At 52.1% G+C, this 57671-nt stretch carries 53 protein-coding genes, 2 tRNA genes, 3 pseudogenes and 1 riboswitch (1 of these 59 running past the window's edge); of the genes and pseudogenes, 21 read left to right on the forward strand and 37 right to left on the reverse strand.

Annotated elements, in window-relative coordinates:
* Positions 1-460 (forward strand): transposase (locus CKO12_RS03285; protein WP_200153311.1); only part of this gene is annotated, 460 nt, incomplete at its 5' end.
* Positions 461-518: 58 nt separating this feature from the next.
* On the opposite strand, the gene CKO12_RS03290 is transcribed toward CKO12_RS03285, so the two are convergent.
* Entirely contained in the window at positions 519-926 is a 408-nt protein-coding gene (locus tag CKO12_RS03290; protein ID WP_200153312.1) for a phosphate-starvation-inducible protein PsiE, read from the reverse strand.
* A 287-nt stretch (positions 927-1213) separates the two neighbouring features.
* On the opposite strand from CKO12_RS03290, the pseudogene recA reads away from it, so the two are divergent.
* The 9 genes and pseudogenes from recA to ahcY form a co-directional block, all read left to right on the forward strand.
* Positions 1214-1825 (forward strand): annotated as a pseudogene (recA, locus tag CKO12_RS15110) (recombinase RecA); the annotation flags it as partial.
* Positions 1817-2062, forward strand: a pseudogene (locus tag CKO12_RS15205) (intein-containing recombinase RecA); the annotation flags it as partial. The pseudogenes recA and CKO12_RS15205, both read left to right, overlap by 9 nt.
* Positions 2063-2299: 237 nt before the next feature.
* A pseudogene (locus tag CKO12_RS15115) lies at positions 2300-2716 on the forward strand (recombinase RecA family protein); the annotation flags it as partial.
* Positions 2717-2730: 14 nt separating this feature from the next.
* Positions 2731-3180, forward strand: coding sequence for a regulatory protein RecX (locus CKO12_RS03300; protein WP_338032687.1), 450 nt, complete (start codon positions 2731-2733; stop codon positions 3178-3180).
* A gap of 30 nt (positions 3181-3210) precedes the next feature.
* The gene (gene alaS, locus CKO12_RS03305; RefSeq protein ID WP_200153315.1) at positions 3211-5826 is read left to right on the forward strand and encodes an alanine--tRNA ligase; all 2616 of its coding nucleotides are present in this window, start codon (positions 3211-3213) and stop codon (positions 5824-5826) included.
* 47 nt (positions 5827-5873) lie between these two features.
* Positions 5874-7094: an aspartate kinase gene (locus CKO12_RS03310; protein ID WP_200153316.1), complete on the forward strand. Its 1221-nt coding sequence runs from the start codon at positions 5874-5876 to the stop codon at positions 7092-7094.
* Positions 7095-7262: 168 nt separating this feature from the next.
* Entirely contained in the window at positions 7263-7475 is a 213-nt protein-coding gene (gene csrA, locus CKO12_RS03315) for a carbon storage regulator CsrA (RefSeq protein ID WP_105074511.1), read from the forward strand.
* A 66-nt stretch (positions 7476-7541) separates the two neighbouring features.
* Positions 7542-7631, forward strand: a tRNA-Ser gene (locus CKO12_RS03320).
* A gap of 191 nt (positions 7632-7822) precedes the next feature.
* A riboswitch (S-adenosyl-L-homocysteine riboswitch) is annotated at positions 7823-7906 on the forward strand.
* A gap of 22 nt (positions 7907-7928) precedes the next feature.
* Entirely contained in the window at positions 7929-9335 is a 1407-nt protein-coding gene (ahcY, locus tag CKO12_RS03325) for an adenosylhomocysteinase (protein WP_200153317.1), read from the forward strand.
* Between the two features lie 145 nt (positions 9336-9480).
* Here the strand turns inward: ahcY and ubiV are convergent, their stop codons facing one another.
* The 7 genes from ubiV to hemE all read right to left on the reverse strand — a co-directional run bounded on the left by ubiV (position 9481) and on the right by hemE (position 15974).
* Positions 9481-10386 (reverse strand): ubiquinone anaerobic biosynthesis protein UbiV, encoded by a 906-nt coding sequence (ubiV, locus tag CKO12_RS03330; RefSeq protein ID WP_200153318.1) that lies wholly within the window; start codon positions 10384-10386, stop codon positions 9481-9483.
* 20 nt (positions 10387-10406) lie between these two features.
* Positions 10407-11402 carry a ubiquinone anaerobic biosynthesis protein UbiU gene (gene ubiU / locus CKO12_RS03335; RefSeq protein WP_200153319.1) on the reverse strand — a complete coding sequence of 332 codons (996 nt, stop codon included), beginning with the start codon at positions 11400-11402 and terminating at the stop codon, positions 10407-10409.
* 19 nt (positions 11403-11421) lie between these two features.
* A complete protein-coding gene (gene mnmL, locus CKO12_RS03340; RefSeq protein WP_200153320.1) occupies positions 11422-12393 on the reverse strand; it encodes a tRNA modification radical SAM protein MnmL/YtqA in 972 nt (323 codons plus the stop codon).
* 172 nt (positions 12394-12565) lie between these two features.
* The gene (locus tag CKO12_RS03345; RefSeq protein WP_200153321.1) at positions 12566-12727 is read right to left on the reverse strand and encodes a hypothetical protein; all 162 of its coding nucleotides are present in this window, start codon (positions 12725-12727) and stop codon (positions 12566-12568) included.
* A gap of 124 nt (positions 12728-12851) precedes the next feature.
* Positions 12852-13496: a hypothetical protein gene (locus CKO12_RS03350; protein WP_200153322.1), complete on the reverse strand. Its 645-nt coding sequence runs from the start codon at positions 13494-13496 to the stop codon at positions 12852-12854.
* A gap of 283 nt (positions 13497-13779) precedes the next feature.
* A complete protein-coding gene (tatC, locus tag CKO12_RS03355) occupies positions 13780-14850 on the reverse strand; it encodes a twin-arginine translocase subunit TatC (RefSeq protein ID WP_200153323.1) in 1071 nt (356 codons plus the stop codon).
* Between the two features lie 62 nt (positions 14851-14912).
* Positions 14913-15974, reverse strand: a complete 1062-nt coding sequence (hemE, locus tag CKO12_RS03360; protein WP_200153324.1) for a uroporphyrinogen decarboxylase — start codon at positions 15972-15974, stop codon at positions 14913-14915.
* A gap of 776 nt (positions 15975-16750) precedes the next feature.
* On the opposite strand from hemE, the gene CKO12_RS03365 reads away from it, so the two are divergent.
* The 9 genes from CKO12_RS03365 (at position 16751) to CKO12_RS03405 (ending at position 23514) form a co-directional block, all read left to right on the forward strand.
* On the forward strand, positions 16751-17440 hold the full coding sequence (locus CKO12_RS03365; RefSeq protein ID WP_200153325.1) for a PEP-CTERM sorting domain-containing protein: 690 nt from the start codon (positions 16751-16753) through the stop codon (positions 17438-17440).
* 149 nt (positions 17441-17589) lie between these two features.
* Complete coding sequence (locus CKO12_RS14845; protein WP_242466183.1) at positions 17590-17787, forward strand: type II toxin-antitoxin system HigB family toxin; 198 nt, start codon at positions 17590-17592, stop codon at positions 17785-17787.
* Positions 17788-18013: 226 nt separating this feature from the next.
* Positions 18014-18145 (forward strand): hypothetical protein, encoded by a 132-nt coding sequence (locus tag CKO12_RS15120; RefSeq protein ID WP_274599889.1) that lies wholly within the window; start codon positions 18014-18016, stop codon positions 18143-18145.
* Positions 18146-18295: 150 nt separating this feature from the next.
* Positions 18296-18544, forward strand: a complete 249-nt coding sequence (locus tag CKO12_RS03380) for a hypothetical protein (protein ID WP_200153327.1) — start codon at positions 18296-18298, stop codon at positions 18542-18544.
* A 171-nt stretch (positions 18545-18715) separates the two neighbouring features.
* On the forward strand, positions 18716-19891 hold the full coding sequence (gene sucC, locus CKO12_RS03385) for an ADP-forming succinate--CoA ligase subunit beta (RefSeq protein ID WP_200153328.1): 1176 nt from the start codon (positions 18716-18718) through the stop codon (positions 19889-19891).
* The gene (gene sucD, locus CKO12_RS03390; RefSeq protein WP_200153329.1) at positions 19888-20760 is read left to right on the forward strand and encodes a succinate--CoA ligase subunit alpha; all 873 of its coding nucleotides are present in this window, start codon (positions 19888-19890) and stop codon (positions 20758-20760) included. The genes sucC and sucD overlap by 4 nt, the downstream gene beginning before the upstream one ends.
* Positions 20761-20894: 134 nt before the next feature.
* Positions 20895-21752 carry a methylenetetrahydrofolate reductase [NAD(P)H] gene (gene metF / locus CKO12_RS03395; protein WP_200153330.1) on the forward strand — a complete coding sequence of 286 codons (858 nt, stop codon included), beginning with the start codon at positions 20895-20897 and terminating at the stop codon, positions 21750-21752.
* A gap of 113 nt (positions 21753-21865) precedes the next feature.
* The gene (locus tag CKO12_RS03400; RefSeq protein WP_200153331.1) at positions 21866-22609 is read left to right on the forward strand and encodes a ferredoxin--NADP reductase; all 744 of its coding nucleotides are present in this window, start codon (positions 21866-21868) and stop codon (positions 22607-22609) included.
* Entirely contained in the window at positions 22606-23514 is a 909-nt protein-coding gene (locus tag CKO12_RS03405) for a phosphoribosylaminoimidazolesuccinocarboxamide synthase (protein ID WP_200153332.1), read from the forward strand. The genes CKO12_RS03400 and CKO12_RS03405 overlap by 4 nt, the downstream gene beginning before the upstream one ends.
* A gap of 257 nt (positions 23515-23771) precedes the next feature.
* Here CKO12_RS03405 and CKO12_RS03410 read toward each other — a convergent pair whose 3' ends face one another.
* From CKO12_RS03410 to CKO12_RS03530, 25 genes are all read right to left on the reverse strand, one after another.
* Positions 23772-30119, reverse strand: coding sequence for an SdrD B-like domain-containing protein (locus CKO12_RS03410; protein WP_200153333.1), 6348 nt, complete (start codon positions 30117-30119; stop codon positions 23772-23774).
* Between the two features lie 199 nt (positions 30120-30318).
* Entirely contained in the window at positions 30319-30471 is a 153-nt protein-coding gene (locus CKO12_RS03415; RefSeq protein ID WP_200153334.1) for a PEP-CTERM sorting domain-containing protein, read from the reverse strand.
* A 457-nt stretch (positions 30472-30928) separates the two neighbouring features.
* A tRNA-Leu gene (locus tag CKO12_RS03420) sits at positions 30929-31013 on the reverse strand.
* A gap of 117 nt (positions 31014-31130) precedes the next feature.
* Positions 31131-33176, reverse strand: a complete 2046-nt coding sequence (gene fusA, locus CKO12_RS03425; RefSeq protein WP_200153335.1) for an elongation factor G — start codon at positions 33174-33176, stop codon at positions 31131-31133.
* Positions 33177-33273: 97 nt separating this feature from the next.
* The gene (gene ccmI / locus CKO12_RS03430; protein ID WP_242466184.1) at positions 33274-34647 is read right to left on the reverse strand and encodes a c-type cytochrome biogenesis protein CcmI; all 1374 of its coding nucleotides are present in this window, start codon (positions 34645-34647) and stop codon (positions 33274-33276) included.
* Between the two features lie 10 nt (positions 34648-34657).
* Positions 34658-35134, reverse strand: coding sequence for a cytochrome c-type biogenesis protein (locus CKO12_RS03435; protein ID WP_420826825.1), 477 nt, complete (start codon positions 35132-35134; stop codon positions 34658-34660).
* A gap of 2 nt (positions 35135-35136) precedes the next feature.
* A complete protein-coding gene (locus tag CKO12_RS03440; RefSeq protein ID WP_200153338.1) occupies positions 35137-35676 on the reverse strand; it encodes a DsbE family thiol:disulfide interchange protein in 540 nt (179 codons plus the stop codon).
* An 18-nt stretch (positions 35677-35694) separates the two neighbouring features.
* A complete protein-coding gene (locus CKO12_RS03445; RefSeq protein ID WP_200153339.1) occupies positions 35695-37635 on the reverse strand; it encodes a heme lyase CcmF/NrfE family subunit in 1941 nt (646 codons plus the stop codon).
* Positions 37635-38111 (reverse strand): cytochrome c maturation protein CcmE, encoded by a 477-nt coding sequence (gene ccmE / locus CKO12_RS03450; protein ID WP_200153340.1) that lies wholly within the window; start codon positions 38109-38111, stop codon positions 37635-37637. Before ccmE ends, CKO12_RS03445 begins: the two co-directional genes overlap by 1 nt.
* 71 nt (positions 38112-38182) lie before the next feature.
* The gene (gene ccmD, locus CKO12_RS03455) at positions 38183-38344 is read right to left on the reverse strand and encodes a heme exporter protein CcmD (RefSeq protein ID WP_200153341.1); all 162 of its coding nucleotides are present in this window, start codon (positions 38342-38344) and stop codon (positions 38183-38185) included.
* Positions 38341-39099, reverse strand: a complete 759-nt coding sequence (ccsA, locus tag CKO12_RS03460; protein ID WP_200153342.1) for a cytochrome c biogenesis protein CcsA — start codon at positions 39097-39099, stop codon at positions 38341-38343. The genes ccmD and ccsA overlap by 4 nt, the downstream gene beginning before the upstream one ends.
* Positions 39096-39320 (reverse strand): hypothetical protein, encoded by a 225-nt coding sequence (locus tag CKO12_RS03465; protein WP_200153343.1) that lies wholly within the window; start codon positions 39318-39320, stop codon positions 39096-39098. Before CKO12_RS03465 ends, ccsA begins: the two co-directional genes overlap by 4 nt.
* Entirely contained in the window at positions 39310-39804 is a 495-nt protein-coding gene (locus CKO12_RS03470; RefSeq protein WP_200153344.1) for a type II toxin-antitoxin system VapC family toxin, read from the reverse strand. Before CKO12_RS03470 ends, CKO12_RS03465 begins: the two co-directional genes overlap by 11 nt.
* Positions 39805-39821: 17 nt before the next feature.
* Positions 39822-40493 (reverse strand): heme exporter protein CcmB, encoded by a 672-nt coding sequence (gene ccmB / locus CKO12_RS03475; protein WP_200153345.1) that lies wholly within the window; start codon positions 40491-40493, stop codon positions 39822-39824.
* A gap of 6 nt (positions 40494-40499) precedes the next feature.
* Positions 40500-41117, reverse strand: coding sequence for a cytochrome c biogenesis heme-transporting ATPase CcmA (gene ccmA / locus CKO12_RS03480; RefSeq protein ID WP_200153406.1), 618 nt, complete (start codon positions 41115-41117; stop codon positions 40500-40502).
* Positions 41118-41170: 53 nt separating this feature from the next.
* Positions 41171-41503 carry an ArsR/SmtB family transcription factor gene (locus CKO12_RS03485; protein ID WP_200153346.1) on the reverse strand — a complete coding sequence of 111 codons (333 nt, stop codon included), beginning with the start codon at positions 41501-41503 and terminating at the stop codon, positions 41171-41173.
* Positions 41504-41515: 12 nt separating this feature from the next.
* Entirely contained in the window at positions 41516-42367 is an 852-nt protein-coding gene (locus CKO12_RS03490; protein ID WP_200153347.1) for an ATP-binding response regulator, read from the reverse strand.
* A gap of 9 nt (positions 42368-42376) precedes the next feature.
* Complete coding sequence (locus tag CKO12_RS03495) at positions 42377-44716, reverse strand: ATP-binding protein (protein WP_200153348.1); 2340 nt, start codon at positions 44714-44716, stop codon at positions 42377-42379.
* A gap of 10 nt (positions 44717-44726) precedes the next feature.
* A complete protein-coding gene (locus tag CKO12_RS03500) occupies positions 44727-45200 on the reverse strand; it encodes a peroxiredoxin (RefSeq protein WP_200153349.1) in 474 nt (157 codons plus the stop codon).
* Between the two features lie 144 nt (positions 45201-45344).
* Positions 45345-46262, reverse strand: a complete 918-nt coding sequence (locus CKO12_RS03505) for a DNA adenine methylase (RefSeq protein WP_242466186.1) — start codon at positions 46260-46262, stop codon at positions 45345-45347.
* Positions 46259-47089: an EcoRV family type II restriction endonuclease gene (locus tag CKO12_RS03510; protein ID WP_200153351.1), complete on the reverse strand. Its 831-nt coding sequence runs from the start codon at positions 47087-47089 to the stop codon at positions 46259-46261. Before CKO12_RS03510 ends, CKO12_RS03505 begins: the two co-directional genes overlap by 4 nt.
* A gap of 61 nt (positions 47090-47150) precedes the next feature.
* Positions 47151-50615 (reverse strand): class I SAM-dependent DNA methyltransferase, encoded by a 3465-nt coding sequence (locus tag CKO12_RS03515; RefSeq protein ID WP_200153352.1) that lies wholly within the window; start codon positions 50613-50615, stop codon positions 47151-47153.
* Between the two features lie 72 nt (positions 50616-50687).
* The gene (locus CKO12_RS03520; protein WP_200153353.1) at positions 50688-51560 is read right to left on the reverse strand and encodes a gamma-glutamylcyclotransferase; all 873 of its coding nucleotides are present in this window, start codon (positions 51558-51560) and stop codon (positions 50688-50690) included.
* A gap of 48 nt (positions 51561-51608) precedes the next feature.
* Positions 51609-52181: a 1,6-anhydro-N-acetylmuramyl-L-alanine amidase AmpD gene (gene ampD, locus CKO12_RS03525; protein ID WP_242466187.1), complete on the reverse strand. Its 573-nt coding sequence runs from the start codon at positions 52179-52181 to the stop codon at positions 51609-51611.
* A gap of 6 nt (positions 52182-52187) precedes the next feature.
* The gene (locus tag CKO12_RS03530) at positions 52188-52550 is read right to left on the reverse strand and encodes a thioredoxin domain-containing protein (RefSeq protein ID WP_200153355.1); all 363 of its coding nucleotides are present in this window, start codon (positions 52548-52550) and stop codon (positions 52188-52190) included.
* A gap of 180 nt (positions 52551-52730) precedes the next feature.
* Between CKO12_RS03530 and hemB the strand changes: the two genes are divergently transcribed.
* The gene (gene hemB, locus CKO12_RS03535; RefSeq protein ID WP_200153356.1) at positions 52731-53744 is read left to right on the forward strand and encodes a porphobilinogen synthase; all 1014 of its coding nucleotides are present in this window, start codon (positions 52731-52733) and stop codon (positions 53742-53744) included.
* Entirely contained in the window at positions 53710-54987 is a 1278-nt protein-coding gene (locus CKO12_RS03540; RefSeq protein WP_242466188.1) for an AMP-binding protein, read from the forward strand. Before hemB ends, CKO12_RS03540 begins: the two co-directional genes overlap by 35 nt.
* A gap of 65 nt (positions 54988-55052) precedes the next feature.
* On the opposite strand, the gene CKO12_RS03545 is transcribed toward CKO12_RS03540, so the two are convergent.
* The 4 genes from CKO12_RS03545 to lpxA form a co-directional block, all read right to left on the reverse strand.
* Positions 55053-55427 carry a c-type cytochrome domain-containing protein gene (locus CKO12_RS03545; RefSeq protein WP_200153358.1) on the reverse strand — a complete coding sequence of 125 codons (375 nt, stop codon included), beginning with the start codon at positions 55425-55427 and terminating at the stop codon, positions 55053-55055.
* Between the two features lie 154 nt (positions 55428-55581).
* A complete protein-coding gene (gene rnhB, locus CKO12_RS03550) occupies positions 55582-56178 on the reverse strand; it encodes a ribonuclease HII (RefSeq protein WP_200153359.1) in 597 nt (198 codons plus the stop codon).
* Complete coding sequence (lpxB, locus tag CKO12_RS03555) at positions 56175-57323, reverse strand: lipid-A-disaccharide synthase (RefSeq protein ID WP_200153360.1); 1149 nt, start codon at positions 57321-57323, stop codon at positions 56175-56177. Before lpxB ends, rnhB begins: the two co-directional genes overlap by 4 nt.
* Positions 57323-57671 carry the final stretch of an acyl-ACP--UDP-N-acetylglucosamine O-acyltransferase gene (lpxA, locus tag CKO12_RS03560; RefSeq protein ID WP_200153361.1) on the reverse strand. It continues 422 nt past the right edge of the window, so only the last 349 of its 771 coding nucleotides appear in the window; its start codon lies beyond the right edge, outside the window — the gene reads right to left on this strand; its stop codon occupies positions 57323-57325. Before lpxA ends, lpxB begins: the two co-directional genes overlap by 1 nt.

A 57671-nucleotide genomic window follows, 5' to 3' on the forward strand; every position in this document is an offset into this window, starting at 1 on the left:
GACGCAGCTCAAATCAAACCGGCAAGTTGATCCAGACCGAACCGGAAACAGAGCGATTAGAGATGTTCATCTTTCTTCTGAGGGAGAAATTGTTCACCTAAAAGGTTATGGCTTAGTAAAAGCATTCTGGATCGTTTCCAAAAACGGTGACACGGAATACTGGGCGACTAATGATTTTTTAATGTCAAATTTGATGCGCAAAAGTTTGGCTGAAAAAAGATGGATGATTGAAGTTTATCATCACGATCTCAAACAAAACTGCGGTGTGGAACGCTGTCAAGCGCGTTCAGCAATTTCTCAACGCAATCATATTGGTCTTGCAATTCGTGCTTTCATACGTTTGGAACGCTACTTCTATCGAACTGGAATAAGCATTATGGAAGCAAAAAATAAGATCGTGCGCAGTGCCGTGCGATTTTATTTATCAGCACCATTGTATGGCTTGTTCGCAACTGCGTAACTCCTATAAAAGTAAAAAAACCAGCGCGATGGCTGGTTTTTTTGTAGCTGGATCACGATCAGCGATGTTCGCTTTCTTCACCCAAACAATGCCGCTGGCTAAACCGCAGCACTAAAATTGCAATGCTCACTAATAAAATCGCCCCACTTTCATACAGCAAGTTTTCCGGCGCGATGTTTTTACCTTGCAACACAATTAAGCGTGATAATGCGGTCACGGCAATAAACATCGGATAGGTAAAGGGCACGCTGCGGCGCACAAAATAGATGTTTGCCATTGCCATGATTTCAATAAAAATAAACATCATCAGCAAATCTTGCAACTGAATTTTGCCGTGCTGCATAATTTCAAAAATCAGTTGCCCAATTCCAAGCAGCGCCAGTCCTCCTACCAAGACTAATACTGCTTTTTCGACATAATGAAACACGGTGGATAACCAGCGATCAAGCGCTTCATTTGATAACATTGTATGTGCTCCAGTGAAAAATAAAGATAGACGCGCTTTGAATAGTATCATTCTTTTTAACGGATCAAGAATTTCAGAAATTGCTAATGAAATAAATCACAGCGTTGATTTCTGAATGGTAAAATCAACGTAATGCAAACAGATGAAGTACGCAACTGCCGCTGTTGGCGTCGGTGTGCCATAATTCGCCGCTTGCGCGGGCGCGGAACACGGCTGATATTGCGCGGCAACCGGCGCACCACTTTTGCAATTTAACCCTTGGGATCAGTGACTTAACGGAGATCGAGATGGATGAAAATCGCAGAAAAGCGTTGACTGCCGCGCTGGCGCAAATTGATAAGCAATTTGGCAAGGGTACGGTGATGCGCATGGGCGACACCGGCGCAGTGCGCAATATCGAGGCGATTTCGACCGGCTCACTCGGTCTTGATTTGGCGCTCGGCATTGGCGGCGTTCCAAAAGGGCGGGTGATTGAGATTTATGGCCCGGAATCGTCAGGCAAAACCACGTTGACGCTGCATATCATTGCGGAAGCGCAGAAACTCGGCGGGACGGCGGCGTTCGTTGATGCAGAACACGCGCTGGATGCGGGATATGCCGAAAAGCTCGGCGTCAATATGAAGGATTTGCTGGTGTCTCAACCAGACACTGGCGAGCAGGCGCTGGAAGTGACGGATATGTTGGTGCGTTCTGGGGCGCTTGATATTGTCGTGGTTGATTCGGTGGCGGCGTTGACGCCAAAGGCGGAAATTGAAGGCGAAATGGGCGATTCGCACATGGGTCTTCATGCGCGGTTAATGTCGCAGGCATTGCGCAAATTAACTGGCAATATCAATCGCTCGAATTGTTGCGTGATTTTTATTAACCAAATCCGCATGAAAATTGGGGTGATGTTTGGTTGTTTTGATTATCACGCTCGCGTTGTTTTAGCGGATGGCACCACTGAAAAAATCGGCAAAATTGTGAATCAACGGCTGCCGGTAGAAGTGTTATCAATGGATCCAAAAACCGGAGCGTTAGCGGCGCGTCCGGTGGTGAATTGGTTTCGCAACGGTGATACCGAGGAATGGCTTTATTTTGAAGTGGCAGCCGGCGGCGGTTCAGGGCGGCGTAAACTGACTTGCACGGCGAATCATTTAATTTTTACGCCAAACGGTGAGCGTCGCGCTGGCGATCTCAATGTCGGTGATGAAGTGATGGTGGCAGTGAAACCGGATGCGGCTGATTTGCCCGCGCCGCTGACGTGGCAAACTGCTCCGATGCGTATCACGCGCAAAGAAATCCGCCCTGCGACGCCGCGTCATCGCACGCGATTTGATTTAGAAGTTGCGGGCAATCACAGTTATTTGATTGATCATGTCGCTGTGCATAATTCACCGGAAACCACAACTGGCGGTAATGCGCTGAAGTTTTATGCGTCAGTACGGTTGGATATTCGGCGCACCGGCAATATCAAAAAAGGCGATGAAATTATCGGCAGCGAAACTAAAGTCAAGGTGGTTAAAAATAAGGTCGCGCCACCATTTCGCCAAGCTGAGTTTGATATTCTGTATGGGCATGGCATTTCCCGCGAAGGCGAAATTATTGACATCGGCGTTGCGGAAGGTTTCGTGGAAAAATCTGGCGCTTGGTATAGTTACGACGGCAATCGCATTGGACAAGGCAAAGATAATGTCCGCAATTATCTGTGTGATAATCCAGCAATGGCGCAATCAATTGAAGCCAAGATTCGCGCTAAATTATTGCCCGCTGCTGGTGCCAGCGAAACTGCGCCAACCGATGATCTTTGAATTGTCACGTTGAAATGATGGCAACTGCCGACCCCGCGCCAGCACTTGAAAATACCGCGTTGCGCTTGCTGGCGCAGCGCGAGCACAGCCGTTTGGAATTAACCCGCAAACTCAGCAGTCGCGGGTTTGAATTGGCGGCGATTGCGCCGGTGCTTGCGCAGTTGGAAGCCCATGATTATTTGAATGAAGCGCGGTTGGCGGCGCGTTATACCGCCGAGCGGATGAATAAAGGTTTTGGACCGCGCCGCATTCGTGCCGAATTGCGCGATAAAGGCCTGACCGACGACCTGATTGATGACGCGCTGGCGCCGCTGCGTGAGGAGTGGGCGGAGTGTCTCGCCAACCTGTGTGCGCGGCGTTTTGGCGACTCCCCACCGCTTGACCGCGCCGACTATGGCCGCCGCGCTCGTTTTCTCGAACAGCGCGGTTTTCCGACAGACTTAATTGTGCGCGTATTGCGCTGATTAGACGGACATTTGCGAGACGTTTTGACCATGACCACCAGTGCCGCGCTCCGCGCCAGCTTTCTCGACTATTTCGCCCACCATCACCAGCACGAGCGCGTTGCCTCCAGCTCGCTGGTGCCCGCCAACGATCCGACGTTGCTCTTTACCAACGCGGGCATGGTGCAATTCAAAGAACTGTTTTTAGGACGCGAGCGCCGCGATTACGTCCGCGCCACGACCTCGCAACGCTGCGTCCGCGCTGGCGGTAAACACAACGATTTAGAAAACGTCGGCTACACCGCCCGCCATCACACCTTTTTTGAAATGCTGGGCAATTTCAGCTTCGGCGATTATTTCAAGCGCGAAGCCATTGGTTTTGCGTGGGATTATTTGACGCGAGTGCTGGCGCTGCCGCCGGCGCGATTGTGGGTGACGGTGTTTGAGGACGACGACGACGCTGCGAATATCTGGCTCCACGAGATCGGCATTGATCCGACGCGGTTTTCGCGCTGCGGGGCGAAAGACAACTTTTGGTCGATGGGCGACACCGGGCCGTGCGGGCCGTGCTCGGAGATTTTTTACGATCACGGCGCGGAAATCGCTGGTGGTCCGCCCGGTTCAGCGGACGCAGACGGCGACCGCTACGTTGAGATTTGGAATCTCGTATTCATGCAGTTCAACCGCGATGCCGAGGGGCATTTGACGCCGCTGCCGCGTCCGTCGGTCGATACCGGCATGGGGCTGGAACGGCTGGCGGCGGTGTTGCAAGGCGTCCACAGCAATTATGACATTGACCTGTTTCAACGCCTGATTGCGGCAGCAGCGGCGCTGACCGACTGCGCCGATCCCGCTGACAAATCGCTGCGCGTGATCGCTGATCACATTCGTTCGACGGCGTTTTTAATTGCTGACGGCGTGACGCCCAGCAACGAAGGGCGCGGTTATGTGCTGCGGCGGATCATGCGGCGGGCGATTCGGCACGGACATCGGCTCGGCTGCACCACGCCATTTTTTCATCAGCTCGTGCCGGCGCTGGTGGCGGAAATGGGTGGCGCGTATCCCGAATTGGTCAGGGAACAAGCGCAGATTGAGCGCGTGATTGTGCAGGAAGAACAACGCTTTGCGGAAACGCTGGAGCACGGAATGCGCATTCTTGATGAGGCGATTGCCGGACTGACGAGCCAGCAGATTCCCGGCGCGACCGTGTTCAAACTTTACGACACCTTTGGTTTTCCGACCGATCTCACTGCCGACATCGCCCGCGAGCGCGGCTTGACGCTGGATATGGCGGGTTTTGAGGCGGCGATGGCGCAGCAAAAAGAACGGGCACGCGCAGCGAGTCAGTTCGGCGGTGGGCAGGCGCTGGAGATTCAGATTCAAGGTCAAACCGATTTCTGCGGTTATGAGCGATTACAGGACGAGGCGACGGTGGTGGCGCTGTATCGTGACGGGCACTCGTGCGATGTGCTCAACGGCGGCGATGACGGTTTGGTTGTGCTTGATTTAACGCCGTTTTATGGTGAATCCGGCGGTCAAGTTGGCGATTGCGGCGAGCTGACGACGGAGTCAGCGCGGTTTGAGGTGCGGGACACGCACAAAAAAGGCGCTGGCGCAGTGATTCACGTCGGGCGCGTCACCGCTGGGCAAGTGACGGTTGGCGACCGAGTAACGGCGCGGGTGGATGCCGAACGCCGTCACGCCATCGCGCTGAATCATTCGGCAACCCATTTGCTCCACGCGGCGCTGCGCCAAGTGCTCGGTGAACATGTGCAGCAGAAAGGCTCGCAGGTCGGGCCGACGCGCTTACGCTTTGATTTTTCACATTTTGCGCCGATCAGCCGCGAGCAGTTGCGCACCATTGAGCAGTTAATTAACCGCGAAGTTCGCGCCAATCATCTGGTCGAAACGCGGATTATGAGTTTGGACGATGCCAAGGCGACCGGCGCGATGGCGCTGTTTGGCGAGAAATATGCGGCGCAGGTGCGGGTGCTGCGGATGGGCGAGTTTTCGACCGAGCTATGCGGCGGGACGCACGTCAAGGCAGTTGGCGACATCGGGCTGGTGAAAATTCTCAGCGAAACGGGCATCGCGTCGGGTGTGCGGCGGATTGAGGCGACGACCGGCGCGACTGCGCTCAATGAAATTGCGGCAGATGAGGAGCGGCTGCTGCGCGTGGCGGAATTGGTCAAAGGCGGGCGCGAAGATGCTGGCGAGCGCGTCGAGCAATTGCTGGAACGCAGTCGGCGTTTGGAAAAGGAGCTGGCGCAACTGAAAGCCAAGCTCGCTGCCGCTGCCGGGCAAGATGTGGCGAGTCAAGCGGTGCTGGTGAATGGAATCAAGGTGTTAGCGGTGGAGCTGGCTGGCGCGGAGCCAAAAACGCTGCGCGACACGCTCGATCAAGTGAAAGATAAACTCGGTTCAGCGGTGGTGGTGTTGGCGACGGTCGCTGACGGCAAAGTCAGTTTGGTCGCGGGCGTGACCAAAGATTTGACCAATCGCTTCAAAGCGGGCGAATTGATCGGCGTCGTCGCAGCGCAGGTTGGCGGCAAGGGCGGCGGTCGTCCCGATATGGCGCAGGCGGGCGGCACTGATCCGGCTGGATTACCGGCGGCGCTGGCGCTGGTGGAAAATTGGGTGCGCGAGAAATCAGCCGCCGCCGCGTGATCACGACATTCTAAAAATGGCATCAAACTGACAACTGGAAACAAACGATGGCGTTGATTGTGCAGAAATATGGTGGAACCTCGGTCGGCAGCGTGGAGCGCATCACTGCCGTTGCCGAGCGGGTGCAGCGGTGGGTGACGCTGGGGCATCAGGTGGTGGTGGTGCTGTCGGCGATGTCAGGTGAGACGGATCGCTTGCTGGGGCTGGCGAAACAGATTCAGCCGCGCCCCGAGCCGCGTGAGTTGGATGTGCTGCTGTCCACCGGCGAGCAGGTGACGATTGCGTTGTTGAGCATGGCGCTGGCGGCGCGGGAGTGTCCGGCGCGGTCGTACACCGGCGCTCAGGTGCAGATTTTGACCGATAGTGCGCACAACAAGGCGCGGATTCGGGACATTGATGGAGCGCGGGTGCAGGCGGATTTGGATGCTGGGCGGGTGGTGGTGATCGCCGGTTTTCAGGGCATTGATGAGCACGGCGACATCACGACGCTGGGGCGCGGCGGTTCGGATACTTCGGCAGTGGCGATTGCGGCGGCGCTGAAGGCGGATGAATGCCAGATTTATACCGATGTCGATGGCGTGTACACCACCGATCCGCGAGTGGAGCCGCGAGCGCGTAAGCTCGACCGCATTACTTTTGAGGAAATGCTGGAGATGGCCAGCCTCGGCTCGAAGGTGTTGCAAATCCGTTCGGTGGAATTTGCGGGCAAATATCAGGTTCCGTTGCGGGTGCTCTCCAGTTTTATTGACGGCGAGGGCACGCTGATTACGTTTGAGGATGAGAGTGTGGAAGACGCGAAAATTGCGGGGATTGCGTTCAGTCGGGATGAGGCGAAGTTGACGGTGCTGGGGGTGCCGGATCAGCCGGGCGTGGCGCATCAGATTTTGGGGCCGATTGCGGCGGCCAATATCGAAGTGGACATGATTATTCAAAACGTCGGGGCGCAAGAGGCGACGACGGATTTTACGTTTACGGTGCATCGCAACGATTATGCACGGGCGCTGGAAATTCTCGACGCGATGGCGCACACGCTGGGGGCGCGGCAGGTGTTGGGCGATGCCAAGATCGTGAAAATTTCTCTGGTGGGCGTGGGAATGCGCAGCCACGCGGGCATCGCCAGCCAGATGTTTGGCTGCCTCGCCAAAGAAGGCATCAATATCCGCATGATTTCCACCTCAGAAATCAAAATTTCGGTGGTGATTGATGAGAAATATCTGGAGCTTGGCGTGCGGACATTGCACGAGGCGTTCGGTTTAGCGGCGGATTAACTGCCAGCGCGTCAATTGCGAATTGTCATTATCCAAGCAGTTGCTAGAATTGCGGCAGTGGCCAGCAAATGGGAATGATCTGCGGGACTGCTGCCTGACCTGACAGCGGTAGCAGCTATCGCAGCAAATGGATCATTAGATCAGTGAAAGCAAAGGGAGAAAGCAACGATGTTAATTTTGACTCGTCGCGTCGGTGAGACGCTGATGATTGGTGACGAAGTGACTGTCACCGTTCTTGGCGTCAAAGGGAATCAGGTGCGAATTGGCGTCAACGCCCCGCGTGAGGTGTCGGTGCATCGTGAGGAAATTTACGAGCGGATCAAGCGTGAGCAAGCGGATGGCGGGCAAAGCGCGAGCGTTGAAGAAGACGCAGACAACTAGCGCAAATTGAATAGAACGTGTTAGGATGCGCGTCCTAATCGCAAGGCGAATAGGCAGATTGTTTGAGGAGAGATGGCCGAGCGGCTGAAGGCGCTCCCCTGCTAAGGGAGTATAGGTTAATCCCTATCGAGGGTTCGAATCCCTCTCTCTCCGCCAGTTTTTATAAAAACCCGTTGTTAATGTAACGGGTTTTTATTTGTCTTCAATCAGAGCTTGAATAAACGACTGAACAGCCACATCATTAAAGACCTCGCGGTCTTTTTTTATGCGCGGGAATTATGATTTGCTGGCAGAGTGCTGATCATCTTTTTGCCATCAATTGCCAGTATTCTTTATCGTTCCATCACGCCGCCGAGGAGCGTTGCAACTCGATTTGATTCGAGCCAGGCTCGGCGTTGTGATTTCCCTTTATTTAACGGCGCTCACTCACGATTCATCGAGAGTTGATTAACCATGAGTGAGTTTTCTGATTACAAAGTCGCCGACATTGCTTTAGCTGATTTTGGGCGCAAAGAAATGGTCATCGCCGAGACTGAAATGCCCGGATTGATGGCGCTGCGGCGGAAATTCGGCGCATCAAAGCCATTGACCGGAGCGCGGATTACCGGCAGTTTGCATATGACGATTCAGACCGCCGTATTGATTGAAACGCTGGTTGAATTGGGTGCGCAGGTGCGCTGGTGTTCCTGCAATATCTTTTCAACCCAAGATCACGCTGCGGCAGCAATTGCCGCTGCTGGTATTCCGGTTTATGCGTGGAAAGGTGAAACGCTGGAAGAATACTGGTGGTGTACTGAACAGGTATTGAATTGGCCAGATGGTGCTGGCCCGAATATGATTCTTGATGATGGCGGCGATGCAACTTTAGTGGTTCATAAGGGCGTTGAATACGAAAACGCAGGCGCAATTCCCGCTCCTGCTGCTGGCGATAGTGAAGAATGGACAGCAATTCTTGGTCTGCTCAGTCGCACCTTCGACCGCAATCCGCAGCATTGGCACGGAATTGCCGCTGCCATTAAAGGCGTCACGGAAGAAACCACAACTGGCGTGCATCGGCTTTATCAAATGCACCGCGATGGGCAATTGTTATTCCCCGCCATGAATGTCAATGATTCGGTGACGAAATCCAAGTTTGATAATTTATATGGCTGTCGTGAATCATTGGTTGATGCAATTAAACGTGCGACCGATGTGATGATTGCAGGTAAATTAGCATTGGTCTGCGGCTTTGGCGATGTGGGTAAAGGCTCGGCAGCTTCATTGCGCGGTTTAGGTGCAACCGTTTGGGTCACAGAAATTGATCCGATTTGCGCCTTACAAGCCGCAATGGAAGGTTATCGCGTGGTGCGGCTTGATGATGTCGTATCAATGATGGACATCTTTGTCACGGCCACTGGCAATACCGACATCATTACCCACGATCACATGATCGCAATGAAAGATCAGGCGATTGTGTGCAATATCGGTCATTTCGATAATGAAATTCAGGTTTACAGCCTGAAGCAATACGAGTGGGTCAATATCAAACCACAGGTCGATCAGATCGTATTCCCCGCTGGTCATCGCATTACATTATTGGCGGAAGGGCGGTTAGTGAATCTCGGTTGTGCAACTGGTCATCCCAGTTTTGTGATGTCCAATAGCTTTACCAATCAGGTGCTGGCGCAGATTGAAATCTTCACCAAACCGGAGGAATATCCGATTGGTGTATATGTATTGCCGAAGCATTTGGATGAAGATGTTGCCCGGCTGCATTTGGAGAAGATTGGCGTCAAATTGACGACGCTGACGCCCAAACAGGCGGAGTATATTGGCGTCGCAGTTGAAGGACCATATAAAGCGGACAACTATCGTTATTGATTGCGCTTGAATTGCTTTTTTCTTTACTGAGAAAAGCAGTTTGGTGATTCTGGTAGCTTAAACGCTGCATTCAATCACCATAACAAAAACCATCTCCCGTATTGCGCGGGAGATGGTTTTTTTGTGCAAAATGATCTCTCTTGAATTAAGCCGTTGCAATTCCTGCCTTGCCCGTCCAATAACCATCGCTCAATGTATTCGGACACCAAGCGCGTAATTGCGCGGTGCCGTCAGCAGCAGTGAGTTTGCCCGCCAGCGTATCGGCAAACACGCGGACGATGTCGGCAGTGTGAGTTGACTGTGGACTGATGCGCAGCAATTCGACGCCCATTTGTGTCACTTCTGGCAATACCGATAATAAATTATGCGTGGTTGCCGATTGGGTTTGAATACCGTTGAGCGCCAAAAATGGCATTGCTTCCTGCGTGGAAATCAATAAGCCATCGGGATAATCGCCGCAGCAAAATTGGCAATCATCTTTGCTCAAATTGCGGTTATACGCGGTGAAGCAGCGGGCGGAATACGCCAGCGGCAGCCGCCCATAAGCAAACAATTCACACTCGACGCCATCCGGTCGCGTTTGAATTAAAGCAGCGGCAGTTTCGCGTCCCAATTCAACCGGTAATACCCAGCGTTTTAAGCCGCGAGCAGCGAGAAATGCCAAAGTGCGCTGGTTGTATAAATTGATGGAATGACCGGTGACGAATGGGCGACCTTCGAGAAAATCTAATCCCGCTAAATCATTCGCTTCAATTAAAAACCGCTCGTCAGCGCAAATCCGTTGCAGCGTTTTTAATTCGCTGTCGGCTTCAATCAGCGCCAGCGTTGAAATCACTGGGTCTTTGCCAGCAGCAGCGACGCGCTCGGCTAATTCCCAATAATCTTCGGGACGCAGCAGCCGTCTTTTTGAGCAAATGGTTTCGCCGAGATAAATAACGGAGACCGGCGTTTCGAGCATTTCTGCATAAAAATCAAAAACCTGTTCCCGCGACCAGTGATACAAAATCGGGCCGAGGGTGAGGCGAGGGGTGGAGTGTGAAGTCGTTGGCATGACGAGTCGCTGTGAGTGAATTAGTGCCAAGGGCGGTGATATGGCCCAATCGTGGTTTGGGCACCTTCGGAGACCTGCGCGAGAATCTGGTGCCAACTGTCTTTGGGACGAAACGCATCGGGATTGCGCTGGCAGGCATCAATCGCCTCGCGCCAAACCTGCGCCACCTGCGCGACATAACGGGTGCTGCGCTGCCGCCCTTCAATTTTGATCGCGCTGACGCCAGCGGCGAGAATCCCCGGCAAAATGTCCAGCGTATTCAAACTGGTTGGCTCTTCAATCGCGTGGCGCAATTCGCCGGCCACGTCATAACGCCCTTTGCACAGCGTCGGATACCCCGCCGGTTCATCAAGCGAGCGCCGTTCAATCAACACTCCGCCCAGCCGCGTTTCCTGACCTTTGGGCGTGTCGCGCCATTCCACATGCGCAGCGGGCGAGCACGCGCCGTAAGTGTTGGGCGATTGTCCGCAGGCATACGACGACAGCAGGCAGCGTCCCTCAACCATCACGCACAGGCTGCCGAAGCCGAAAATCTCCACCGGCACCGGCGTTTCCTCAATTAAATGCGCGACCTGCGCCAGCGAGAGCACTCGCGGCACGACCACGCGCTTGATACCGAAATGGCGGTGCATAAAACGAATCGCCGCCGGATTGGTCGCCGAACCCTGCACCGATAAATGCAGATTGACCTGCGGATAGCGATTGGCGGCGTAATCCAACACGCCCATATCCGCGAGGATGATCGCGTCCACGCCCAGATCAACGGCGCGATCTACCGCTGCCGTCCAGCGTTCCCAGCCATTCGGCTGCGCGTAGGTGTTAATCGCCACAAACACCTTGACCTTGCGGTCATGCGCGTAATGCAGCCCCTCGCGGATTTGTTTGTCATTGAAATTCAGCCCGGCAAAATGGCGGGCGTTGGTGTCATCGCGGAAACCGATGTACACCGCATTGGCACCGTGATCGACGGCCGCCTTGAGCATCGGCAAATTACCGGCGGGACAGACGAGTTCCATAAAAGCGTCTCCTGCGCGGTCAGGCAGAGCTGACCAGTTGGTGATGAGAGAAATCAAAACGAGCGCCTTGACGACTGTCGCGGCGGCATAACTCAGCTTCAATCGCATTGAGCACCGCCCATTTTTGGTGACACCAGTCTGGCGCCAGCAAGATGTCGCGGGAGGCAGTGCCCGTCAGGCGATGATAAATCACCGCTGGCGGTGTGCGTTCCACCAGATCAGCGCAAATCTCCACATAGTCTGCCCGCGCCAGCGGTTGATAGTTGCCGCGTTGCCAATCCAGCGCCAGCCGCGTGTGCTGCACAACATGCAGCGGATGCAATTTCAAACCCGCCACGCCGATCTCCAGCACCTGCTGCAAACTGCTCAACGCTGCCGTGCGTCCCTCGCCCGGCAAGCCAATGATGAGATGCGCACACACCGGAATCCCGCGCTGCGCTGCCGCCAGCGCCGTCGTCCGATAATCGGCGAAAGTGTGACCGCGATTGATCCGTTCCAACGTGCGGTCATCTGCCGATTGCAGCCCCAGCTCCAGCCAAATCTCCTTGCCCTGCGCCTGATAACTTGCCAATAAATCCAGCACCGCTTCCGGCACACAATCGGGGCGCGTCCCAATCGACAAGCCAATCACATCGGGATGCCGCAACACGCTGTCATACCGCTGGCGCAGGGCGTCAAGCGGATCGTAAGTGTTGGTGTAGGCTTGAAAATAACCGATAAAGCGCCGCGCTCCGGTGCGTTTCGCCACCACTGTTCGTCCCGCTTCAAGCTGCGCATCCAGCGGCGGTGGCTCCTGCGCATTCGGGCTAAATGACACGTTATTGCAAAAGGTGCAGCCGCCATGTCCTTTGACGCCGTCACGATTCGGGCAGGTAAAACCCGCGTGGAGCGCGAGCTTGTGGACGCGCTGGCCGTAGCGTTGCAGCAGATATTGACCAAAGGTGTGAACGCGGGCGCTGAGAATACGCGGTAAAACAGGAGGAGATTGCATAATATTCAATAAGTGATCTTTCTCTCAATTTTATTGGTGAATGTTTAATTTAGCAGATACTTGCATGGGCTTTGTTGAAGAATATCTATTTTAATGCTTTTTCTTTCAAGCCACTTACGGCAAGGGTTTTTAGCATCTTTCTGGGCGTGCGTCATAACTATAACAGTAGACATCACCACTCCAATTTATCGAGCGTGACGCCATTTGTTACTGGCTCATTCTTGGCTTCGAGAATACTTTGCGTCATACCCTCAACGTTTCGGAGATAAGTATCATCGTTAATATATTCATTTTCTTCTAAATTTTCACTGACACTATCATCAATTTTTAACATCAACGTTTTCATCTATTTTTCTTTTATACCGATGCTGGCTTTGAGTTGGGTAAGATTTAATGCTGCTTGGGCAATTTGGGTTGCCAAAAATGCGGCAACTCAATCTACGCAGATGTTCTTGATGTTAATCCGAATGAATCGCACTGACATGAAGTTCGCTTTTCTCACGAATCTCGAATGGAATAAAATATGTTTGAATCTCCGTGCTTTTTTCTCGAAGTTCAACACTGCCTTTTCGCCACGTATCGATCCAGATGAGTTTATACCGATTACTTTTTTCTCCATTCAATTCGATTTCATATTCGATAGTTTCGCTTTCTTTGAAATCTTCTCCTTTTATTTGTTTTATCTCCCATCTTACCGATGTATCCACAATATTTTTTATCCCAACATTAGCATCTATCCCTCCAAGAGCCTCCCATTGAATATTGACGGTTCGAGCAATTGTACGAGAACGTTTCACGGTGACTTTAACTCCATCCGGCACATTCACTTCCTCACTCGCAGCTTCTTCTTGCCTTTGATCCTTTGAAAGTTGTATTGCACCAATCGTTTGTGTCTTTTGGTTTTTAGAAGTATTCGTAGAAACAGGCTGCACAACTTGCTCCAGTGGTTCTGGTGTTTCAAGCGATCCATACTCAATGACACTGATGACAATTACTGTTATAACAAGAAATATAATAACAAAAACGAGTAGAGCAAGTAAGTCGATTAAGGTAAACCCTTTTGTCTGTAGCAAATTGCTTATATTATGAATCTTTTTTTTCATATTGCAATTCCATATAATGATCGTTTAATGGCGGTTTTTCAACATCTTTTCTATAAAAGACGAAAAACCTTTACCCTCAAATCTGAGGCTAAAGCCAAACTAAACACTCGTCAACACCAATGTTTAACGCCAATCCAGTTTTAGACAACCTTTTGCGAGCCATACAAAAACCTTGTTTATTGGCTGGCAAATACTTGAACGACTTTTTTTCCACTCAATCTGGGCAAAGGAGGCATTAGGCAGCAATCTCAACCTGCCTAGTTTCAGTAGTTAGATGATTCCGTTAGTCATCATCTAGTTGCGCCAAGATATTCCGTGCCACTGCGCGTTGGTCAGCATCACCTTCTTCTAACACTTCATACAAAATCTGGCGCGTGGCAAACAGATTGTTTAATTCGCGTAAGCGTTGCGCCCGCAGTAATTTTGCTTCTACCGAATTCACCGGAAGTTCTGTAGTCGGAGTTTGTGTTGGCGCGAGATGATCTTGATCGTATTCCGCTTCTTCTGCCGCAAGGACATCAGCGCGACTTGTTTTTGCTAATGAAGGCGCACGGGGTAACGGCTGAGGCGCAGCGGGGCGGGGCGGTACCGGCGCTCGTGGGGCGATGGCGTCGCGCTGCCGCACCATTAACCGCGCAAATACAATTCCTAATTCAAATAATAACCACATCGGCACGGCGAGCATCGTTTGTGAAAAAACATCAGGTGGCGTCAGAAACATGCCCACAATAAAGGCGCCAACAATAATATATGGGCGTTTATCGACTAAACTCTCAATCGTTACTGCGCCAACAACAACTAGCAAAATGGTTGCTACCGGAATCTCAAATGCCAAGCCAAAAGCGAAAAATAAAGTTAAGACAAAATCTAAATACGCAGCAATATCTGTCATCATTGCCACGCCATCCGGCGTGGTTGCTGCCATAAAACCAAAAATGATCGGAAAAACTAAATAATAAGCAAAGGCGACTCCGAGATAAAACAATGCAATGCTTGATGCTAATAATGGCACAGCAAAGCGTTTTTCATGTTTGTATAATCCAGGCGAAATAAATTCCCACAATTGATATAACAGATAAGGCATTGCCAGAAACATTGCTGCCACCATCGCCAGCTTAAATGGCGTTAAAAATGGTGAAATGACTTGCGTGGCAATCATGGTGCTGCCAGTCGGTAATTGCGCCAGCAGCGGCTCGGCGACAAAGCTATAAATATCATTGGCAAACGGAAATAACACTAAAATAAAAATACCAATTGCGATTAACATCGCAATGATACGATCTCGCAACTCAATAAAATGCGAGATAAAAGATTGTTCAGCACCGGGATTATCGGGAAGTTTAGAAAACAACATCAGAGGCGCTCAATTTAGCAAAATGAAAAAAGCCCCCTTTTTTATCAGGAGGCTGGAAAAACTTAATGATATGCTCGGCTCAATTCGTGTACTGCGGCGACAAAAGCAGCGGCATGATCTGGATTAACATCTGGCGTGATACCGTGCCCAAGATTGAAAACATGTCCAGTGCCGTGTCCGTAGCTGGCGAGCACTTTGGCAACTGCATCGCGGATATATTCGGGCGAGGCGTACAACGAACAGGGATCGAGATTGCCTTGCAGCGCGACGCGGTCGTCCACCATGCGCCGCGCATCAGCCAGATCAGTCGTCCAATCGACGCCGAGCGCATCGCAGCCGGTGTTGGCCATGTCGCCGAGCCATTGCCCGCCGTTTTTGGTGAACAGAATCATCGGCACCTTGCGCCCGTCGGCTTCGCGGGTCAGGCCTTCAATCACCTGCTGCATGTATGCCAGCGAAAATTCCCGATAATTCGCCGGTGCCAACACGCCGCCCCAAGTGTCAAAAATCATGACAGCCTGAGCGCCGCGTGCGACCTGCGCATTGAGATAGCTGGTCACGGATTGCGCAGTTTTATCCAATAAGGTATGCAGCAAATCCGGGCGATCAAACATCATGCCCTTGATATGTGAGAAGTTTTTGGTGCCGCTGCCTTCGACCATATAGGTCGCCAGCGTCCACGGACTGCCGGAAAAACCAATCAAAGGCACCCGTCCGGCGAGCGCGGTACGGATCGTGGAAACGGCGTCCATCACATATTTCAATTCATCTTCGGGATCGGGCACGGCGATCTTGGCGACATCTGCTGCGGTGCGCACCGGGCGCTCAAAATGCGGGCCTTCACCTTCCGCAAAATACAGCCCCAATCCCATCGCATCGGGCACGGTGAGGATGTCGGAAAACAAAATCGCGGCATCGAGCGGAAACCGTTCCAGCGGTTGCAGGGTGACTTCGCAGGCGAGTTCAGGATTTTTACACAGCTCCATAAAGCTGCCGGCTTTGGCGCGGGTGGCGCGGTATTCCGGCAGGTAGCGCCCAGCTTGGCGCATCATCCAAACTGGCGTGTAATCAACAGGTTGACGCAACAGCGCCCGCAAAAAAGTGTCGTTTAACAAGGGAGTCATGGAACGGTGCCCGCGCAATAAAAGTGGAAGTTGAGTGAATGATTCGAGCGCATATTCTACACTGTGGCGGTGCGGACGTGACTTGCCAGCACAGACGGCAGTGTCGTTTTTCTTTACAGTATTTAGCGCCCGATTTTTCTGCTGGCAGGCGCGGAGTGCAGCAACCGACAATGCTGAATCTGTTTTAAGAAACAAAGTGTTAGCGGTGCGGACGTGACTTGACAGCACAGATGGCAGTGTCGTGTTTCTTTACAGTATTTAGCGCCCGATTTTTGCTGCTGGCAGGCGCGGAGTGCAGCAACCGGCAATGCTGAATCTGCTTTAAGAAACAAAGTGTTAGCGGTGCGGACGTGACTTGACAGCACAAATGGCAGTGTCGTGTTTCTTTACAGTATTTAGCGCCCGATTTTTGCTGCTGGCAGGCGCAGAGTGCAGCAACCGGCAATGCTGAATCTGCTTTAAGAAACAAAGTGTTGGCGATGACAACGGCGCTGAAGCTCGAAATTAGCGCACAGTTGGCTGGAGATTAAGCAATTGATTCTATTCACTATCATGCGGAGGTGTTACGCAACCATCAGTCTTCAATTAGTGTCGATTTTTTATACAACTTGCGGTTTAAATCACGTCAACAGCTTGCTGCGCAACATTCAACAAATTGAAAATAAAGGTTATTTTTGGTTTGGCACAGCGAGTGCTTTACTAACAGCGATCCCGCAGTTAGCATGTCTGAACTGAAAACTGCAATCTGATAATCAACTTTTCATACGAGGCTCATTATGAACAACTTCAAATTAAGCACATTGGGTTTATTAGCTGCTGGTGGTTTGGCTTTTTCGCTGCAAGCATCGTCTGCTGCGTTAATGATTGACGACTTTCTTGATCCTGGTAGTTATGTCAAATCCTTTAGTTCAACTATGGCAACTACTGGAGCCATTAATTTAGTCAATGGGACTGACCTAACTGGTGCAACCCGCGAACTGCAAGCTACATCTCTAACAGGTGGTGTATCTTCCGCTCTCGGCACATCTATCTTCGCAGGTGAAGGCTTTTTAAGCATTAGTAACGATACCGGAGTAACAGGGACAGCGAGTGCAATTTACAATTTCTCTGACACCGATTTAACAGGTGGCGGTATTTTGACGGCTTTGCTGTTAGACGTTGAATCGATTGATTTGAGTACGCAAGTTAAAATCTCTCTTGGAGATGGTACTAACACGTCTGTTTCTGACTACCAGAGCTTTGATGGTCCAGGCACCTTCTTCAATCTTCTATCAGGTTTTGGTGGTGTTGACGTCGCTTCAGCAAATTATATTCGCTTAGATTTTAAAGGCGCGACTGCTTGGGATGGTCGGTTTACATTCCTCGCTACCAACGAGCCGCCAACCATTCCTGAGCCTGCAACCCTCGGCTTATTCGGAATTGGTCTGTTAGGTTTTGCTGCCAGCCGTTTCCGCAAAGCTGCGTAATTCCAACCACGCAGTTCTGAATTAAAAAACGCCCCCGACTGCAAAGTCGGGGGCGTTTTTTTGTAACTTAAGTAAACTCTTTGGCATAATCAATGCGACTAATTTCAAAAAAACCTCTCAGGGAATTTTGGGAATGCCATCCTGAATCCATGACCATTCTTGAAGATTGGTTTCGTAAAGCATCTCAAATGTCTGCACACTCTTTTCCTGCACTACGTCAAACATTTAATACCGCTGACTACGTTGATGGTTTTACAATCTTTGATGTTGGTGGCAACCGTTATCGAATAGCAACAGTTATTCACTATGATAAACAACGCATTTATAGTCGATCCACCACAAAATGATTGTCAAAATCGGCGCAGCACCTTCAATCCTACTGTTGTGCCGCAATCAATTTATTCTGGCTTGGCTATATATCCGCAGTGTGATGACACACGCTGAATATAACCGTAATCAGTGGAAACGAAAATGAGCGCCATAATTAACTTGCAATCTGTGGTTCCCGCTTGGCAAACACTTCAATCTCTCATTCAGTTCTCACATGTTAGTAATGAAAGTGAATACGAGTACATGATAGACCTACTGAATTCTTTATTAGACAGTGTTCGTGATGATGCGGATCATCCGTTGTATTCAATGATTGCAGTGGTTGGCGATCTCATTGAAAACTACGAAATGAATCTCCCACCATTAAATAATTAGAAAAACGCCCCCGACTGCAAAGTCGGGGGCGTTTTTGTGTGTTCTGTTTGGATGATTATCTCAGTATGATTCGCAACACATTACCTTGATTGCATTACAAAAAATGCACTAAATCGAATCACTTAAACCAAGGGTTTAGAACTCAAAATGATGCAAACTATTGAAGCGATTTATGACCCTAAACGGGGATTATCTTTTTCTGAAGCAGTGGAAATTACCGAACCCGTTAAGGTTTTTATCACCATTATTGAACCGTGCTCTCCTGTTAAAGCGGTTGAAAAAGGCGTTGCGCATCAACTTTTAGCGACCTTAAAAGCGCATTCACTGCCAAAATCTTTGCGACTTTCTGATGCTGATATTGAAACGCAAATCCGCGAAATGTCTGATAGTTGGGATTGAAAAATGATTTATTTGGATGCTTGCGTGGTGATTTATTGGGTGGAAGAGCATTCAGTTTATGCACCGCGCATTTGATTTAGCCCTTGGATTAGTTGATTGCAGTACCCAAACAGGTAGCTCAGAATTGCAGTGGTTACTAATTCTGCGCCATCCGCAGTCATCGAGAACGCAATGAACCTACACGAATATCAAGCCAAACAACTCTTGCAACGCTATCGCCTCCCCGTCCCGCGTGGAATCGTTGTCACCACTGCTGCTGCCGTCCCCACCGCCTGCGCTGACCTCGGCGGCTCGCGCTGGATGGTCAAAGCGCAGATTCATGCCGGCGGGCGCGGCAAAGCGGGCGGCGTGCTCCGCGTCGATTCCCCGGCGCAGGCGGCACTCGACACCCAACGGCTGCTCGGCACGCAGCTCGTCACCCACCAAAGCGGTGCGGCTGGGCTGCCCGTCGCGCAGGTGCTGATTGAAGAACCGACCGCGATGGCGCGAGAACTGTATTTAAGTCTGCTGGTGGATCGCGCCGCCGAGCAGTTCGTGTTCATCGCGTCTGCCGCCGGAGGCATGGACATCGAAGCCGTTGCTGCCGCCACGCCAGAGCAGATCGTGCGTGTGGCGGTGCATCCGGCGACCGGCGTCCAGCCGTATCAGGTGCGCCGTCTCAGTTTCGCGCTCGGCTTAAATGCGCCGCAAAGCCAACAACTCGCTGCGTTCATGGTCGGGCTGTATGAATTGGCGACCGACTGCGACGCCACCTTGGTTGAAATCAACCCGTTGGTGGTGACTGACGACGGCACCTTGCTGGCGCTGGATGCCAAGCTCAATCTTGATGACAGCGCCCTGTATCGTCATCCCGAACTGGCGGCGCTGCGCGATCCGACGCAGGAAGATGCCCGCGAAGCGTTGGCGCGACTGCACGATCTCAATTACATCAGTCTTGACGGCAACATCGGCTGCATGGTCAACGGCGCGGGGCTGGCGATGGCGACGCTGGATTTAGTCAAGCTGCACGGCGGTACACCCGCCAATTTTCTCGATGTTGGCGGCGGTGCCACCGCAGCGCGAGTTGCGGAAGCGTTCAAATTGATTTTGTCTGATCCGAAGGTCGCGGCAGTGTTGGTCAACATCTTTGGCGGCATCGTGCGCTGCGACCTGATCGCGGAAGGCATCATACAGGCGGTGCGCGAGGTCGCAGTGACGGTGCCCATTGTGGTGCGGTTGGCGGGTACCAACGCCGAACAAGGGCTGCAATTGCTCGCCGCCAGCGACTTGGCAGTGCTGACCGCCAGCAGTTTGAGTGAAGCGGCAGATCGGGTGGTGGCAGCAGCGGCACAGGAGCTGGGACAATGAGCGTATTAGTTGATGCAGAAACCCGTTTGATTTGTCAGGGGTTTACCGGCAAACAGGGCACGTTTCACAGCGAACAGGCGCTGGCGTATGGCACCCAATTGGTCGGTGGCGTGACGCCCGGCAAAGGTGGACAGCAGCACTTGGCGCTGCCGGTGTTTGATACCGTACACGACGCGGTGCAAGCGACGGGCGCAACAGCCAGCATGATTTATGTGCCCGCAGCGTATGCAGCGGATGCCATTTTGGAGGCCGCCGACGCGGGAATTGGCGTCATCGTCTGCATTACCGAAGGCATCCCGGTGCTGGATATGCTGCGCGTCAAAGCGGCGCTGGCGCACAGCACGAGCGTACTCATTGGCCCGAATTGTCCCGGCATCATCACGCCCGGCGCGTGCAAAATTGGCATCATGCCCGGACACATTCATCGCCCGGGTCGCGTCGGGATTGTCTCGCGCTCCGGCACCCTCACTTATGAGGCGGTCTTTCAAACCACCGCCGCCGGGCTGGGGCAAAGCACCTGCATCGGCATCGGCGGCGATCCGATTCAAGGGCTTGATTTTATTGATTGTTTGCGGCTATTTGCCGCCGATCCCGCCACTGACGGCGTGATCTTGGTCGGTGAAATTGGCGGCAACGCCGAGGAAGCGGCCGCCGCATTTATTCAGGCACACATGACTAAACCGGTGGTCGCCTACATCGCCGGCGTCACCGCGCCAGCGGGCAAACGGATGGGACATGCTGGCGCAATTGTCACCGGCGGACACGGTACAGCGGCGGGGAAATATGCAGCATTAGAAGCAGCAGGCGTATTCACCGTCCATTCGCCGGCGTTAATGGGAACGCGCATGGCAGAATTATTAGCGGAATAACACTCAGCATGAGCACGGCAATGATGCGCTTCATTCCAATAATGTATTAACAAGCTGAATGAAATCATCACAGCACTGGCGGATAAAGCGCATCACTGCTGCGCCTGCTATTTTGAACGCAAGAGATCATCTTTATGTCCTCACAACCGCAATACAGCGTTGAATTATTCCCTCCCAAAACTGCTGAAGGCATGGCAAAGCTCAAGCTGGAAATTGCCCAGTTAAATGCGCTTAATCCTGCTTATTTCTCAGTGACTTATGGCGCTGGCGGCTCCACCCGCGACGGCACTTTAGATACCGTTGCATGGCTGCGGGAATTACACATTGACACTGCCCCGCATCTCGCTTGCATTGGTTCTACCCGTGAGCAAATGCGCGAATTGTTGCATCATTATCAACAGCAAGGTATTCGTCGCGTGGTAGCATTGCGCGGTGATATGCCATCGGGAATGGGAGCGGGTGAACGCGGCGCGTTTCATTATGCCAATGAATTAGTGGAATTCATTCGCGCTGAATTCGGAACCGCCTTTCATATTGAAGTTGCTGCTTATCCTGAATGCCATCCGCAAGCGGGCAACCCCAGCCGTGATTTGGAAAACTTTAAGCGCAAAGTTGATGCGGGTGCTGATGGCGCGATTACACAGTATTTTTATAATGCTGATGCGTATTTTGCATTCATTGCGGATTGCCACAAAAACGCAATTCAGATTCCGATTGTGCCGGGCATCATGCCAATTACCAATTACACGCAATTGGCGCGTTTTTCAGATGGCTGTGGCGCAGAAATTCCACGCTGGATGCGCCGCCGCTTAGAAGGATTTGGTGATGATGTGGCGAGCATTCGCGCTTTTGGGCATGAAGTTGTATTGAATTTATGCCGCCAGTTAATTGCTGGTGGTGCGCCGGGATTGCACTTTTACACCATGAATCAAGCCGCTACCACCGTGCGTCTGTGGGCGGATTTGCAGTTGTCAGAACAAGCAAATGCTTAAAACAGTCAACGCAGTGTTGCAACGGTTTTATTGCGTGATACGGTTGAATTTCTCCACCGTTGATCCAATTGCATGTCGCTGATAACTATTTTCCAAACAACGGAATTGATGCCATGAATGATTGGGTAAAGGGGGAGATCGTCGCTAAACGACAATGGGCTGAGGGACTGTATAGCCTGCAATTCGATGCGCCAATCAATCCATTTTACGCGGGGCAATATATCAAGGTGGCGCTTGATGTTGTGGGTGAACGAATCGGTCGTCCTTATTCGTTAGCGAATCCGCCGCATGAGCGTCCGTTGGAGATTTTCTTTAATGAAGTGAATGGCGGCTCGCTTACTGCGTCGCTCTCAGCATTGCAGGTCGGGGATGCGCTGTGGGTGACTGCCGACGCGGGCGGTATTTTTACGCTGGAGACGGTGCAACCTGCTGAAAATTTGTGGTTATTAGCGACCGGCACCGGCTTGGGGGTTTATCTGTCGATTCTGCGCACGAGCGCACCTTGGGAACGTTTCCAGCGGGTGATTCTCGTACACGGCGTACGCCAAGTGGCTGATTTAGCGTATCAAACGCTGCTCGCAGCGCTGCAACAACAGCACGGCGAGCGATTGCAGGTGCTCACTGCCGTCAGTCGTGAAGCGCATCCCAACGCCTTGTCCGGGCGCATCACCGCGTTGTTGAGCAGTGGACAGTTGGAAACTGCCGCTGGCGCGACGCTGACGCCGGCGGACAGTCACGTCATGCTGTGCGGCAATTCGGCGATGATTAAAGATGCCAAGGTCATCCTCGAAGCACGCGGGCTGACGCGCCATCGTCGCCACACGCCCGGTCATTACACTACGGAGCACTATCATTGAATTCCACCGCTGCATTATTTGAATCCAATTTGTCGGGGCTGCCACTGCTGGCTCGCGGCAAGGTGCGCGATCTGTATCAAGTTGGCGTCGATCATCTGTTAATTGTCACCACCGACCGCCTGTCGGCATTTGATGTCGTGTTGCCGCAACCGATTCCCGGCAAGGGCGAAGTGCTGACGCGAGTGGCGAATTTTTGGTTTGCCCGCACTGCGGCGCTGGTACCGAATCATTTAGCGCAGGTGCCGGTGGCAGCAGTGGTGACGGATGTTCACGAGCTGGCGCAATTGGGCGACCGAGCGGTGGTGGTGCGCCGCCTCCAACCGCTGCCGATTGAAGCGATTGTGCGCGGCTATCTCATTGGTTCTGGTTGGAAAGATTACCAACGCAGCGGCGCGGTGTGCGGAATCCAATTGCCGCCGGGGTTGCGGCTGGCGGAGCAGTTACCTGCGCCGATTTTCACGCCGTCCACCAAAGCTGAATTGGGCAATCACGATGAAAATGTAGATTTCAATCAAACGGTTCAGCTATTGGGAGCGGAATTAGCTGAACAGGTGCGGGCGCTCAGTGTGGCGATTTATCAGGATTGCGCCGCGTATGCTGCCGAGCGCGGCATCATTATTGCGGATACTAAATTTGAATTCGGTTTGGACGAGCACGGCAAGCTGCATTTAATTGATGAAGTATTGACGCCGGATTCATCACGCTTTTGGCCAGCGGATCAATATCAACCCGGCAGCAATCCGCCGAGTTTTGATAAACAATTTGTGCGTGATTATTTGGAAACATTAGCATGGGATAAAACCCCGCCCGGTCCAGAATTACCGCACGACATCATTGCACGCACGGCTGAAAAATATCGGGAAGCGGAACGGCGTTTAGTTCATCCTCACACTGCTGGCGCGTGACATAAAACCACCGTGTTGTGTCAATTGGGTTGATTGCATCAACTCAATTGATCAGCAGTTTGCAAATTGCACTAAATTCACCCAACAACTGATCGCAAATGCTCACGCTGCGGCGATAACCTTCGCAATCAATTGTAAAGTTATAGCGATTGCGAACCATGATTTTTTAAGCGGTCAGAAATAAAAACGCCTCCAATCACATCCGCTGTAATTGGAGGCGAATCAAGCTGATTTTACGCAATCAGCTTTAATTATTATCAGTACCCCAACAAGCTATACAAACCTGTCACTTCAATTCCAGCGGCGGCGGCATCAGCAGCCGAGACATTGAAATACACATCCGTCATGTCTACTTTTTGAGCATTAGCGAGCGTGGCGCTGCTGCGTTCGAGTAAAACATTGCCTTGTAAATCAAGGAATGGCGTTTCAGTAAAGCTGGTCTTCAAACTCACGACTCCAGCCGCTGCTAAACTGAATAACTCACCATCATCGGTAGCGTGATTGCCATTGATGTCCCGCCAAATACTCAGGTTGGCAAAATCCACATCTGCCGCATCAACCGTACCACTTTTATTGCTATCAAAGCTGCTGAGTTTGGCAAATCCATCGCCTTTTTTCAGACCACCAAACAATTCGGAAATGTCGTCGATCTTGCCATTGCCATTGCGATCAATTGCCAAGAATCCATCATCTCCTGATAACCAACCGGACTTGATCGCAGTGCCATTGCCGAATAAATCAAAGGTCGCACTTAAATCAGTACGGGCGACGGTGTGAATGCCATCTCCATTCAAGTCAATCACAATTGGCGTGATGCCAGCATCTTTGGTCATATCATTCTGACCGGCTGCCAAAGTGAAGACTGATGTTGTGGTGATGTCAGTCGTCGCTTTTGCATCACCTGCGACATCAGAATCGAGCGTGTCTTTGGAATTACTGTAGGCATCTTTCACTGCCCACTTCCAATTGCTCATGTTGTACCACGCACCGTAATTGTAGTGCATGACCCCGCCTTTATCGAACGTCAACTTGTAATCACCTGCCGCGAGATTACTGAATAAATAATTGCCGCTAGTATTGGTAGTGGTTGTTTTGATGATGTCATCACCAGTACTGAAGACACCATCAACACCCGCGCCAGTTAAGGTAATACGAATGTTGGCAATACCCGGTTCACTTGCATCTTGGATATTGTTGTGATTCATGTCATCCCAGACTTTATCGCCCACGCTGGCGTTATTGACCGGCGGCGGGCACGTCGCAGTTAATCCGGCATCAATCGTGTTGTTGGTCGCGCCTGCTGCCAAAGTGACCACCTGACTCAAGCCAGTGGTGCGATCAGCATCCGAATCTATCGCATCATCGCGGCCGGCATTTTGCTGTGTCAGCGCATAGCCAGTGCCCGCCTCGAAATCGACTTGATATTGCCCAGCCGCCAAACCAGTGAAGCTGTAATTGCCATTGGCATCAGTGACCATCGTCTGCGTCGTGTTGTCGCTCGTGGTTCTGATCAAACCATCCGCACCGCCGCCAATTAACGTCACTGTGACGCCAGCAACTCCAGCCTCATCGCTATCTTGCTTGCCGTCGCCGTCCTTATCCAACCAAACCTTGTCACCAATACTGGCGTTATTCGCTGGCGGAGGGCACGTCGCAGTTAATCCGGCATCAATCGTGTTGTTGGTCGCGCCTGCTGCCAAAGTGACCACCTGACTCAAGCCAGTGGTGCGATCAGCATCCGAATCTTTCGCATCATCGCTGCCAGCATTTCGCCGCGTCAGCGCATAGCCAGTGCCCGCCTCGAAATCGACTTGATATTGCCCAGCCGCCAAACCAATAAAGCTGTAATTGCCATTGGCATCAGTGACCATCGTCTGCGTCGTGTTGTCGCTCGTGGTTCTGATCAAACCATCCGCACCGCCGCCAATTAACGTCACTGTGACGCCAGCAACTCCAGCCTCATCGCTATCTTGCTTGCCGTCGCCGTCCTTATCCAACCAAACCTTGTCACCAAGACTGGCGTTATTCGCTGGCGGGGGCGGCGTCACCGTCGTCACGGTGTAATTGGCTTTATCAGTATCATCCACCGTTTTGCCCGCACCCTCAGCAGTAACAGTGCCGATATTGGTGTGTAAACCAGTAGTAGTCACCGTTTCACGAGCGGAATATGTCCACGTTTCGGTGACATCCAGCTTGTTATCGCCATCAATATCGCCACCGATAAAATCGAGCGTGGCAATTTTATCGTCAGTTACCTGCACAGCATTTAATTCAACTGCGCCAGTATTCGTCACGACATAAGTGAAAATTGCCGTATTGCCCAACTCCAGTGAAATACCCGGCGCAGTATCAGCATCATCATTCGGTGTTTCAACGGTAGTCGAACTGCCACCAGTTGCTGGTGTATCCCAATCACCTTCTTGGGAATTCTCAGTTTCCAATAGCGATTGAGTTGCTGAATAATTCCCCGTACTCACCGCCGTCTGCGTCATTTGAATGACTTCAGCAACAGTGTATTCATAATCAATATTCGGGTTAGACGCATTCAACAAACCAGCTACTGATTGCCGTAATAACGCATTCACTCCGCCGCCACCAGCACTCAAAGCATCTAATAACGTGCCACACGCATCAATACCAAAAACATCCGCAACGCTGTCATTTTTCGTGTAACCAGTAGCTTCCCAATCTTTCAAATCCGCGCTGCAAGCATGATTTTTCCAGAAACCAGGTGAGAAGCCTTCGGTACCGCCACCAGAAGTGGTCGTTTCATAGCTGCCGCGCACATATTTTTCAATGTCTACACCAACGTTGACGGGCGGCAGCGGCAATTCACCAAAGTTATTGTTCTGGCTGTTAGCACCAGCAGCCAACACGATGCCACTTAAAGTCTCGTTGACGCTATTATTGCCACCAGTTGAGCCAACGCTATCTTGACCATCTAAATAGCCATTCGGTTGATTCGGTTCAGTAACGGTGTAAGTGCCCGCTGCTAAATCAGTGAACTGATAAAAACCATTTCCATCGGTGGTTGCAGTCTTACTAACTGCACGTCCCAATGTATCGGTGCCAGTCAGGTTCACGACAACGCCAGCAAGCGGATTTTCACCGGCATCTTTAATGCCGTCATTATCCGTATCAACGTAAACGTAGCCGGACAATTGCGCGGGCGGCGGTAATTCACCAAAGTTATTGTTCTCGCTGTTAGCACCAGCAGCCAACACGATGCCGCTTAAAGTATCGTTGACGCCATTACTGCCGCCAGTTGAACCAACGGTATCTTGACCATCTAAATAGCCATTCGGTTGAGTCGGTTCAGTAACGGTGTAAATGCCCGCTGCTAAATTGGTGAACTGATAAAAACCATTTCCATCGGTGGTTGCAGTCTTACTAACTGCACGTCCCAATGTATCGGTGCCATTCAGATTCACGATAATGCCAGCGAGCGGATTTTCACCGGCATCTTTAATGCCGTCATTATCCGTATCAACGTAAACGTAGCCGGACAATTGCGCGGGCGGCGGTAATTCACCAAAGTTATTGTTCTGGCTGTTAGCACCAGCAGCCAACACGATGCCACTCAAAGTCTCGTTGACGCCATTACTGCCGCCAGTTGAGCCAGCCGTATCTTGACCATCTAAATAGCCATTCGGTTGAGTCGGTTCAGTAACGCTGTAAGTGCCTGCTACTAAATCGGTGAACTGATAAAAACCATTTCCATCGGTGGTTGCAGTCTTACTAACTGGACGTCCCAATGTATCGGTGCCAGTCAGATTCACGATAATGCCAGCGAGCGGATTTTCACCGGCATCTTTAATGCCGTCATTATCCGTATCAACGTAAACATAACCGGATAATTGCGCGGGCGGCGGCAATTCACCAAAGTTATTGTTCTGGCTGTTAGCACCAGCAGCCAACACGATGCCACTTAAAGTCTCGTTGACGCTATTATTGCCACCAGTTGAGCCAACGCTATCTTGACCATCTAAATAGCCATTCGGTTGATTCGGTTCAGTAACGGTGTAAGTGCCCGCTGCTAAATCAGTGAACTGATAAAAACCATTTCCATCAGTGGTTGCAGTCTTACTAACTGCACGTCCCAATGTATCGGTGCCAGTCAGATTCACGATAATGCCAGCAAGCGGATTTTCACCGGCATCTTTATTACCGTCATTATCCGTATCAACGTAAACATAACCGGACAATTGCGCGGGCGGCGGCAGTTCACCAAAGTTATTGCCTTTGCTGTCATCACCAGCAGCCAACACGATGCCACTTAAAGTCTCGTTGACGCCATTACTGCCGCCAGTTGAGCCAGCCGTATCTTGACCATCTAAATAGCCATTCGGTTGAGTCGGTTCAGTAACGCTGTAAGTGCCTGCTACTAAATTGGTGAACTGATAAAAACCATTTCCATCGGTGGTTGCAGTCTTATTAACTGCGCGTCCCAATGTATCGGTGCCAGTCAGGTTCACGATAATGCCAGCAAGCGGATTTTCGCCGGCATCTTTATTACCGTCATTATCCGTATCGACGTAAACGTAGCCGGACAATTGCGCGGGCGGTGGTAATTCACCAAAGTTATTGCCTTTGCTGTCATCACCAGCAGCCAACACGATGCCACTTAAAGTATCGTTGACGCCATTACTGCCGCCAGTTGAGCCAACGGTATCTTGACCATCTAAATAGCCATTCGGTTGAGTCGGTTCAGTAACGCTGTAAATACCCGCTGCTAAATCGGTGAACTGATAAAAACCATTTCCATCGGTGGTTGCAGTCTTACTAACTGCACGTCCCAATATATCGGTGCCAGTCAGATTCACGATAATGCCAGCAAGCGGATTTTCACCGGCATCTTTATTACCGTCATTATCCGTATCAACGTAAACGTAGCCGGACAATTGCGCGGGCGGCGGTAATTCACCAAAGTTATTATTAGTGCTGCTGTCACCGGCATTCAATATGATATTGTTGATAACATCATTGCCAGCAACACCGCTGCCCGGAACACCCGCCGTATCTTTACCATCCAAATAATGAGCCGGTTGACCCGCTTCCGTGACGGTGTAAATGCCGGGGCGCAAATCATCAAAGCTATAGCTGCCGTCCGCTATTGTAGTGGTTGTCAAGCTAACCGGCGCACCTAAATCATCAGTGCCAGTCAAAGTAACAGTAACGCCACTAATGCCCGGTTCGCCGCCATCTTTGATACCGTCGTCACTGTTATCAACGTATACAAAACCGGACACGCTCGCAGGTTTTAATTCACCAAAGTTATTGTTCCGTGAACTCTGACCTTCTGTTAAAGCAATACCCGTAATGATGTCATTTCCTGCACTGCCGGTACCTGGAACGCCAGCCGTATCTTTGCCATCAAGATAAGTACTCGGTTGTGTTTCAGAGACGCCATAGGTGCCGGGTTTTAGGTCGATAAATTCGTAAAAACCATTTTCATCAGTCGTTGTGGTGATGGGATTCCCATTCACACCAATAACTGGGTTGCCGCTGGCATCAAGCAAAGTAACGGTAACGTTTCCAATCCCTGCTGCAACTCCATCCCATACGCCATCGTTGCCTTCATCTTGATAAACATAACCAGACAAACTGGCGGGGAGTGAATTTTGTTCATCACGCGATTCAATCAAACCTGCGTCAATCGTTTGATTTGATTCCCCAGCAACGAGTGTAATCACTTGAGTGATGCCATCTTCATCGACGTCACTATCAATCGCGTCGGTCGTGGCATTCGACTTCGTGAAAGCGTAGTTTTTTGGGGCAATAACCTCAACCTTATAACTGCCAGCCTTGAGACCAGTAAATTGGTAATAGCCCTGTTCAGTGGCAGCAGTGCTGTAATCATCGCCAGTTGTGGTGCTGGTAATTAAATTGCCTGCACCATCATATAACTTGACAGTGACACCATTCACGCCACTTTCACCAGCATCCTGAACGCCATCTTTATCGGCATCCAACCAAACGTAATTGCCGAGTTTGGCGCTCTGGAGTTGTGTCATTAACGGTTGGGCGTTGCCGGCTGGATCAATCACCATCGAAGAAAACGCATCTGAGGGCAACAGATTATAACCACTCACGACTGCTGACTGCGCTGCAGAAATGAGAAATTCAACATCTGAGGCACTGACAATCTGGCGACCGTTATCACTCAAAAATAATTCGTAGCCACCGTCAATAATTTCTGCAGGTGTAAAGCCAACGATTTTCCAAATCGCAGTCTGGACTTCGCCATAACAAAATTGATTAACATATTTTGAATCAGCGGTGAAATTCTGAAATAACAACCAATTAAGTTGGTCAACTTTTTCTTGCGTTAAAGTGTAAGGTGTCAACGGTGGCTGGAGATATGTTTTTGTAGTGTCATCGTTGCCAGCATAACCCGTTGAAACATACGTCGTTGGTGAAAGAAAAATGGGCGCGTGAACGTCAAGACAATACGCATCATAAACGCCATTTGGCAGATATAAATCGGTACTGTTCGTGACGATCATGTCAAGGAAACTAGGGGCACCGAGATCTGGCTGCTGACCATAAGCCGTACCCGCAGTATTGGTGGCTGATGAAGTGACGCTAATAGTAAATGTGCTCATGGCAATAGAAATCTCGATTGTTTTTGATAAAGCCCGCCCGTCTCTGACGTATTTGTCAGCTTATCGACAACGCACTGGGGATTGATTGTCTTGGCGGGTGACAGTGATTCCGGCGACGTAGAATCACCGGAATACTGCCAAAATGATTCAGGTTATTAAATCGGTCAATTGAATATCCATAACCTGATTAAAAACGTCATTACTTTTGAATGCGACGTGATACCAGCAATGCCAGCACACCAATTCCTAACAGGGCAATTGACTCCGGCTCAGGAACAGAATTAAGAGTCGGTCCAGCAAACACAGGAGCAGTTACAACAGCAAGCAACATGAGGGAAATGAATTGACGCATGAGAATCACCTTTGAGAGTGTGGATTGTTGGAATAAACGATAAGGATAAATTCAAAAACAAGTGAATCTATCTTGTATCAGCTTTTAGCACATCCTATGCCACTACAGATAAGTCCCTGAATTTATGCGTAAAGCAGTCATAACAGACCGCTTTTCCCCGAATCGGCAGGTGAGACTGTAAAAAAAACCGACGGTGTGTCAGGTTTTAAACCCGTTTCTGCTGCCGTCCCTGCATTAAATTACGTTTAGAATCAAAATGCTAACTTCAATTAAGATCAAGACTACCACTGTCGTCTCAATTTAACACCAGTTTTCACACATTCTAATACTGCTTTGATTTTACAGTGTTTTTATTGTCAATGAACTGTAAAAAAATCCAACACTCGCCCGCAGCTTGCCGTCACTTACCCGCTTTTGCAGGCAAAAAAAAAGTTAGCTGGGTAGCTAACTTTTGATGTGGTGCCCGGAGCCGGGGTCGAACCGGCATGACCGAAGTCGAGGGATTTTAAGTCCCTTGCGTCTACCAATTTCGCCATCCGGGCGGGTAAACGATGGTGCGTTTAAGGCTGCGCAAGATAGCAGCAGCGACCGTGATCACGCAAGTCTCACGCTTGAAAAACGCCGTTATTCACGACGTTTTCTGCCACCATAAGTCGCCGTTAATCGTCATCGCGTTGATAGGCATCCGCCATCTGCTTTTGAATGTTCGCCGGCACCGGATCGTAATGGCTCAATTCAATGCTGTAAGTGCCCTCGCCGCCCGTCAGCGCCTTGAGCCGCGCATCGTAGCCAGACAATTCCGCCAGCGGCACCTCGCCTTCAATCAGAATCCGCCCGCGACTTTGGGTTTCGCTGCCGTTGATGCGCCCGCGCCGTCCCGACAAATCGCCGGCCAGATCGCCCATCGCCGTGTCCTGCGCAGTGATGCGAATTTTAACAATCGGCTCCAAAATCACCGGCTGCGCTTTCAACACCGCCTCAACAAACGCCTTGCGCCCCGCAGTTGCAAAAGCAATATCTTTAGAATCAACGGGATGAAACTTGCCGTCATACACCGTGACCTTCACATCTTGCAGCGGATAACCGGCAACCGCGCCCTCATCGAGCACTTGGCGCACGCCCTTTTCAATCGACGGAATGAAATTGCCGGGAATCACGCCGCCGACCACCGCGTCGATAAACTCAAACCCCGCGCCCCGCGCATTCGGCTCCACCCGCAAAAACACCTCGCCGAATTGCCCCGCGCCGCCGGTTTGCTTTTTGTGGCGATGATGCCCTTCCGCCTTGCCAACAATCGTCTCGCGGTACGGCACACTCGGCGGATGCGTTTCTACCTCAACGTGGAATTGTTCCGACAACCGCCGCAGCAACACCCGCAGATGCAGCTCGCCCAGCCCGCGAATGATGGTCTCGTTCGCTGCCGCGTTGTGCTCAACGTGAAAACACGGGTCTTCAGATTCCAATTTGTGCAGCGCGTCAGTCAGCTTCTGCTCATCGCCGCGCTTGGTCGTGTTGATCGCCAGCCCGAACAGCGGCATCGGACATTCCAAACTCGACAGATGAAAATGATCCTCGTCGTGCGAATCGTGCAGCACCGCGTCAAAGTGAATGTCATCCACCCGCGCCACCGCCAGAATATCGCCGGGCACACCTTCCGCCACTTCGATCAGTTCATTTCCGTGCAGCCGATATAAATGATTGACTTTGAACGGTTTCCGCGCATCGCCGATCAACAATTGAGCGCCAGTGACGATGCGCCCCTGATGAATCCGAAATATGCCGAGCTTGCCGCGAAACGGATCATTGATGACTTTGAACACATGCGCGACGACGTGCTGCTTGGGATCGGGCGTGACCGTCACCGGCTCCACCGCTGCGCCTTCACCTTTCAAAAACGGCGGCGGATTGCCTTCGGACGGATTCGGCATCAGCCGCGCCAGAATCTCCAGCAATTCAGGAATGCCTGCGCCGGTCTGCGCGGAGACAAAACAGATCGGAATTAAATGCGTCTCGCGCAGCGCCTTCTCGAACGGATCGTGGAGCTGTTCGGGCGCAAGGTCTTGACCCTGCTCCAAATAAATCTCCATCAGCGCCTCGTCTACCTCAACGACTTGGTCGATGATGTGGCTGTGCGCATCCTCAACCGAGGTGAAATCCGCGCCAGCGCCGGTCGGCTGAAAAAAGCAATCGACCACGCGCTTGCCGCCATCCGCTGGCAAATTGATTGGCAAACATTCCGCGCCAAAAGTCTCGCGGATTTGGTCAGTGAGCGCGGCGAGATCGACATCTGGCGCATCAATCTGGTTGACGATAATCAACCGACACAAATTGCGCTTATCCGCCGCTTTCATCATCCGCAGGCTCATCGGCTCAATGCCGGACTGCGCATTGATGACCAGCGCCGCCGTCTCCACTGCCGACAACACCGCAATGCTGCGCCCCAGAAAATCAGCTCCGCCGGGCGTGTCAATCATATTGATATGCTTGCCAGCGGTGCTAAAACTGGTGATCGCCGTATCCAGCGAGTGTTGCAGCTCCTTTTCCAGCGGATCGAAATCGCAAACCGTGCTCCCTCTGGCAATGGTGCCGGGCGCGGTGATGACACCAGTCGCCGCCAGCAACACCTCAACCAAGGTGGTTTTACCAGCGCCAGCGTGACCGACGAGGGCGATATTGCGGACATCCTCAGCGTTGTAATCAGACATCGGTGATCCTGTAGTGCGGTGAAGTGACACACAGAGCAAATCAATCGCCCTGTAACCTGAAATATGACCAAAAGAAGTATAAGAGATTGCGCGGCGGTTATTGGCGCACGCGATCAATTGTGACCGTCACCGCCTCAGTCGTGCGCAACGGCAGCGGAGCGGTTTCACCTTCTAAATCACCAGCGTGCGGCATTGCTTCGCCGCTGGCTGAAATCCGCGCTCCGACAATCACCTCGGTCGCGGTAGACAAGCGCAGCGCCGGGCTGACTGCCGCGCTGTCATCCAGCGTCACCGTCTGCGGCAATTCCTTGACCAACAGGCGCACGGCTGCCAGCGGCATCGGTGCTCCGTGCGCTGCTCGCGCAAAGATAAATACTGCTTGATCGGGCGTGGTTTGCGCTGCCAGCGCCGGGTCTAACGCCACCGTGACAGCAATGGCTGCATTCATCGCCACCGGAGCTGGCGCAGCAGACGCAGTTTCAACCGCCGCTTCTGCCGTCAACACCGCCGGTTCAGCGGTCTGCAACGGCGCATCACGCACCGCTTGGCTATCAAGTTGAATCGCGGCTGGCGACGTGTTGAGCACCGGCGCTGGCGCAGTGACCGCCCCGCGTCGCGTCGCCTCATCAATCATCAACTGCAAATTGTTGGCTTCCTCACCGCCCGGCTCCAATTCGGCGAGGATGGCTTGCCACGTCGCCACCGCCGTCACAAAGTCGCCCTGCTGATACGACGTCATCCCGCGCAACCATCGCGCCGTTGGATTGGTCGGTTCCCGCGCCAGCACCGCATCAACCAATTCAGTCGGTCGCCCCGCCAAACTGCGGTCATCGCTCGCTGCCGCCAGCGCCTCGGCATACGCCAGCATCACCTCGGTCTGCGTCGGAGCCAATTCATACGCCTTGGTCACGGCAGCCAATCCTTGCTGCCGCGCATCCAATGCAAACTGGGTGCGCCCCAACATCAGCCAGCCCTCAACATTCGAGGCATCTTTTTTTAGCCGCGCTTCCAGCCGCGCCACCAAGTCCGCCAACGCGGGCGCATCTTGCGCAGGTGCTGGCGCTGGAGTGGTGGCAGCGGTCTGTAACTGATTGATGACGTTGAGATTGCCCAATTGCCAATACAGCGCCACCGCGAGCGCCGGAATCGCAACACTCAACGCGAGCGCCAACCAACGCCCCGCGCTGGAATGCGTTTGAGCAGCGGAAAGTTGCGCGGAGGGAGCGCCGGGCGCATCAGCCAGATCGTGTAACAGCTCGCGCTCCAGATCGCGTCGCGCCGCAGCGTATTGATCTTGATCGAGAAAACCCGTGCTCAGATCGGCCTCCAGTTCGCACAGCCGTTGCTGAAACACCTCCAGATTGAGCGCGTCCTGCGCCGGAGCGGAATCCAACGGCGCGGGGCGCAACAGCGGCGGCAGAATGAATGCCAGCGCCATGCCGATGAGTGCTGCAACAAGAATCCAAAACATTATCATGGGTTTAGTCGCCAGTTTTGGTGAGAAGTTGCTGTAAACGCGCCTGCTCGGCGGCGGTCAAATCCGGCTCAGGCGTTGCTTTATCCCGTTGCAAAGTACGCCACAATAGCCAGCCGCCAATGCCCACGAATAGAAAAGGCCCAAACCATAGAATATACGTTGCGGGTTTTAATGGCGGTTCATACAGCACAAAATCGCCATAACGCGCCACTAAAAAAGCGACAATCTCATCGCGGCTTTTGCCTTCCTGCATCATGCGATATACCTCTTTGCGCAAATCCTGCGCAACGCCAGCTTGCGATCCAGCCAGCGATTCATTTTGACATACCAAACAACGCAACTCACCAATTAACGTGCGAAATTCAGCAGTACGCGCTGGATCATCAAAGGTGAAATTTTCCAAGGTATAGGCAGCAGCAGTGCCAATTGCCAACAGGCTAATGAGTAATGCTGCCGCCGCGAGTTGATAATGTTGTTTCACTACTATTGACCTCGGCATTGTTCAATAATTGGCAGCATTTCTGTTTGCCAGACTTCGCGGTTAATTGGCCCAATGCGTTTATGCCGAATAACGCCCTGCGCATCCACGATAAAGGTTTCTGGTGCGCCATATACGCCCCAATCAATGCCGGCACGATTATCAGGATCAAAGAAAATTTCCGCATATGGATCGCCGAATTGTTGCAGCATTTCTAATGCTTCTGGGCGCGTATCCTTCCAATTCAAACCAATCACCTGCACATCATTATTTTCGCGGGCAATCCGCATCAATTCAGCGTGTTCTTGCCGACAAGAAGGACACCACGACGCCCACACATTCACCAATGACACCTTGCCGCGCAAGCGTTCCGCAGTCAGCATCTGTTGCGGGTCTTTTAATGACGGCAACGTCAACGCAGGCGCTGGTTGATTCACTAATGGCGATGGCACTTCGCGTGGATTTAATTGCAAGCCATAAAACAGCAATGCCGCCAAGGCAATAAAGATGCTTAATGGAATTAACGCCCGTGATGTTTTGCTCATACAATCCTCAATTCAATCTCAAATGCTCGCAACGCGCTGAGGGCGATAGCGACGATCAGATGCAGCGAATAATCCGCCAAGCGCCATTAAGATGCAGCCCAGCCAAATCCAACGCACAAACGGCTTATAATAAACGCGCAATCCCCAATCGCCGGTGATTCCAATGGGTTCGCCGAGTGAAATGTAAATATCGCGCAAAAAGCCCGCATCAATTCCCGCTTCTGTCATTGGCATTCCCCCAGAAAAATACTTGCGTTTTTCAGGATATAAGCGCGTGATTTCTTGTTCATCTTGGAACACGACAAACTCGCCGCGAAACGCATCATAATTCGGCCCTTTCACGACCTCAACGCCGTTAAATTGGAAGCGATAACCGGAGTTTTCATACACTCCATTGGGTGATAACCGCACATCGGTTTCACTGCCGCGATGAGAAACCAACGTCACGCCAATAATAAATACCACCATCCCCAGATGCGCTATCCACATGCCGTAATAGCTGCGACTGTAATTGCGTTTTCCTGCACCAATTGTAATTGGTTCACGACGTTTTGAGCGATCAAACAGATTGATTACATGCGTTGTCAATAACCATGCTGCCAACCCTAAACCAAAGCCAATCGCGGGTTGTAATAACGTCATTGCTAATACAACAACCAACACCGTCAAGGCGATTGCCAAGCCAAGTTGTGGCGCTAAACGTCGAAATTGATCGCGCTTCCAGTGCAATAAAGGGCCAATACCCATCGCCGCAATTAACAGCGGCGATAAATAGATAAACATGGTATTGAACCAAGGAAACCCGACTGAAATTTTACCCCAACCGGCTGCATCGTAAATTAACGGCGCAAGCGTGCCGAATAACACCAATACAGTTAAAGTCACGAGTAACAGGTTATTGATTAATAAAAAGCTCTCGCGTGAGAATAAATCAAAACGCCCGCCGTCAGAAATGCTAGGTGCTCGCCAAGCGTATAATGCGAGTGAACCGCCAATGACAATGCACAAAAAAATCAAGATAAATGCGCCGCGAGTGGGATCAGTTGCAAAGGCATGAACCGAAGTTAATACTCCAGAACGCACTAAAAAGGTGCCGAGCAGCGAAAGTGAAAATGCTGAAATGGCAAGCAATACCGTCCAGGTTTTGAATGCAGCGCGTTTTTCAGTGACTGCTAACGAATGAATTAACGCCGTTCCTGCTAACCAAGGCATAAATGAGGCATTCTCAACCGGGTCCCAAAACCACCAGCCACCCCAACCTAATTCGTAATAGGACCACCACGAACCCAGCGCAATACCTAAGGTTAAAAAAACCCATGCCACTGTTGTCCACGAACGTGACCAGCGTGCCCATGCGGAATCCAATTTGCCACCAATTAACGCGGCAATTGCAAAGGCAAAAGCGACTGAAAAACCAACGTAGCCCATATACAACATTGGCGGATGAATTGCTAAACCGGGGTCTTGTAACAACGGATTCAAATCGCGTCCTTCTATGGGCATCGGAAAGATGCGATCAAACGGATTGGAAGTCAGCAACATGAATAACAAAAAGCCAATTGCGACCATTCCCTGCACGGAAATCACACGGGCGACCATTGGCAATGGTAAATTGCGACTAAATAGCGCAATTGCTGCGCCCCAACCGGCTAACATCAATACCCACAATAATAGTGAACCTTCATGCGCTCCCCAAACTGCTGAGATTTTGTATAGCGTTGGCATCAAAGTATTAGAATTAGCAGCGACATAAACCACCGAAAAATCATCGGCTAAAAACGCAAACAGCAGCGCCAAAAAACTAATACTGATAAAGGTAAATTGTCCCCACGCCAGTGGACGTGCTAAAGCAATTAACGTTTGACTGTGCCGTAATGAACCAATGAGCGGCATTGTTGCTTGCAACACTGCAAATACTAACGCCAAAATCAATGCGAAATGACCAAGTTCTGGCACCATTAGTTGCTTGCTCCAGCGGGCGGGGACGGAGGATTGGAAGGAGTGACGCCTTCAGCATGAGCGGTTTTCAGCGTGCTGGCGACCTCTGGCGGAACGTATTCTTCATCATGTTTTGCCAATACTTCTTCGGCATAAAACACGCCATCTGCGCCTAATTTGCCTTTAGTTACCACGCCTTTTCCTTCACTAAATAAGTCAGGCAAGATGCCGGTATACATAACCTTCACAGTTTTAGCATTATCAGTCACATCAAAATGCACCGTTAAACTCTCTGGCTGCCGAATTAACGTGCCTGTGGTGACTAAACCGCCCAAGCGAAAAATATGATCTTGCGGTGCTTCATTCGCTAACACCTGCGAGGGACTAAAAAAGTAAGAGATATTACTATTTAGTGCCGTAATCGCTAACGTCGATGCCGCGCCAATACCAATAATGGCTAACCCAATAAAGATCAATCGTTGCTGTCTTGGCTTCATAGTTGAATCATCAATGCCATGATGTAGTCAGTGAGGAGTTGTTAGAAGAACGTTATTCAATTGCTTGCTGATTAGAGTTGCTGGCGTAAACGCGCAGCGCGAATCACTCTGGCGACAATAGCCCGATATTGGGTGCGCAATTGTAGCACTTCAATCACTAATAACAGTGCTGCCATGCCATAAGCACTCCAAATAAAAAACGCATAACCGCCCTGCGCTAAAAACTCGCTCATTGCCGCCCTCCATTCGTAAATAATTCACGCACCCATACACTGTCTGCATCACGGTGCAAAATAATAGTGCGCAACCGTATAAATGTCGCAGCAAATGAATATGCCCAAAAAGCCAGTGTCATCGTCAACATTGCAAACAAAATATCACTATCAATTTTAGTGAGATTGGAGCGTTGATGTAATGCCGCGCATTGATTGGGATCAGGGCAATTGATTGACCAGAAAATCACTGGCACCATGACTAAACCGACGATTGCTAATAATGCCGAAGCACGATCAGCGCGGCGCACATCATCAATTGCAGAATGTAGCGCCATGTAGCCGATATACATGAAAAATAACACCAATTCAGAAGTCAAACGCGGATCCCAATCCCAATAGGTACCCCAGCTCGGTCGTCCCCAAAATGCGCCAGTCCATAACGCTAAAAAGGTGAAAATTGCGCCGGTAGGTGCAATCGCATTTGCCATCATAAAGGAGAGGCGCGTATTAAAAATCAAGCCAATGGCTGCCCATACCACCATCACAAAATAAAGCCACATCGACATCCATGCCGATGGCACATGAATAAAAATGATGCGGTAGTATTCTTTTTGCGGATTGTTGCCACCTAATTGACTGACGGTTTCAAAAAATCCCCAATAAAGACCCGTCACCAATAAGATGATGGTTAAGCCCCATAAAATTGGTATTAAACGTCCAGCAAGGGTATAAAATGCTGGGGGAGATGCGAGTTTGAACCAGTTGAAATTCATGGAGTTGTTCTGCGTCGTGATGATGAAAAACGAGAGTGCTGTGGTTTAGAATGAGATGGGTTAAAAGTTGTTGATGGTGTGATAAAAATACGCCCATCCGCAAGCCGTTTGGCTTCTAATTTCTTTAAATCTTCAAAAATTGCGCGTAAGTTAAAATTAAATTGCGCGGCGTGATTTTCTCGAATCACCCTAATTTCATCAACGATGTCATCATTCAGCATCTGCTTCCCCTAAAAGTTCTTCCGGTGTACAGATAAATGGTAAAAATAAACCAATACTTTCAAGATAGTTTGCGATATTCCGTTGTATTTTTGGATTCGCAATATGCCGACAATTCCATGTTAGCAAATAGTCAATGTTGTACACAGTTGCAAGCGCGATATGGAGTGCATCTTCAGCAGCTTTAACTGGAATAATCTGTTGTTCCATAAGTGCTTCTGCTATCTGTAGCGCATCTTCTGTAATGAGTAGCAACGGTAAATTAGCAACACTGGTTAAACGCTTTTTTGCAGCATCAGGATCACCCGCTTCGCATTCGCGCAATACTAATTCAGAAATAAAAAGATCATACTCAGCCTGTCTTTCCCACCAAGCGCAAGTAATTTGTTGATGTGCCGCACCAAGAATTGTTGTGCTTGGACGTGCTGTTAAATAGCTGACGACGGATGTTTCAATATAAACTGAATGTTTTACGCTGTTTGTCATTTTTCAGCACACCTTCACTACTCAATCGAAATCCGCAGAGCTGCTGCTGAAGCCACCGGAGCAAAAATCAATGCCACCATCAGAAAAGCGCCCAGCAATGTTAGATACGGCTGCGTATCTGATAAACTGATAGCACTCACTTCAATTGCGCCAGCGCCATAAATTAAAACGGGAATATACAGCGGCAGAATGAGGAGTGATAACAGAATGCCGCCACCGCGCAAACCGAGCGTTAATGCCGCACCAATTGCACCAATTAAACTTAAAATAGGGGTGCCAATCAATAATGACACCATCATCACTTGAATTGCAGTTGCGCTGAGGTGATATTGCATTCCAACTAATGGCGCGATCAATACCAGCGGCAATCCCGTTAATAACCAATGTGCAGTTATTTTTGCTAATGTGATTAGCGCCAGCGGTTGCGCGGCTAATAATAGTTGTTCTAAGGTGCCGTCGTCATAATCAGCAGCAAATAATCGTTCCAGCGCCAGCATTGATGCCAGCAACGCCGCTACCCAGACCACGCCGGGCCCTAAAATTTGCAAGATGTGGCGTTCGGTGCTGACGCCCAGCGGGAACAGGCTGATGACAATGACGAAGAAAAACAAGGTGGTTAATACGTCGGTGCGGCGGCGCAGCGCCAGCGTCAAATCGCGGATCAAGATGCTCCAAAAAATGCGCAACATGACGTCTCAAACTCCCAGTTCGAGCTGCGCAATGTGACCGGAGGTCAACGCAACTTCTTGATGCGTGGTCAAAATAACCAATCCGTCCGCTGCAAGATGGTCGGTCAGCAATTGTTGTAATAACGCCACCGCATCGACATCCAACGCCGTAAATGGCTCATCTAAAATCCACAGTGGCGCAGGTGCCACTAACAGTCGCGCCAACGCCACACGCTTCTTTTGACCTTGTGACAGCATCCGCGTCGGTACGTCCTCAAATCCACCGAGCCCACTCCGCGCCAATGCCGCCCACAGTGCGCTCGTCGTCACCCGCAGTCCCGCTAACGCTGCGGCGATGCGGAGATTTTCGATGCCGGTGAGATCACCTTTGATGCCGTTGAGATGACCGAAATAGCGCAGTTCGCGCCGATAGTCGTCGCCCAAGTCTCGAATCGAGGTGCCACGCCAGCGAATTTCGCCCGCTTCCGGGGTAAATAGTCCGCACAGGGCGCGTAATAAAGTGGTTTTGCCGCTGCCGTTGCGTCCGCGCACATGCAGCAAGGTGCCGGCGTCCAGACAAAAACTGAGATCGGCAAACAAGCGCCGGTCGCCGCGCCGACAGTCCAGCGTGTTGACTTCAAATATCGACATTGGATTTCGTGCCATTGACCGTTGGAATGATTCACTGCCTGAGTGAATTAAGCGCGATCATCAAGATTTACCGGACACAACACTTCGCGCATGATACCAATTAAATCCAGCAATTGATTATTGCGAATCCGGTAATAAATGCGGTTGGCTTCTTTACGCGAGACCACGATGTTTTTATTACGCAGTTGTTCCAAATGTTGTGAGATATTACTTTGCGAAGTGCCGGTGCGTTCCACAATTTCTCCCACCGATAATTCATGCGCACCGAGTGAACACAGAATTTTCCAGCGCAGCGGATGCGCCATCGCTTTTAACGCATTGGCAGTCAATGTCGTGTGGTCGTGATCCTCAAACCCATCGGTGAGAGTAGAGTCAGTCATCATGTCAACATCTCAATTCAGTTCTGCTGCATCTAATCGCACATAACCCGTCATATCTTTGGCGATGCAAATAATATCGCTGATCGCGCCACTCGCAGTTTTCATCGCGGTGCGCGAAAACAGAATTGGCACGCGCCGTCCATCGCGGGCAACAAACCGCGCTTCAATTTTGTTTAATGCGCCAGTGCGAATCAACGCCTCCAGCCATAGCCCCATAAATGCGCCAGCTTGCTCATCGCCGTCTTCTTCAAACACATCGCCAATTGCCATGCCTAATAAATCATCCCGGCTGTAACCCAACATCTGACAGGCAGCGGGATTTGTCATTTTAATAATGCCATCCGCTCCCAGCACCAATAACGCCTCGCCCATGTGCGTCAGGATGTTTTCGAGATAATGCCGCGCTTCTGCCAGCTCCAGCGTTCGTTCTGCCACGCGACTTTCTAAAATCCGATTCAGTTCGCGCTCTTTTTCAATCAGGCGAAAATAAGTGCTGATTTTATTAATGAGCTGATGATCTTCAATCGGTTTGAGTAAATAATCTGCCGCGCCCACCGCAAATCCGCGCCGTTGGAATTCTTCTGATTTGAATGCTGCGGTGAGAAAAATAATGGGAATATCCCGCGAGCGTTTGCGCAATTTTAATAACGAAGCAGTTTCAAATCCGTCCATATCCGGCATCTGCACGTCGAGAATAATCAGATCAATGTCCGCGTGTTGGTGCGTTAAATCAATTGCTTCCTGCCCCGACGCCGCTTCCAATACCGTTACTGCTAAATGGGTTTGAATCAGCGTGCGCAGCGTAAATAGATTGTGTGCATGGTCATCAACAATCAGGAGCTTAAATCCGACATAACGACGCATTGATCCCCCTCACTTCAGCAACAGTTTATCTAATAACAACTGCAATTGACCAAGATCAAGCGGTTTTGGGAATACTTCAACCGTTTCAGCGCCCACACACTGCATCTCCGCCCAATTGCCTTCGTCCGGCACTCCTAATATCACCACCAGCGGCGGCGCATCGACACCGTATTGTAATAAGCGACGGATCGTATCACAGGTCTTTCGTGCCGACGGCTGCGCCGCTACCAGCATCAGGGCACAACCCGCGCTCTCATCCTGCAACGTTTCGAGCGCCTCATCCACATCAGCGGCGGTTTGCACCCGCAGCCCGTGTTGCGCCAGCACTGCCGCCACCGCCATCAGCGTTTTCACCTCCCGCTCCAACACCAAGACCCATCTCGCGCTCGCGGCTGGCGCAGGTCGCATGTCCAGCGTCACCTCCGGCGGCGCAGTGGCAGCAAGCGCAGTAAACGGCAGCGGCTCCTCCGGCGGCGGCACCGCTCCGGTGGCGTGAGCGGTGAGCGGAGTCATCGGCAATAACAACGTGAAACACGCGCCCGCTTGCGCAGCACTTTCAACCTCAATGCACCCATCCAACAGCGTCGCCAGCTCGCGGCTGATCGACAACCCCAGCCCGGTGCCGCCGTAGCGCCGTCGCGTCGAACCGTCGGCTTGCTGGAACGCCTCAAAAATAATCGCCTGTTTATCCAGCGGAATACCGATGCCGGTATCGGTAACGCTAAATGCCACCGGACGCACCGGATCATTGCGAGTGACCACGCTCAAAATGATCTCGCCGCTGGCAGTGAATTTGACCGCGTTGGCGAGAAAATTTTTCAGAATTTGCCGCAATTTATCGCGGTCGCTACACATCCACGCTGGCGCTGCCGGATCAAAATTGAGCCACAGCGCCACCGGTTTCTCGGCCAATTGCGGCGTGACCAATTCAATTAAATCTTCCAATAGCGGACGCACTTCTATCCATTCCAGCGTAATGCTGACGTGACCGGCTTCAATCCGCGAAATATCCAAAATGTCATCAATTAACGTCCGCAAATCGCGTCCCGCTTCGTGAATGACCTGCGCTTGACGGCGCTGGCTGTCATTCAAACCGTTATTGTCAGCGCCGAGCATTTTAGACAGTAGCAAAATGGAATTGAGCGGCGTGCGCAATTCATGGCTGACATTGGCTAAAAACTGCGATTTGTAGCGATTAGAGGTTTCCAATTCGCGGGCATGAGCGCGAGCAACGCGGAGATGTTCGGCATGAGTGGCAGCCAGCGCGGTGAGTTGATCGCCGAGTTGGTGAATTTCTCGCGGGCCGCGCCAGCGAAAGTGCAGCGGCTGGTCGTCGTGCAAAATGTGGCCGATGCCGCCGGTCAACGCTTGCCCAAACTGTTCCGCCCGCGCTGCAATCCATCGCGCCAGCGCCAGCACCACAATCACCAATAAAAAGATGATCGACAACACGCGCAGCATCAATTCATTGCGGAAGGCGTCAATTGGCGACGAATCCACCGCTCGCCCGACCCACAGCGGCACGCTGTCTTCCGTCAAAAACATCGGCAGCCACAGCAATTGCCGTCCGTGCGCGTCTTTCCACAGCGCCAGCTTGCCTTCCGCGAAAATCTCCGCCAGCCCCGGAAACGTCGCAAACGCATCTGCTTGACTGGGCGCAGCTTGATTGGCGTGGAGATAACTGCCGTCCTGATTCACCCACAGCGTGTCTTGATAAAACTGCGCCAGCCCGCCGATGTCGATGGTGAGCACCACCACGCCTCGCGCCTCATCCGTCGGCTTGCCGCCAATCGGAGTGACCAGATTGAGCGTCATCAATTGGTGCGGATTGGCAGCTCCCGCCAGCGGATCAATGCGAATGCGGCTGACCAAGACGACGCCGGGCTGGAGCGCCAAGCCAGCGGCAACAAATTGCCGATTCGGCAGCGGCGGCGTGGATTCCGGCGTTTGCCAGTCCTGCGTGCGCTCATCCCGCGCCAGCCAGAACCGCGCTGCGCCGTCATCGCCAATGAACAAAATCTGAATCACGTCGCGCTGGTCGTCGAGAATCTGCTTAATCCAACTGGTGTAGCGGGCGCGAGCGGCGCTGATTTGGTCAGCGGCGTTGCCCGGTGCGCCCAGAATCAAGCCCAGTTCTGGCAATTTCGATAACAGCCGGATCATTTCGTGGCGGCTGGCGAGATGCTGATCAAGATCGCGGAAATCAGCGCGGAGGTTTTGCAGATAAGCGCGTTGATAAAACAGGGTGGTGCGCTCCAGCACCAGCGGAAGGTTAATCAGGAGCGCCAGCAGTAATGGCGTCAAGCCAAAAACGAGTAGAAACAGCAGGATATAAACGCGGAGTTTCACGGCAGGCTGGCTAGGTTGCCGCCAATTCCCGCACCAACTCGAGCATGGCGGCGGCGTGTCCTTTCGGTTTCACGTCATAAAACGCATGGCGGATAACGCCTTGTAAATCAATGATGAAGGTGGCGCGGACGATGCTTTGGCGGGCAACGCCGTAGAGCAATTTCTCGCGGATCACGTCATACGCGGCGCACACCTCGCCATCAGCATCAGACAGCAGGTGGACGGTCAAACCGTATTTGTCGCGGAATGCGCCGTGCGTTACGCAGGAATCGCGGTTGATGGCGATCACTTCGGTGCGGGCTTGCGCAAATTCATCTTGTAAATCAGTGAATTCCAGCGCCTCCAAGGTGCAGCCGGGCGTGTCATCTTTGGGATAAAAATAAATGATGACGTAACCGCGTCCGATGAATTCCTCCAAGGAGCATTGCGCCATATCAGCCGTCGGTAATGAAAAGCGGGGGGCAAGATCGCCTGTGTGCAACATGAGCAATGCTCCGAGGATCGGTGAGGAACGGAATTTAGGCAGCGGCGATAGAGCCGTCAACTGGTACCTGCGCTGATTTGCATGTCTGCTGCATTAAGAAGACAGTTAAAAACACAAAATAATGAGTGAATTTCCATTGGTTATTTATAACACATCATGATTTACCAACGAATTAAATAAATGATATTGTATTTGAGTTGCTGAACTTCGGCGCGATGCTGTCGCCATGAAGTTAGTGACCAACGCTTCTATGATAGGATTTCTATTTTCTTCTTTACCGCCAAGATGATAAAAATGCTCTCGAGTTAGAATGTGATAGTTTGACCATAACAATTTAATGTATTCGTTGTCACGATAATCATTGTGATGCCAAGTTGATAAGATAAATTGACCATTATAATTAGAAAGTTTGCTAAAAAGCTGGCGCTCGCAAACATCATCCCATCCATTGTAATAATCGACATACCGACCAAGATAAGGCGGATCGCAATAGATGATGTCATGCACTGATGCGTCTTGTATGGTGGCATTAAAATCTTGGCATTTGAAAATAAACTCTTTTAATTGAATAGTTTTACTAACCCATGCAACTTGATTAGTAATTTTTGTTACATACGCTTGCGCAAATCGCTGCGGTTTTTTACAAAACGGAACGTTAAATCCACCTTTTCGATTAAATCTAATCATGCCGTTAAATCCAGCACGATTTACAAATAAAAAATCAAGTGGTGAATGCTCAGCATTAAATCTATCTCTAATAAAATAGTAGTGATCTTCTCCTTTCGCTAAAAGCGTTGCTCCTTCTTGAGTGAGATAATTTTTAACTACCGTTGCTGTAATTTCACCAGAAGCAATAGCAGTGTAAAAGTTAATAAGATGAGGATTTGTATCACACAACACAGCACGAGATGGCGCAACATTAAATGCGACAGCTCCCGTACCCATAAAAGGCTCAATCCAAGTGCCATTAAAATTTTTTGGTATAATGCTTTGTATCCAAGGCACAAGTTTTGTTTTGATGCCCTGTGATTTAATTGGTGGTACGTTAATGATCATAGTCATTCTTCAATGTTGTTTTTGCTAACGATGAGAGCAACATCGCCGTTTTTATACTCCACAAATTCTCGGAGTGTCGATATTTTCTTCGTTCCACCTTTCCCATCTGAAACGGTTATCTTTTTGTAGTTCATCCAGTATTCATCAAACCAGTTCTCGCCTAATTTTGAGAACATCCCTTTTCCAGATATGATGTCGGAAATGTTATTAATGCTGCCAATGTTGGCAGTATTACCACTTCCACCTGTATCACTTGCAATCTTCCACTTTTCAGCGATAAAAAACTGAAAGTTTTGCGCTACAGAAGTTATTGAATGCAGTTCATCAATCCCATGTGTTTTTGTTTCATCAATAGTGGCTCCTTCCAGTCGATCATAAATAATACCAAGACAGAAATGCCCTGAATAACTGCCGTAGGGAAATTGAATGTTTTTAGTGCTCGCTCTATGCTCAAAATACCTGCCATGCGATCCAAGTGTAAAGCCATTGCAAAGATGCGGCTTTTTAGGATTTCTATAAGTTGTTTTGAAATCAACAGCAAATTTTATAGATTCATCATCTGCCTTAACAAACGAAATATCAGGATAGTAGTTTTGATGTTCGGCGAGAACAATTTTGTATCCGTTATCTCGAGCAAACGTCAAAATTTTAGGAAAAAGATGAATTTCAAGAATTTTTGAAACGATTTTTGTGTCCGAAGAAATAGTATAAACGTTTCTAAAAATGTCGATAAATCCTTTAATCGTCCATTGCCCATCATTACTACTGACATGATCGCGTAATTCGGCAACGAACTGCTCCAGTTGTTGTACAAAATTGTCTTTTTCAACCATTTCATTGAACCTTTGTTAATTGCCGCTGCCAATAACGCAGCGGCACTTTCTCAGTCAACACTCAGCTCAAATAACCCCCGTCCGCCAATTGCCGAATATGACCCAGACTGACCAAGGTGGTGAGCAATTCTTTGAGTTTGGCTCGCGGCGCGGGCGTGAATTGTTTGGCGAGTTCGGCGGCGCTAATCGGCGCGGATTGTGCAGCCAGCGCAGCGCGGACGCTGTGGAATTGTTCCGGCAAGGTTTTTGGCCAAGCGCGTTTGCTGGCGCTGGCGCTATCCGCACGATCCAGATCGGCTTCCGCTTGCACGGCAGCAGTCGCGCCAGTCGGATGCTGAAACGCCGGACGCAGCCAGCGAATGTTGCCCGCCCGTTCTTCAGCGACGCGAGCGGCATTGAGCGTCACCAATCGCTGCAACAGCGTTTCGGTCAAATCCCCCCAACCCCCCTTTGCTAAAGGGGGGCTTTCCGCATCTCCCCCCTTTGAAAAAGGCGCTCTCTCGTCTCCCCCCTTTGAAAAAGGGGGGCTGGGGGGGATTAAATCTTCCCAGCCGTAAGCCGTCAGCACTGCCGCGTCCAATTCGTCGTGAAGCTGGCGCAGAATCGCCACCAAACCCTGCTCGTGAATCACTTTCTCTTGTGCCGTCAACGGCTTGCCGTCGCGCAGTTGTTCCAACACGTTATACATGCCGGTCAAAGTGAGCGCCGGATGCAGCGCCTGCCGCGCTTTGCGATGCGCGTCGATGTGCTCACCCAGTTGGCGAATGCGCTCGGTTGACGACGCGGCAAGATCAGGAAATGGGAAGGTCTCAAAACAGCGGGTTTTGACGTAAACGGGCGTCAAACCAAGTGATGCGCCATTTGCCAGCGCCCAAGCAACATGCACTTGACTGGATAAAACACCAAACACCCAAGCGTCATCAATTGCGATGTTAATCAATTTGTTATCTGGCAAAACCGTTTGATCGAGAAAGACAAAAATCCGCTGCTTGGCAGTTTCAACGGTGGCGATATAACGCGATAACGGTGAGATTGCGGTTCTGAGGTCTTCGCGTAAACGCCGATGTAGCCACCAATTTTGTTTTAACAGCAGACTACGATTTTGATCGCGCTCCGGTTTCACCCGCTCCAAAAGGCGCTGATACACCTCTGGATAGCGCGTCAACACTTCCTCGGCAGTTAATCCAAACAAATCAATCACCATCACGTTGCGCGAGGTTTGCAACAGATCGCGCCCGTTCAAATAAAGGCGAATATGCTGCGCTAATTCTGGCACCCGCCCCAGTCCCAACGCAGTGGCTTCTTCTGGCGTCACGATAAAACCCGCGCCGCCCAATTCAATGCCGCGAAAACTAATCCCGCCATTTGCTTGTAACGCCACCGCGCCAGCGACATCCGCGCCAATCCGCAAATCAGCATGAATCAACCCGCTGCTGCGCAGCATCTCAACATCCAAACCTTCGCCGGAGCCGCTGCGCTCGGCAGTCACCTGTTCGATCACACCGGGCAACGCGCCAGCAGCGCCAACCGTCATCGCAATCCGCACTGCCGCGCCGTCGCCGCCATCGACCCAAGGATGATCGGGCACCGCGTACAGCAGCGACAACGGCGGATCAGCCGTCAAATGCCGTTCCAACACGCGGCGATTAAACGTCTGGCGCAGGCTGTTGGTGGTGATCAATCCGAAACGGCGCACCTGCCCGCTGCGGGTCAATTCCGCCGCCTGTTCCCACCAATAAAGCACATAGTCGGCGGATTCCGGCACCTCCGACCACGCGCCGCGCAGCGCGTCCACATAACCATCACCCAGCACTCGGCGCATCGTCGCCGCACCGATAAACGGCGGATTGCCCACGATAAACTCGGCTGCTGGCCACGCGGCACGGCGCGGATTGACATAACGCTCCAGCGGCAGACGCGCACTTTCATCTGGAATCAGCTCGCCGGTGGTCGGATGACGTTTGAGCGTTCGCCCATCCCAGCGCGTCACCGCCAGCCCCGCGTCATCCGTCACCACTTCCACCCGCTCGGCACTCAGCACTGCATCGCGGCACTGGATATTTTTGCAATCGCGGATCACCGGCTCCGGCGGATGCACGCTGCCGTGCGTGCGGATATGCCATTGCAGATAACCGATCCACAGCACCATCTCGGCGATGGTGGCAGCGCGGGGATTGCGTTCGAGACCGAGCAACTGCTGCGGACTGACGCCCGCCAGCTCAATTTCGCTTTGCTGACCGAGCGACGCGAGCGTGTCGAGCACCTCGCCTTCCAGCCGTTTCAGGTGTTCCAACGTGACGTACAGAAAATTGCCGGAGCCGCAGGCCGGATCAAGCACGCGGATTTGCGTGAGCTGCGCCTGAAAACGATTCACCACCGCAGCGGCTTCCGCATCCTTGCCCTGCTCGTGAAGACTGAACGCTGCCAGCCGCACTGCCGTCCAATCCTCGCGCAGCGGCGCAATCACCGTCGGCACCACCAGCCGCTCCACATAAGCGCGGGGCGTGTAATGTGCGCCGAGTTGCTGGCGCTCCAGCGGATCAAGCGCCCGCTCGAGCAACGTCCCAAAAATCGCCGGCTCCACTTGCTGCCAATCGGCACAAGCGGCAGCAGTCAATAACTCAAGCTGATCGCGGTTCAGCGGCAGCGCGGTTGCCTCCGCAAACAGTCCGCCGTTAAAGCGCAGCACCGGCTGGCGCAGAATTAGTGAAAACGCGCTGCCGCTATTCATTTCTCGCCACAGCGTTTCCACCAGCGGCACGAATTGCGCGGGCTGCTGGCGCACCGAGCGCAGCAACTCAGTGAAGCCGTCTTTTTTAAGCAAACCGATGTCCTGCGCAAAGAGCGTGAACAGGCAGCGCATCAAAAAAGCGGCGGTCACTTCGGGCGGATGTCCGGTGGTTTCAAGCGAAGTTGCCAGCCCCGCGAGTTGGTCAGCGATGGCGCGAGTGACGCGGGCGGCGTGGCGACTGAGATCAAGATCAAGCGGATCAAGCCACAGTTGGCGCAGCCGCTGGCGGATGTCTGGGCGGTGCAAATCGGTCAAGCGGATGCGATGACTGCGCACGTCGGGATAGGGGATATAAGCGCCGCCGCTGCGACTAAATTCGCTATACAACTCAATGCTGCGCCCGACATCGACCACCACGACAAACGGCGGTCGCCCCTCGTCTGGCGGCACGGCGCGGGCATAACGCACCGCTTGGCTGTGAGCGCGGAGCATCGCCTTGTCCCAACGCTCCGTATCAAGTGTCAGCCCGGTTTGTTTGGCTTCGAGCACAAAACAGGCGCGGCGATACAGATCAATAAAACCATCGCTCTGCGTGCCGTCGCCGTTCTGAAAAATCACCCGCCGTTCAAAGCAATAGGCGTTATTTTGCGCGTCAGACTGCGCTGGCTCCGGCAGCGGCAATTCCAGCGCGGTGCAGAATTCGGTGAGAAAAAGCTGATAGTTGGCGCGTTCGCTGCCGCTCGCGCCCTCCCAGCGAGTGAGAAAGGCGGTGACGGCGGCGGTTGGTTCATTCATGGCGATTGCAAAACAGTTGGCGAAACGTTCATTAAAAAATAATAACGCGAAATACGCCAACTGGTGTGCAGTTTATTGCGGTTGCCAGCGCCCGTTTTTAAGCGGTTGAGAATGAATAGCGCGAGCGTAGCGATAACACCACGCCAATACAGTCTCGCCGCTATCAGTGGTCGCTGTTACTAAGACACGATGATATAACGCATCGCTGGAATACTCATCAAAACCTTCAATGCGATCAATCCGCGCTAAACTGAAATCCGGTTGCTTCAAAGTCAACAACTCGCCATCCACCCAATCATTGACTCCGGCGCTCGGCAGCCAGCCCGGATAATTGCCTAAATCGAAAATCTGACCGCGAATGCGAGCCGGTTGGCGCTGCCCGATATTGGTTAATGATTGCCCCAAATCGTATTCAGATTGGAGTAAACCATAAGCGAAAACGTGCTGCACCAGAAAGGTGAGTGATTCATTCTGCGCTGCTTGCGTATGCACCGTTGTTGGTAAATTCCACGCCAGCAAACCAGCAGTCACTAATTCCACATACTCATCTGCCGGTGGCACAAATTCATCTTGACGCTTCTCAGCAACAACGCAATAAGTAATTGCCGGAATCATTTCTCCAGCGGCATTCAAAACAGTGACATCGCGCCGCTCGTAATAATTCGGCGCACCTTCTTTGGTATCAAGTGCCGCCCAACCATCGCTGCGCACCCGAAATAACATCCCCGGCGTGACCTGCCCTAATGATTGAATGACATCAAGTGCGCCGCCATTGCGCCCGCTTGAATAATAATGATAAATCGGGCGGTAATCGGGCAACCAAGTGGGCGCAACGGGTTCCAACACATCAATTGAAAAGCCGCGTTCTTGACAAAACTGTTGCCAATCGTCGCTATTCAGATTGGAGCCATAAGCAAAATAAAACGGGTCAGAGTTTGTGTTCATATTCATATCTCCATTAAAATTAGAAAAAATAATCACAAGAAAACTGAATCACATGCCGCCGCCGCGAGCTGAGGGCGCAATTAAACCAATTCGCTCCCATAAAAACGCAGCGCCCGGATCGGTTTTACGACCGGGCGCAATATCGCTGTGACCAACAATTCGCTCGGCAGTGATGGCGGGATACTGCTGTTGAATGAGAGCGATGCAGGTATTTAAGCAATCGTATTGCGCCGCCGTAAATGGAATCTCATCCGTGCCTTCTAATTCAATCCCAATTGAATAATCATTGCAGCGGTCGCGCCCTTGAAAACTGGAGCGGCCAGCGTGCCAAGCGCGATGGTGAAATGAGACATATTGCATTAAACAACCATCGCGGCGAATGAGGCAATGCGCGGAGACTTCTAAGTGCGCAATTGTGGCAAAATACGGATGCGCCGTTGGATTTAATTGATTCAAAAAGAAATCATCAATCCAATTTCCGCCGAATTCGCCGGGCGGTAAGCTGATATTGTGAATGACTAATAAATCAATGGGCGTATTGAGCGGCCGCGCAGTGTAATTGGGCGATGATCGCCGCTGCGCCATTTGCAACCACCCGTCATCATCAATTCCAGCATTCATCGCCATTCACCACGTCAACGTCGCGCCGAGCTGCTGTTGGAGCCAAGCGCGGATTTGATGTTGCGACTGCGCCCCGCTAAATCGCGCCAGCGCCAGCCCGTGTTGAAACAGGATCACGGTCGGAAAACCGCGCACCTGATAGCGCCCCGCCTCGCGCATGTTGTCGCCTTCATCGACCTCCAGCGTCGCCAGCCCGATTTGCCCGCCCAGCGCGTGAATCACTTGCTCCAACTGCGGCGATAACGCCCGGCACGGCGCACACCAATCTGCCCAAAAATCCACAAGAATCGGGCGGTTATGTGACGCCTCCAGCACGGTGGTGGCGAAGTCTTCGGTGGATACTGCGAAAATGTCGGAATGGGTAGACACGGGTCATCGGCTCCTAAAATGATTAACGGGTGAACGGCGATCTTTTTCAAAAGGGGATTTGGCAGTTTAGCCGTAAATCCGCGCCGGAATCTGGAGCCAATGCCCGTCCTGAGCTATCGTAGCTGCCCGCTGCCAACCAGCGATCTGTCCATTTTTCCTTCCTGTTGAGAACCATTGCCCATGTCCACGCTTTCCACTCCTCGCTCGGCTTTTCCCGTCACGCGGCTGCGCCGGATGCGCCGTGATGATTTTTCGCGCCGCCTGATGCGCGAGCACACGCTGACTGCTAACGATCTGATTTATCCGGTCTTTGTGCTGGAAGGCAGCAACCAGCGCGAGCCAGTCGCGTCGATGCCGGGCGTGGAGCGCCTGAGCATTGATTTGTTGGTAGAAGACGCCCGCATCGCCTATCAATTGGGCATTCCGGCGCTGGCGCTGTTTCCGGTGACGCCGCTGTCCGCAAAATCGCTGGATGCGCGAGAAGCGTTCAATCCCGACGGGCTGGCGCAGCGGGCAGTGCGGGCAGTCAAGGCTGCGGTGCCGGAGTTGGGCATCATCACCGATGTCGCGCTTGATCCGTTCACGACGCACGGGCAGGACGGTTTGATTGATGACGCTGGCTACGTCCTCAACGATGAAACCGTCGCCGTGCTGGTGCGCCAAGCCTTGTCGCACGCGGAAGCCGGCGCAGACATCGTGGCACCGTCGGACATGATGGACGGACGCATTGGCGCAGTGCGGGCGGCGCTCGAAACGGCTGGTTATATTCACACCCGCATTCTGGCGTATTCCGCTAAATACGCTTCCAGCTATTACGGGCCATTTCGTGATGCAGTGGGTTCGGCAGCGAATTTAGGCGCGGGCAATAAATACACCTATCAAATGGACCCGGCGAATTCCAATGAAGCGCTGCATGAGGTCGCATTAGATTTAGCGGAAGGCGCAGATATGGTGATGATTAAACCAGGGCTGCCGTATTTGGACATCGTGCGGCGCATTAAAGATCAGTTCGGCGCACCAACTTTTGTGTATCAAGTCAGCGGTGAATATGCGATGTTAAAAGCCGCCAGTTTGAATGGCTGGTTGAATGAAAAAGCGGTGGTTTTGGAAGCGTTATTATCAATGAAACGCGCTGGCGCAGATGGCATCTTGACCTATTATGCGAAAGATGTGGCGCGGTGGCTGGCGGAATAACGTCGCAATGTCACAACGGGCGTGGTGGACACCGGAGCTGGTCGCACGGTTGCTCATTGATATGATCTTTACTGAAGTGACCCGCACGCGCCCCGGCTTGCTGGGAGTGCGCCAATTGTTAGCGCCGCTGACGGATGCGCCGTTGCACGTCACCAATCCACTATTGAATCAAGATTTCAGCACTTTCAATCTGGATTCATTGGAATTTTTGAATGTGGTCACGGCGATTGCGGTGCAGTTTCATTTACATGAAACCGGTGCCGAGCAACAATTATTGGAACAACGGCATCTGCGCGGTTGGGTGGAAGCGGTGCTCACCAGTCGAGCGCAATGGGATGAGGCGATGAGTTTTTTAACTTCCGGCTCAACTGGACAACCAAAGTTATGTACGCATCCGCTGGCGTGGTTAGAAGAAGAAATTGCGTTTTTTACGACGCATTTTAGCGACCGCAAACGGATATTAACGGCGGTTCCATTTCATCACATTTACGGTTTTTTATTCGCCGTAATGTTACCGACGACATTGAAAATTCCCGCCCGCGATGTCCGCGATTCATTGCCCGCCAGCGTATTGCGGCGGGCGCAGCCGGGCGATTTGATTATTGGACATCCGGCGTTTTTTGATTTGGCGCTGCGCAATTCATTGACGTTGGCACCGGATGTCCGCGTGGTGTCATCGACTGGGCATTGTCCGCCGCAGTTGTGGCAGCAATTCCACAGCGCCGGCATCGCGCAAGTCACTGAAATTTATGGCGCATCAGAAACCGCTGGCATCGGCATTCGCCACACCGCTGCTGCGCCACTGCGCTTGTTGCCGCACTGGTCACGACAGGCTGACCGCGCTGACGCCATCAGCCGCGTCGATGCCAACGGCGCAGCGGTGACGGTGACGCTGCCGGATGAGGTGGACTGGCTGGATGCCACGCAATTTCAGGTCATCAAGCGCCACGACGGGGCGGTGCAGGTGGGCGGAATCAACGTGTTTCCTGAGCGGGTGCGCGACTGTTTGCTGCGTCATCCCGATGTTGCGGCGGCAGCGGTGCGGCAGGCGAGCGTGGAATTGGGCGGGCGTTTGAAAGCCTTTGTGGTGCCGAGCGCGAGTTGTGACGACGTGGCGCAGTTGCCGGAGCGGTTGCACGTTTGGTTAATCACGCGCCTGACGGCACCGGAATTGCCGCGAGCGATCACGGTGGGAACGGAGTTGCCGCGCTCACCGTGGGGCAAGCTGGCGGATTGGGACTAACGCGAGATTGATCGGTTGGTCGCCGGCGCGAGTGCCGCCGAGCGACCATTTTCACACGCCAGCACTCAATTGTTCTTAGCGCCCTGCGCGATCCACTGCTCAATTTTGGCGATCTTATCCGGGCTTAACGGGTCCTTGTTGTGCGGCATCTGGATCGACTTATCCACCTCACCGGACACCAACCGATACAGGCTGCTCGACAGCGGATCACCCGCCACCACCACCGGCCCAAACTTGGTGCCTTTCATCAGCGACTCGTAGCTGTCCACCACGAACCCACTGGCGACGGTGCCCTTGCCGTTATTCGTATGACATTCCACGCAGTGCTGATCGATGATCGGCTTCACATCCTTCGCAAAGCTCACCTCTGACTGATTACAACCCGCCATCAACAATGCCGCTGGAATTCCTAACAGCATGAACTGCAAATTTTTTTTCATACTAACCTCGAAGAAAACCCCAGATTGAAGAGCCAACTGGGAAGGTGGTCGATGACCGCAGCGCGGTCTGTTCTTTGTGGCGCTGAGACCACAGCTTTAATCAAAAACCGCACGATTTAATTAAAAAATCAAGCAGTTACTTGCAGTGCTTCGTTCAAAATACGGATAATTCTTGACCGTTAAGCACCGCCCGCACCGGTGCAAAACTGCGGCGATGATGCGGACAAACCCCCAGCGTCTGCAATGCTGCCAGATGCGCTCGCGTCGGATAGCCCTTATGTTGCGCAAAACCGTAGCCGGGGCATTCCACATCCAACTGTTCCAGCAGCCGATCTCGCGCCACCTTCGCCAGAATTGACGCCGCGCCAATCGCCGGAATCAACCCATCGCCGCCGATCACCGCCCGCGCCGCGCAGCCAAACTCAGGACAGCGATTGCCATCCACCAACACCAACTGCGGCGCCAGCGGCAATCCCGCCACCGCCCGCTGCATCGCCAGCAGCGACGCCTGCAAAATGTTCAGCCGATCAATTTCCTCCACGCTCGCCCACGCAATTGCCCACGCCAGCGCCCGTTCTCGAATCACGCCATCAAGCGCCGCTCGGCGACTCGGGCTGAGTTTTTTGGAGTCATCAATGCCGGCAATTGGCGAACGCGGGTCGAGAATCACCGCCGCTGCGCTCACCGGTCCGGCAAGCGGCCCGCGTCCAGCCTCATCGACTCCCGCCGTCACAATCCACGCCTCGCTCATGCTGCCCGCCGTTGCATCAAATCGACCACGGCGGCAGCCGCAGCGGCAGCCGCATCGACCCGCAGCTCGCGGTGAATTTGGCTATAAATCGCTTGTATATCCGCCACTTGCGCGGGGTGATCGAGCCAATGCAGCAGTGCCGGCGCCAGCAGTTCCGCACGGCAGCGGTCTTGAATGAATTCCGGTGCCAGCTCCCGCCCCGCCAGCAAATTCGCCAACGCGATAAACGGCACCTTCACCAACTTGAGCTGTTTCACCACTTGATACGTCAGCGCGTTGAGCCGGTAAGCGACCACCATCGGACGGTTTAACAGCAGCGTTTCTAAAGTCGCCGTGCCCGACGCGGTGAGCACGCAATCCGCCGCAGTAATCGCATCGCGGCTGCGCCCGTCCACCAACGTCAGCGGCAACTGCGGAGCGCGACGTGCCACTTCGGCAGCGAATAATTCGCGCAAAGTCGCGTTGACCAGCGGCACCACGAATTGGAGCTGCGGACGAGCGGCGTGGCAGCGGACGGCAGTGTCAATAAATGGCGCAGCGAGGCGCTGCATCTCGCTCACCCGGCTGCCGGGCAACAGCGCAATCACGGGCGCAGTCGGCGCTAATCCCAGCGCCAGCCGCGCCGCAGCGCGATCAACCGTCAGCGGAATCTCATCTGCCAGCGGATGCCCCACGGCGACGGCGTTAATGCCGTGCTGGGTGAGAAATGCCGCCTCAAATGGAAATAAACACAGCAGTAAATCCACCGCTCGCCGAATGGTTTTGACGCGCCCGGCTCGCCATGCCCACACGGTCGGGCTGACGAAATGCACGGTCGTGATGCCGACAGCGCGGAGCTGGCGCTCCAAACCGAGATTGAAATCAGGCGCGTCGATGCCGATCACCACTGCCGGGCGCTCGGCGCAAAAATAGTCGCGCAGCCGCTGCCGCAGTCGCAGCAATTCCGGCAGATGCGCCAGCACTTCCGTCAATCCCATCACCGTCAACCGTTCCATATTCACCACCGTTTCGCAGCCCGCTGCCAGCATCTGCGGCCCGGCGACGCCGACGAAACGTGCGGTCGGCAGTTGCGCTCGCAGGGCGCGAATCAACGCTGCGCCGAGCAGATCGCCGGAAGGTTCGTTGGCGACGATGCCGATCAACATCAGCGCACCACTCCGCGCTCACTGGCGACGATGAAATCGAGCAGCGGCGCGATGTCTGGCGTGGCGGCAGCGAGATCGCGCAGCCGTGTGAGCGCCGCGTCTCGTGATAAACCGGCGAGATACAGCGCCCGATACGCCCGTTTGATGGCTTGAATGCTGGCGGGCGTAAAACCGCGTCGCCGTAAACCTTCGCTGTTGATGCCGCGTGGTCGGGCGGGATGACCGCTGACGATGACGTAGGGCGGGACGTTTTGATTGAGCACCGAGCCCATCGCGCAAAAGCAGTGCGCTCCGAGGCGACAAAATTGGTGAACGATGGTGAAGCCGCCGAGAATTGCCCAATCCTGA

Source organism: Chromatium okenii, from assembly GCF_016583745.1.
GTDB lineage: Bacteria > Pseudomonadota > Gammaproteobacteria > Chromatiales > Chromatiaceae > Chromatium > Chromatium okenii.

Bases quoted from the DNA above. Each gene is read 5' to 3' on its own strand.
- CKO12_RS03290 (WP_200153312.1), bottom strand. From the start codon at position 926: ATGTTATCAAATGAAGCGCTTGATCGCTGGTTATCCACCGTGTTTCAT.
- CKO12_RS03300 (WP_338032687.1), top strand. From the start codon at position 2,731: ATGATGGCAACTGCCGACCCCGCGCCAGCACTTGAAAATACCGCGTTG.
- alaS (WP_200153315.1), top strand. From the start codon at position 3,211: ATGACCACCAGTGCCGCGCTCCGCGCCAGCTTTCTCGACTATTTCGCC.
- CKO12_RS03310 (WP_200153316.1), top strand. From the start codon at position 5,874: ATGGCGTTGATTGTGCAGAAATATGGTGGAACCTCGGTCGGCAGCGTG.
- csrA (WP_105074511.1), top strand. From the start codon at position 7,263: ATGTTAATTTTGACTCGTCGCGTCGGTGAGACGCTGATGATTGGTGAC.
- ahcY (WP_200153317.1), top strand. From the start codon at position 7,929: ATGAGTGAGTTTTCTGATTACAAAGTCGCCGACATTGCTTTAGCTGAT.
- ubiV (WP_200153318.1), bottom strand. From the start codon at position 10,386: ATGCCAACGACTTCACACTCCACCCCTCGCCTCACCCTCGGCCCGATT.
- ubiU (WP_200153319.1), bottom strand. From the start codon at position 11,402: ATGGAACTCGTCTGTCCCGCCGGTAATTTGCCGATGCTCAAGGCGGCC.
- mnmL (WP_200153320.1), bottom strand. From the start codon at position 12,393: ATGCAATCTCCTCCTGTTTTACCGCGTATTCTCAGCGCCCGCGTTCAC.
- CKO12_RS03345 (WP_200153321.1), bottom strand. From the start codon at position 12,727: ATGTTAAAAATTGATGATAGTGTCAGTGAAAATTTAGAAGAAAATGAA.
- CKO12_RS03350 (WP_200153322.1), bottom strand. From the start codon at position 13,496: ATGAAAAAAAAGATTCATAATATAAGCAATTTGCTACAGACAAAAGGG.
- tatC (WP_200153323.1), bottom strand. From the start codon at position 14,850: ATGTTGTTTTCTAAACTTCCCGATAATCCCGGTGCTGAACAATCTTTT.
- hemE (WP_200153324.1), bottom strand. From the start codon at position 15,974: ATGACTCCCTTGTTAAACGACACTTTTTTGCGGGCGCTGTTGCGTCAA.
- CKO12_RS03365 (WP_200153325.1), top strand. From the start codon at position 16,751: ATGAACAACTTCAAATTAAGCACATTGGGTTTATTAGCTGCTGGTGGT.
- CKO12_RS14845 (WP_242466183.1), top strand. From the start codon at position 17,590: ATGACCATTCTTGAAGATTGGTTTCGTAAAGCATCTCAAATGTCTGCA.
- CKO12_RS15120 (WP_274599889.1), top strand. From the start codon at position 18,014: ATGATAGACCTACTGAATTCTTTATTAGACAGTGTTCGTGATGATGCG.
- CKO12_RS03380 (WP_200153327.1), top strand. From the start codon at position 18,296: ATGCAAACTATTGAAGCGATTTATGACCCTAAACGGGGATTATCTTTT.
- sucC (WP_200153328.1), top strand. From the start codon at position 18,716: ATGAACCTACACGAATATCAAGCCAAACAACTCTTGCAACGCTATCGC.
- sucD (WP_200153329.1), top strand. From the start codon at position 19,888: ATGAGCGTATTAGTTGATGCAGAAACCCGTTTGATTTGTCAGGGGTTT.
- metF (WP_200153330.1), top strand. From the start codon at position 20,895: ATGTCCTCACAACCGCAATACAGCGTTGAATTATTCCCTCCCAAAACT.
- CKO12_RS03400 (WP_200153331.1), top strand. From the start codon at position 21,866: ATGAATGATTGGGTAAAGGGGGAGATCGTCGCTAAACGACAATGGGCT.
- CKO12_RS03410 (WP_200153333.1), bottom strand. From the start codon at position 30,119: ATGAGCACATTTACTATTAGCGTCACTTCATCAGCCACCAATACTGCG.
- CKO12_RS03415 (WP_200153334.1), bottom strand. From the start codon at position 30,471: ATGCGTCAATTCATTTCCCTCATGTTGCTTGCTGTTGTAACTGCTCCT.
- fusA (WP_200153335.1), bottom strand. From the start codon at position 33,176: ATGTCTGATTACAACGCTGAGGATGTCCGCAATATCGCCCTCGTCGGT.
- ccmI (WP_242466184.1), bottom strand. From the start codon at position 34,647: ATGTTTTGGATTCTTGTTGCAGCACTCATCGGCATGGCGCTGGCATTC.
- CKO12_RS03440 (WP_200153338.1), bottom strand. From the start codon at position 35,676: ATGAGCAAAACATCACGGGCGTTAATTCCATTAAGCATCTTTATTGCC.
- CKO12_RS03445 (WP_200153339.1), bottom strand. From the start codon at position 37,635: ATGGTGCCAGAACTTGGTCATTTCGCATTGATTTTGGCGTTAGTATTT.
- ccmE (WP_200153340.1), bottom strand. From the start codon at position 38,111: ATGAAGCCAAGACAGCAACGATTGATCTTTATTGGGTTAGCCATTATT.
- ccmD (WP_200153341.1), bottom strand. From the start codon at position 38,344: ATGAGCGAGTTTTTAGCGCAGGGCGGTTATGCGTTTTTTATTTGGAGT.
- ccsA (WP_200153342.1), bottom strand. From the start codon at position 39,099: ATGAATTTCAACTGGTTCAAACTCGCATCTCCCCCAGCATTTTATACC.
- CKO12_RS03465 (WP_200153343.1), bottom strand. From the start codon at position 39,320: ATGCTGAATGATGACATCGTTGATGAAATTAGGGTGATTCGAGAAAAT.
- CKO12_RS03470 (WP_200153344.1), bottom strand. From the start codon at position 39,804: ATGACAAACAGCGTAAAACATTCAGTTTATATTGAAACATCCGTCGTC.
- ccmB (WP_200153345.1), bottom strand. From the start codon at position 40,493: ATGTTGCGCATTTTTTGGAGCATCTTGATCCGCGATTTGACGCTGGCG.
- CKO12_RS03485 (WP_200153346.1), bottom strand. From the start codon at position 41,503: ATGACTGACTCTACTCTCACCGATGGGTTTGAGGATCACGACCACACG.
- CKO12_RS03490 (WP_200153347.1), bottom strand. From the start codon at position 42,367: ATGCGTCGTTATGTCGGATTTAAGCTCCTGATTGTTGATGACCATGCA.
- CKO12_RS03500 (WP_200153349.1), bottom strand. From the start codon at position 45,200: ATGTTGCACACAGGCGATCTTGCCCCCCGCTTTTCATTACCGACGGCT.
- CKO12_RS03505 (WP_242466186.1), bottom strand. From the start codon at position 46,262: ATGACTATGATCATTAACGTACCACCAATTAAATCACAGGGCATCAAA.
- CKO12_RS03510 (WP_200153351.1), bottom strand. From the start codon at position 47,089: ATGGTTGAAAAAGACAATTTTGTACAACAACTGGAGCAGTTCGTTGCC.
- CKO12_RS03515 (WP_200153352.1), bottom strand. From the start codon at position 50,615: ATGAATGAACCAACCGCCGCCGTCACCGCCTTTCTCACTCGCTGGGAG.
- CKO12_RS03520 (WP_200153353.1), bottom strand. From the start codon at position 51,560: ATGAACACAAACTCTGACCCGTTTTATTTTGCTTATGGCTCCAATCTG.
- ampD (WP_242466187.1), bottom strand. From the start codon at position 52,181: ATGAATGCTGGAATTGATGATGACGGGTGGTTGCAAATGGCGCAGCGG.
- hemB (WP_200153356.1), top strand. From the start codon at position 52,731: ATGTCCACGCTTTCCACTCCTCGCTCGGCTTTTCCCGTCACGCGGCTG.
- CKO12_RS03540 (WP_242466188.1), top strand. From the start codon at position 53,710: ATGCGAAAGATGTGGCGCGGTGGCTGGCGGAATAACGTCGCAATGTCA.
- CKO12_RS03545 (WP_200153358.1), bottom strand. From the start codon at position 55,427: ATGAAAAAAAATTTGCAGTTCATGCTGTTAGGAATTCCAGCGGCATTG.
- rnhB (WP_200153359.1), bottom strand. From the start codon at position 56,178: ATGAGCGAGGCGTGGATTGTGACGGCGGGAGTCGATGAGGCTGGACGC.
- lpxB (WP_200153360.1), bottom strand. From the start codon at position 57,323: ATGTTGATCGGCATCGTCGCCAACGAACCTTCCGGCGATCTGCTCGGC.